Genomic DNA, 55,361 nt, shown 5'->3' on the forward strand with positions numbered 1-55,361 from the left:
AAACAGGTCGCCGCCCTGTGAGACGATCGAAAGCACCAGCGCCACCAGGCTGAGCAATGGCAGATTGCCGACACCGGCAGCGGCGGCGAGGATCAGCCCCGCGACGACGCCGCCAACAGCGCCACCGAGCGCGCCGCTGCGCGTCTTGCCAGGCGAGATCGCCGGCGCCAGCTTCGGGCCTCCAACCGCACGGCCAACGAAATAGGCAAAGATATCGGTGGCCCAGACGACCGCGAACAGGAACAGGATGGCGACCAGGCCTGAACGGTCGCCGTCGCGCAGCAAGGCGAGCGACAAGCCTGAAACCGCGGCATAGGCAAGGCCGCTCGCATCCCATTGTCCGGCCTTGCGAACCGATGCGGCAATCGCCGTTACGGCAACCATGACCACCACAAGCGGCAACAGCCAGGAGGCGGCGAGGCCGCCAATCAAGGCGCCAATGAAGACAACCAGCAGCGCTTCCGGCAGGAAACCCAGACCCGTGGCCCCGGTCGGGCGCGACATGCGGGTCCATTCGTAGAAGATCACCCCGGCCATCGCGGCGCACAGCAAGCGGAACGGCAGACCGCCGAGCCTGGTCAAGCCAAGGGTGATGGTGGCAAGCACGATCGCCGAAATGACGCGCAGCCGGAGATTGCTCATCCCGCGGCCGGTCGCGAAGCGACATCCTGGGGCCCAAGTCCGCCGTAACGGCGTTCGCGGCCGGCAAATTCGCGCAAGGCCTCGGCAAAGTGCTCGCGACTGAAGTCGGGCCAGTAGCAAGGCAGGAAGACGAGCTCGCTATAGGCGGCCTGCCACAGGAGGAAGTTAGACAGCCGGAGCTCGCCGCTGGTGCGGATGACCAGTTCCGGGTCAGGAATGCCATGCGTGTCGAGAGCGCCGGCAAAGCTTTCGGCTGATATCGCCTCGCTGTCGAGTTCGCCACGCGCCACGGCTGATGCAAGCTTGCGCGCCGCGCGCACGATCTCGTCGCGTCCGCCATAGTTGAAGGCGATCACCAGCGTCAGCGATTCATTGCCGGCGGTCAGCGATTCGGCCTCGTCGAGCAGTCCCCTGATGTCGGGCTGCAACCCTGCCCTGTCGCCGATGATTTTGACCCGCACGCCACTCTGGTGCAATTCGGCCAGATCACGGCGGATGAACATTTTCAAGAGACCCATCAGGTCGCTGACCTCGGACTTCGGCCGCGACCAGTTCTCCGACGAGAAAGCGTAGACGGTCAGGTAGGAGATGCCGAGCCCGGGTGCCGCGCGCACCGTCTTGCGCAGCGCCTCGACGCCGGCACGATGGCCAGCGAGACGAGGCATGCCGCGCGCCTTGGCCCAGCGTCCATTTCCGTCCATGATGATCGCGACATGCGCGGGCGTTGCCATGTTCTCGCTTTCGGGTCGGCCTATGGCCAAGACCCTAAACCTGCATAATTTCAGCTTCCTTATCGGAAAGCAGGTGGTCGATGGTGCTGATCGTCTCGTCGGTAAGTTTCTGGACCTGGTCGGAGCGCTTGCGCTGATCGTCCTCGCTGATGTCGCCGTCCTTCTCCGCCTTCTTCAGGAAGTCCATGCCGTCGCGGCGCACATGGCGCGCGGCGACCCGGGCATTCTCGGCGTAGGTGTGAGAAATCTTGACCAGTTCCTTGCGGCGCTGTTCGTTTAGCTCGGGCAGTGGAATCCTGAGGTTGGTGCCGTCGACGATCGGGTTGAAACCCAGATTGGATTCGCGGATCGCGCGGTCGCCCGCGCCGACCATCGACTTGTCCCAGACCGATACCGAGATCATGCGCGGCTCCGGCACCGAGACGTTGGCGACCTGGTTGATCGGCATGGTGGTGCCATAGGCCTGCACCTGGATCGCATCGAGCAGGTTGCTGGAGGCCCGGCCGGTCCGCAGCGAGGCCAGATCATGCTTGAACGCGGCGATCGCCCCATCCATGCGCCGTTTGAGATCGTCGTACTCACCACTCATCTTTATCTCCTCGACCCCGTCTGACGCGGGTTCCCTGCTTCGCGGCCGTGTTCGAATCCGGTTGTCGAAAACCGGCTTCCCCTTTCGGGGCAGGCCCCCGTTCAATCGTCCGCGACGACCGTGCAGCGGCCGCCGCCCCTCAGAATATCGCCGAAACCACCTTTTTCGTGGATCGAATAGACGATTATCGGAATGTTGTTTTCTCGCGCAAGTGCAATCGCTGCCGTATCCATGATGGAAAGGCCGCGTTTTATGACTTCGCCATGGCTGATGCGCTCGAAGCGCGTCGCATTCGGGTCTTTCTTTGGGTCCGCAGAGTAGACGCCATCGACCTGAGTGCCCTTGAACAGCGCGTCGGCGCCGATTTCAGCCGCGCGAAGCGCGGCGGCCGAATCAGTGGTGAAGAACGGATTGCCTGTGCCGCCGGCAAAGATCACCACCTTGCCCTGGTTCATGTAGGCGGTCGCCTGGCGCTGCGAAAAGCTCTCGCAAAGTTCGGGCATGGCGATCGCCGAAAGCACCACGGCGTCGACGCCGATCTTGTTCAACGACGTGCGCAGGGCCAGCGAATTGATCACCGTGGCAAGCATGCCCATGTGGTCGCCGGTGACACGGTCGCCGCCCTTGGAGGCAACGGCCACGCCGCGAAAGATGTTGCCGCCGCCGATGACGACACCGACCTCGATGCCCAGTGCACGCGCCTCGGCGATGTCGCCGGCGATGCGATCGACGACCGAAACGTCGATGCCGAAATGCTGTTCGCCCATCAATGCTTCGCCCGACGCTTTCAGCAAGACACGTCGGTAGAGGGGCTTCACCGTCATCTGGTCCTCGTCATTTGCATGTGATGCGTTCCGGGTGGCAACCCTCGCGCAGGCGCCGCCCCGAAACAATGGCGTTCCGATACACGAAGGGCGCCGCGATGTCAGGCGGCGCCCGACCCGGAATTCGCTTGCCTTTTGTCAACTCACGCCGGCAAACGCGCCTTCCATGAGCAGGTTCGGGAAGTACCCCGCCGGCTTGTCGCCGACCGCCTGACCCCCGGTGAGGCCACCCTGGATTTCCGGACCGAAGAACGAGTACGGGAACGGCGTGACCGGCTGGCTGACCGCGTCGAGCCTTGCCAGGAGTTCCTGGGGAATCTCGAAATCGAGCGCGCCGAGATTATCCTTGAGCTGATCGAGACTCGTCGCCCCGATAATCACCGATGCGACACCGGGCCGTGTCGCCGCCCAGTTCAAGGCGACCTGCGCCATTCCGCGGCCAAGCTCGCCGGCAACAGTCTCCAGTTCGGCAACGATTGCCCAGTTGCGGTCGGTGAATTTCTGGAAACCGGGATTGGTCGAACCGCGCATCGTCTCCAGTCGCCCGCCCGCCTTGCTGATTGCATCTGAACGATATTTGCCGCTCAGCAGGCCGCTGGCCAGCGGGCTCCAGACCATGATGCCGACGCCGTAGCGCGTACCGAACGGCACGAACTCATGCTCGATGTTGCGCTCGGCCAGCGAATATTCGAGCTGCAGCGCCGAAACCGGCTCGTAGCCGCGTTGTTCGGCGACGGACTGCGCACGGCTGGCGTACCAGGCGGGGACGTCGGAGAGCCCGACATGCCGGATCTTTCCGGCGCGCACCAGATCGTCCAGCGTCCGCATCACCTCTTCCGGCGATGTCAGCCTGTCCCACGCATGCAGGATGTAGAGGTCGATGTAATCGGTGCCGAGCCGTTTCAGTGAGCCCTCGACGGCGCGGATGATGTTCTTGCGGCCATTGCCGCCGGCATTCGGATTGCCCTGCTCCAGATTCATGCCGAACTTGGTGCTGATCACGGCCTTGTCGCGCAGGCCGCGTTCGGCAATGAACTCGCCAAGCCAGGTCTCGGAGGTGCCGCCGGTATAGGCGTCGGCCGTGTCGAAGAAATTGCCGCCCGCCTCGACATAGGCATCGACCAGGGCGCGCGCCGTCTCCTTGTCGGCGCCCCAGCCCCACTCGGTGCCGAAGGTCATGGTGCCGAGTGCAAGCCGGGTGACGCGCAGCCCGCTGCTGCCAAGGGTGTAGTAGGACATGGTCATGATATCGTTCCGATCCTGTTCCAATATTCAATGCCGGTCCTGTCCGGGGGTCGTCTTGACCCACGGGTTGCCGCGCTCATGCGTCATGCGGAAGGTGAAGCCGTCCACTCTCCAGTCGGCTCCCGTACGGGTCAGGTGGTGTTCGTAGGTGCCCCAGACTTCCCAGAGCGGGTCGCCATTGCCTTCCATGCGGTTCCAGGCATAGCCGTTGGACAAGACGGTCGCGGCGCCGGCGTCGATGGTGACCTGGTGGTTGGTGCGCAGATGCAGGCTGGTCTTGCTGCCCCTGAGATTCGCGGCCCAGGTTGCGATCAGGTCGTCCGAAGCGATGGTGGCCGGAGGCTGCCCGCTCAAGCTGCTGAAGTCGACGGTGACGCGGTCGGCGAAGTAACCGCGGGCGAGCCGCCAATCCTGGGCGTCGACGGCGCGATCGATGGCATCGGCGATGCGGATGACGGCGCGCTCATCGGCGAGCGTCACTTCGCGGGACGGTTCGGCTCCGCCGGCATCGACTGGCGCCAGCGCCATACCGGCCGCGAGGGTGGCATATCTCAATGCATTCATGTCTCTTCTCCTTTTGCGTCGGCCCGCCGCCGATCTGTTGGCGGCAATGTGGGCCAGCGCGCCGGCATCGATAAGATTGCATTATTCGCATGGACTGTGCGATATCATGCATGAATGGATCGCGATCTACTTGGCCACCTTCCTGTCATCGTCGCCGTGGCGCGGCGCGGCGGCTTTGCGTCCGCGGCGGCAGAGCTTGGCATGAGCCCTTCAGCGGTCAGCCATGCGGTCAGGCTCGTGGAGGAGCGTATCGGCCAGCCGCTATTCGCCCGCACGACGCGCAGCGTGTCGTTGACCGAGGCCGGTCAGGCGCTTGTCGCGACGGCGGAGCCGGCGCTGCAGGACATCGCGGAGCGGATGGAGCGCATTCGCGGCATCAAGGGTCGCCCGGCCGGACTGCTCAGGATCAATGTTTCGCACATAGCCGTCCCGATGGCGGTGACGCCTGTCGTGACGGCCATGGCGGAGCGCTATCCGGATGTGACGGTGGAAATCTTTGCCAACGAAGGGTTGGTCGATATCGTCGGCGAAGGCTTTGACGCCGGCATCAGACTTGGCGAAATGATCGCGCAGGACATGATCGCGATTCGGATGACGCCACCCTTCCAGGTGATCATCGTCGCTTCGCCAGCCTATATCGGCCGGCGTGGCCGTCCGCGCCGCCTGGCCGACCTCGCCGCCCACAATTGCATCGGCTACCGGCTGGTGCGATCCGGCGCGATCTATCGTTGGGATTTGACAGAGGACGGCAAGGACGTGGCCGTGGAAACGCGCGGCACCGCCGTCGTCACCGATTCCCTCGCCGCGATCGACCTGGCGCTGTCGGGGTTGGGACTGGCCTATTTGTTCGAGCCGCTGGTGCGCGCCGACCTTGCCGCCGGCCGGCTCGTCCAGGTGCTGCCGCGGTCGGCAATCGAGGAGCCAGGCCTGTTTCTCTATTTTCCGCGTCGGGCGGCAATGGCGCCGAAGCTGCGCGCCTTTGTCGACGTCGCACAAGAAATCGGCCGGACACCCTCGCGAGCGCCCGGCCGAGTTGCCTGAGCCGAAAAGCCGGTTGGCGGCTTACTTCTTGACCGCGGCCGCGACTTCCGCCGCGAAATCGGTCTCTTCCTTCTCGATGCCCTCGCCCAGCGCAAAGCGCAGGTAAGCCGTGATCTTGGCCGGGGCGCCGATGTCCTTCTCGGCATCCTTCAGCGCCTTCTCGACGGTGATGTCGGGATTGAGCACGAAGGCCTGCTTCAGCAGCACGACCTCCTCGTAGAACTTGCGCAGACGGCCTTCGACCATCTTCTCGATGATCGCTTCCGGCTTGCCGGATTGACGCGCCTGGTCGGAGAAGATCGCCTTCTCGCGTTCGACCGCGGCCGGATCGATCTGCTCCGCGGTCAGCGCCATCGGATTGGTGGCCGCGACATGCATGGCGACCTGACGAGCGAAGGCATTGGCCGCATGCTCATTGCCCGTGGTCTCGATGGCGACCAGAACGCCGAGCTTGCCGAGCCCATCGGCAACCGCGTTGTGGACGTAGGTGGCGACTGCGCCATGCGGAACGGTCAGCTTGGCCGAGCGGCGGAAGCCCATGTTCTCGCCAATGGTGCCGACAGCGTCCTTGATGGTGTCGGCAACCGACTTGTCCGAACCTGGATACTTCGCGGCGGCCACGGCCTCTGTCGTGCCATAGGCCAGAGCAACCTTGGCTACATTGGCGACGATCTCCTGGAACGCGGCATTGCGGGCAACGAAGTCGGTCTCGGAATTGACTTCTACGACGGCCGCTTCGCGAACGCCGGAATCAACGCCGATCAGGCCCTCCGCCGCGGTACGACCGGCCTTCTTGTCGGCCTTGGAAATACCCTTCTTACGCAGCCAGTCGACGGCCTCTTCCATGTTGCCGTTGGTCTCGGTCAACGCCGCCTTGCAATCCATCATGCCCGCGCCGGTCAAGTCGCGGAGTTCTTTGACCTGTGCAGCCGAAATGCTCATTGTCGCCTCTTTGTCTAGAATGCACCGACGCACCATCGGTATTCGATGGTGCGTCTGTTTAGCGTGCCAAAATATGAGAAAGACGAAGGCCGCAACCGGCCTTCGCTTATCAAGCTTGAGGGGCTTCCGACGCCGGAGCCGGGGCCGGATCGAGCGCCGGTTCGATCGGGGCTTCGACCGAAGCACCGATGTCGACGCCGAGCGCGCCCTGCTGACGGGCGATGCCGTCGATCGCAGCCTTGGCGATCAGGTCGCAATAGAGCTGGATAGCGCGGGCCGCGTCGTCATTGCCGGGGATCGGGAAGTCGATCTTGTCCGGATCGCAGTTCGAATCGATGATGGCGACGACCGGGATGCCGAGACGCTTGGCCTCGAGGATGGCGATCGCTTCCTTGTTGGTGTCGATCACGAACATAAGGTCGGGCGTCGAGCCCATGTCCTTGATGCCGCCCAGCGCCTTGTCGAGCTTCTCGCGCTCGCGGTCGAGGTTGAGGCGTTCCTTCTTGGTCAGGCCCTGGGCCTCGCCGGCCAGCATCTCGTCGAGCTTGCGCAGGCGCTGGATCGAATTCGAGATCGTCTTCCAGTTGGTCAGCATGCCGCCGAGCCAACGCGAATTGACATAGTACTGGGCCGAGCGCTGTGCCGCGTCGGCGACGATGTCGGACGCCTGGCGCTTGGTGCCGACGAACAGCACGCGGCCGCCCTTGGCGACAGTGTCGGAAACCTGCTTCAGCGCCTGGTGCAGCAAAGGCACCGTCTGCGAGAGGTCGATGATGTGGATGTTGTTGCGGGCGCCGTAGATGTAAGGCGCCATTTTCGGGTTCCAGCGGTGGGTCTGGTGGCCGAAGTGAATGCCAGCTTCCAAAAGCTGGCGCATGCTGAAATCAGGCAGTGCCATTCAAAGTTCCTTTCCGGTTAGCCTCCACGGACACAGGCATTTTCGGACTTTGTCCTCGAACGCCACCGGAGGTTTCAGCCGGATTTCTCCCGGGCAGACACCAAAGTCCGTGTGTGGAATGAGCGCGCATATAGAGGGGATGCGCGACAAACGCAAGCGCCGCGGGACCTGTGGTGTGGCGTGCGACGATCCGCGCCCCCCTGCCGTCAGCGCTTGACCTTGCCGTTCGGCACCCGCACCCGCCGGAAGACCGCGACGATCTCCTCACGGCTGCATTCGATGGCGCCGAGCCGCACCGCACGGTCGCGCTCGAAGCCGGTTATGTCATAATGCGGCGCCGATGTCTTGGGCGGCCCCTGGTAGGATGAACGCTTGATCGCCAGCTTTGCGGCGAAGCGATGCAGCTCGTCGGTGTCGTCGGCCAAGAGATGGCACCAGCGATGGCCAGCCCAATTCCAGATCGCTGCGTCGACATAGACTGCCATGAAGCTTGCTGTCTGCCTTCCATTCTGCACGACAGTCGGCCAGATGGCCCGTCCGTCCGTCAGTGACGATAGAATGGATTCGGATAGAAAATGAAGCTGCCTTGGGCCTCAACCTCAGCAACGGTGCCGGTGATGGTTTGCTGCATACGACGGTGCAGCTCGGCAACCGCATCGTCGATCGAGCCCGCATACTCATGCAGGCCCAGTGGCTCCGGCACCCGGATGTGGGCGCAACGCGGCCCGGCCGGCTGCGGAATGAACCGGTTGATCGTGTCACGCAGTCCGCCCCGGCAATAGTCGTTGCGGATCCGCTTCAGATGTTCGGCGATCTCCTCCTGGGTGATGCGCGGGTTGGCCGAGGCCCAGGATCCCACGCGTTGCAGCCTCTGAATCGTATCGGCGAGTGCGCGGACATGTTTTTGCCCTTCGGCGTCGCCGGTGTTCTCGCGCTGCCAGCGGCGCGCCCGACGCAGAAGCTCGGCGGTGTCGGTGCTGGCAGTGTCGGCTGAGATGCTCTCGCCGAGTCGGCGGACGAGCTCGGTGACCAACGCTTTCCGGCGCTCGGCATATGTCGCGCCTTCGTCGGATCGCATGCCGCAGGCGGCCTCATCGCGGGTCAGCAGCGTCGAATAGACATGGTGGATGCGCTGCGGCAGTGTGTCAGTCGCCTGGCGTTCTATTTTCAGGCTTTTCTCGACATAGGCGCATTCCTTCGCCAGCGCCGCTTCGACATTCCTGGTGAAGGCAAGCTTCCAGGTGACGGGGGCGATCCAGACCTTGAAATCCGGATCCGTGGCCCGGCCGCGCCGGAGAGCCTCGAGCCCCATCTCGACGGCCCCCGGCAGCAGCGGCGCAACGACGTTGGCGTGCCAGCCGACGCCGCCTTCGGGATGCAGCAGCACGCCATGGCCCTTCAATGCCCAGGCGACGGAGTGTTCCTTGGCTGCCCCGCTGTTGCCCGGAATCTGGGCGATCAGATTGTTGGCCAGCCAGAATTTCTGCATCATTCCGCCGAGACCGTTCACGACGCCGTTCGTCGCCCATGAGGCAGTGAGCGGGCCGACCTGCGACACGATCTCCTTGTCGATCATCCAGTCGGTGAAGAACTCGGGATGATTGGGCGTGATGAAGGTCGCCTTCCCCGCTCCGCAACTGGCTCTCAGCCGCTCGAGGTCGGCGTCCGGCAAGTCGATATGGCGGACATTGGCGACACCGCGCAAACCGGCTAGGCGGTTGAACGGCAAGATATCGCGAAATCCGGGAATGCCGCGCAACATGACGATCCGATTGACGGATGTCATGGCTCTGATCAGTACCGGGTTAGGTCTCGGCGCAACGAAGACATCGATCTTGCTCAAGCTGCTCCCCCATTGCGCCTGGACGCTGGGGACGAGGTTGAGAGACGATTGCGGCACGTTCAAGTCGTTAGCCACGAACACGGCGTGTCGTGGTTAATCGACTGGCCACATGAACCCTATTTGGCCGGGCAGGCTTTCGTCTGGTCGAACAGCGACAGATTGACCAGCTTGCCGGTCATCGAGAAGTCGCCATAGTCCATGGTGAGGTCGCGGGTGATGCCGTTCTCATGCAGTTTGAAGCTGATGCGGTATTCCGGCACCTCTTCGCCTGTCTTGCCGGTGTCGTCGAAATAGGCGATGTCGACCGGCCAGTATTTATCGGTGGCGAGCTTCGCCAGTGCCGGAGCCTCCGGATCGGCCTTGTCGGCATCGGTTTTCTTGCCGACGACAACGGTGGTGGTCATCACCTTGTTGGCATCTTCGGATCCGTCGAACAGATTGGTTTCGTAGAAATTTTCGCCTTTTTCGGCCTTGCCGATCAGTTCGACCAGATGCTGGGTCGGGAATTGGGTGCTCGCCAGTTCGACGCTGTTCTTTTCCGGCTTGTCGATATCGACCTTCAGGCCCTTGGTCTCTTTCGTGGCGATGCCCTTGACCTCCTTGTCGAGGTTCTGGTCGACGAAGGACTTCGTCACGAACGAGAATGTCTTGCCTTCGGCATCCTCGAAAGTGGTCGTCTGCTGGTCGGTCAGCCTGGTGTTGTCGGCGGTCACGATCTGGGTAACGAAGCGGAATTTCACCGTATAACCTTCACAGGCAGAGCCGATGAACTCATAGACCATGCGGCCGGATATGCCTGTGATGCCGGACTGATCGGAAGCCTTTTTCAAGGTGAGGTCATAGACGGCGCGGTGGGCTTGCAGCGCCGGCGCGGCCAAGGCTGGGCCGATCGAGAAGACTCCCGACAGCAGAACGGCATGGAATGCAAGGCGCGCTGCGCGCATGAGGTACTCCGATCATCGCGGCTGATGGCAAGCCGCAGGGAAAGATGGTCCAGCTTAAAAAAAGTCATGGCGGAAGCGAGGCAAAAATAGCAATTTCGGCCCGGCCGGCGCGGCGTCACCAAGCAATAGGGAAATACCATGAGTGAAACAATCGAAAAGCGGCTAAGCGATCTGGGCGTGACGCTTCCTGTCGCCGCCGCGCCCGCCGCCAACTACGTGCCCTATTGCAGGACCAGCAATTTGCTGTTCACCGCCGGGCAATTGCCGCTCAAGGACGGCAAGCTCCAGGCGAGCGGGCTGCTTGGCCGAGACGTCGACACGGCAGGCGGCAAGGACGCGGCAAAGTACTGCGCGATCAACATCCTGGCGCAGGCCAAGGCAGCGCTCGGCGACCTCGAGAAGATCCGCCGGCTGGTGAAGATCACCGTTTTTGTTGCCTCGACGCCTGAGTTTGTCGAGCAGCATCTGGTTGCCAACGGCGCCTCCGATTTCCTGGTCGCGGCCCTGGGCGAGCGCGGCAAGCATGCACGCTCCGCCGTTGGCACAGCCTGCCTGCCGCTTAATGCCGCAGTGGAAATCGAAGCCATCTTCGAAGTCGAATGAGCCAGAGGACAGATATGACCGACCTATCCTGGCTGACCGCCCGGCCCGTCGCCCATCGCGGCTTTCACGACATGAACAAGACGCGCTGGGAAAATACACTTTCCGCCTTCGCGGCGGCGGCCGAGCGCGGCTATGCCATCGAATGCGACGTGCACCTGTCGTCGGACCGCGTTCCCATCATCATCCATGATGGCGATCTCAAGCGCCTGACCGGCCAGGACGGCTTCGTCTGGCAGCGCACCGCGGCGGAACTGGCGGCGCTCAAGATCGGTGGCACGACGGATCATGTGCCGACGCTGCAGGAAGCGCTCGACCTGATCGATGGCCGCGTGCCGCTGGTCGTCGAACTGAAGGGCGTGCCAGGCTATGACGAAGGCTTGGTGGCAAGCGTCGGCAAGATGCTCAAGCGGTACAAGGGCAAAGCCGCGATCATGTCGTTCGACCACTGGCTGATCCGCGATTTCCCGAAGGACGCGCCGGGTATCCCAGGGGGACTCACCGCCTATGGCAACGACGTCAAGTTGATCGAAGCGCATTTCGCCATGCTTGCGCATGAGATCGTCTTCACCTCCTATGCCGCCGGCGACCTGCCGAACCGGTTCGTCAGCTTTGTGCGTGAAAAGCTGAAAATGCCTGTCATCACCTGGACCGTGCATGACCAGCCGGCTGTCGACCTGACCTTCAGATACGCCGACCAGATGACATTCGAAGGTTTCGAACCCGATCTGGTCAAAGTCGCCTGAGTGCCTGAAACGTGACTTGTACCGAGCCGGACGGAGTTTAAATAAGCCTCATGGATCAAGGCGACGAGGGCTATGGCCAAACAGCAAACGCGGACTATTCGATCCGCGTCGCCGCAGGCATCGGCGCTTTCACCTGCGATGAATGGAACAGCCTCGGCGGGACCATGCGCGGCGACGCAGAAAACGGCTACAACCCACTCGTTTCATTTGCTTTCCTGAGCGCGCTTGAAGAGTCCGGCTGCGCCGTGCGGCGCACCGGCTGGCAGGGCCACCATCTCAGGCTGGAGGATGGGCAAGGCAGATTGCTCGGCGCGGTTCCCTGCTATCTCAAGTCGCACAGCCAGGGCGAATATGTGTTCGATCATGGCTGGTCGGATGCCTTCGAGCGGGCCGGCGGCCGCTACTATCCCAAACTGCAAAGTGCCGTGCCGTTCACGCCGGTCACCGGTCCTCGCCTGCTGGTCACCAGGGGCGAGGACATCGGCACCGTGAAGGCCGGGCTGGCGGCGGGCCTGAAAGTGGTGACGCAGAAACTCGGTGTCTCTTCCGCGCATGTCACCTTCGCGCAAGAGAGCGACGTGGAGGTGCTGGAAGCGGCGGGTTTCCTGCACCGCACCGACCAGCAATTCCATTTCTTCAACGAAGGCTTTTCAACCTATGACGACTTCCTCGCCACCCTTGCCTCGCGCAAGCGAAAGGCTATGAAGAAGGAACGGCGCGAGGCGCTTGCCGATGACATTTCGATCGACCGGCTGACCGGCAGGGATATCACCGAAAAGGCCTGGGACGATTTTTATGCCTTCTACATGGACACCGGCAGTCGCAAATGGGGCCGGCCCTATCTCAATCGCCGGTTCTTTTCGCTGATCGGCGAGCGCATGGCCGACGACATCCTGCTGGTGATGGCCAAACGCAACGGGCGCTACATTGCCGGCGCCATCAATTTCATCGGCTCCGACGCCCTCTATGGCCGCAACTGGGGCTGTATCGAGGACCATCCCTTCCTGCATTTCGAGGTCTGCTACCATCAGGCGATCGACTTCGCCATCGAGCGCAAGCTGAAAGTGGTCGAGGCAGGCGCGCAAGGCGAGCATAAGCTGGCGCGCGGCTACCGGCCGGTGACCATGCATTCCGCGCACTACATCGCCCATCCCGGCCTGCGAAACGCCGTTGCCGACTATCTCAAGCGCGAACGCCATGAGGTGGAGCGGATGAGCGAATACCTGGAAGAACACACCCCGTTCCGCAAGGATCTGGAGGAGTAGCGACCGCCTGCCCTGAGGGGCAGGTTCGACGATCGTCTTGCCGACTTTCGACCGCTTCGCTACACGAAAGTCACAATCCGGAGCATTCGCCATGGCTGAAACCGCCTATGACACCGACAACATCTTCGCGAAGATCCTGCGCGGCGAAATTCCCTCGCACCGCGTCTACGAGGACGATGCGTTCATAGCCTTCATGGATGTGATGCCACAGGGGCCGGGCCATACGCTCGTGGTGCCGAGGGCGCCGTCGCGCAACTTGCTCGACGCCGATCCGTCAATTTTCGGCCCGCTTTTCGCGGTCGTTCAGAAAATTGCGCTGGCGGTGAAAAAGGCCTTCGGCGCCGACGGCGTCACCGTCATGCAGTTCAATGAGCCGGCCTCGGGGCAGACCGTCTATCATCTCCATGTGCATGTCATCCCGCGCTTCGACGGCATCCCGCTGAAGCCACACACGGGCGGGATGGAGAAGCCGGAGGTGTTGGTCGAAAACGCCGGAAAGATACGGGCGGCGCTGCAAAGCTGACGCCGCAATCACCGACAAACTGGAAACAGTTTTAGTCGGCCGAGGGCTGAGCCAGTTGCTCGATCGCACTCGGCCGAGCGATGCCTTGCTTCAGCCGCCGGCGGATCGCATCCGCGCATTGCACAGGGCCCAGAAGCGAGGTGTCGACGTCCAGATCGTACATGCCTGGCCGGTGCACCTCTTCCTGCCACAGGCGCACGGGCAATGGCACGGGATCGTCAGGCAAGCCGGTCATGTATCCCTTGTCCGCCGCGCTGGCCCGGCGTGGCCTGCTCGTAAACGTCGACGCCGAGATTGATCCAGACGCCGTCGAAGGTTTCCTGAATAGCCCTGGCCACGCTTGATTTTCCCGATCGCGGCGCACCGTTCAGGATGAAGATCCGCCCGGCCATGCGTCCTCCCGCTCCAATGAAAAAAGCCCCGTTTCCGGGGCTTTTTCGACTTTCATCAAGGTCAGTTCTTTCTGGGCAGTTGCGGCACGAGGCTGCGCTTGCCGCCGTCCTTGCCCTTGGCTTCGGGCTTCTGCGCCACCAGCTTCTTGGCCGCGGGCTTTTTCGCCACGGCCTTTCTTGGCTTTGGCGCTTCTTCCGGCTCTTCCTTCTTCGGCTTCACCGGCGCCTCATCGGCGAGTGATTCGAGTTTCAGGCCGGTTTCGCCGGTTTCCTTCTTCTCGACGGTGACGCGCACCGTGCCGCCCTTCTTGAGCTTGCCGAACAGCACCTCGTCGGCCAGCGGCTTCTTGATGTGCTCCTGGATCACCCGGCCGAGCGGCCGCGCTCCCATGCGCTCGTCATAGCCCTTGTCGGCGAGCCAGGCGATCGCATCCGGCGACAGGTCGAAGGTGACGCCACGCTCGGAAAGCTGGGCCTCGAGCTGCATGACGAACTTCTGCACCACCTGATGGATAACCGGCACCGGCAGCGAGCCGAACGGGATGATCGCATCGAGACGATTGCGGAACTCCGGCGTGAACAGCCGGTTGATCGCCTCGACATCGTCGCCCTCGCGCTTGGTCGAGCCGAAGCCGATCGCCGCGCGCTGCGCATCCGACGCACCCGCATTGGTGGTCATGATCAGGATCACATTGCGGAAGTCGATCTGCTTGCCGTTGTGGTCCGTCAGCTTGCCGTGGTCCATCACCTGCAACAGGATGTTGAACAGGTCCGGATGCGCCTTCTCGACTTCGTCCAGCAACAGCACGCAGTGCGGATGCTGGTCGACGCCGTCGGTCAACAGACCGCCTTGGTCGAAGCCGACATAGCCGGGAGGCGCGCCGATCAGCCGCGATACAGTGTGGCGTTCCATGTATTCCGACATGTCGAAGCGGATCAGCTCGACGCCGAGCGATGCGGCCAACTGCTTGGCCACTTCAGTCTTGCCGACGCCGGTCGGACCGGAGAACAGGTAGGAGCCGATCGGCTTTTCCGGTTCGCGCAGGCCGGCGCGCGCCAGCTTGATGGCCGAGGTCAGCGCGGTGATCGCGGTGTCCTGACCATAGACGACACGCTTCAGCTCGATATCGAGGCCCTGCAGCACCTTCTCGTCATCGGCCGAAACCGTCTTCGGCGGAATGCGGGCCATGGTGGCGATAGTGGCTTCGATCTCCTTGATACCGATGGTCTTCTTGCGCTTGGCTTCCGGCACCAGCATTTGCGAGGCGCCGGTCTCGTCGATCACGTCGATCGCCTTGTCCGGCAGCTTGCGGTCGTTGATGTAGCGCGCCGACAGCTCCACCGAAGCCTTGATCGCCTCGTTGGTGAACCTCACCTTGTGGAACTCCTCATAATAGGGCTTGAGACCCTTCATGATCTCGATGGCGTCCTCGATGGTAGGCTCGTTGACGTCGATCTTCTGGAAGCGCCGCACCAGAGCGCGGTCCTTCTCGAAGAACTGGCGGAATTCCTTGTAGGTGGTCGAGCCGATGCAGCGGATCGCGCCCGACGACAAGGCCGGCTTCAACAGGTTGGATGCGTCCATGGCGCCGCCTGATGTGGCCCCTGCCCCGATCACCGTGTGGATCTCGTCGATGAACAGCACGGCACCTGGATAGTCCTCGAGTTCCTTGACGACCTGCTTCAGCCGTTCCTCGAAATCGCCGCGATAGCGCGTGCCGGCGAGCAGCGTGCCCATGTCGAGCGCGAAGATGGTGGCATTGTGCAGCACTTCGGGAACGTCGCCCTCGACGATGCGCTTGGCCAGGCCTTCGGCGATCGCCGTCTTGCCGACGCCGGGATCACCGACATAGAGCGGGTTGTTCTTGGAGCGGCGGCACAGCACCTGGATCGTGCGGTTGATCTCGGACTCGCGGCCGATCAGCGGGTCGATCTTGCCGGCCTTGGCCTTGTTGTTGAGGTTGACGCAATAAGCGGTCAGCGCGTCCTGCTGCTGCTTCTTCTTGCCGCCTTCCTCCTGCGGTTCGGCGCCGTTCTGGCCGCCCTGCTCGTCATCGGCGCCGCGCGGCGAGCGCGTCTCCGACGCGCCCGGACGCTTGGCAATGCCGTGCGAGATGTAGTTGACCGCGTCGTAGCGGGTCATCTGCTGTTCCTGCAGGAAATAGGCGGCATGGCTCTCGCGCTCGGCGAAGATGGCGACGAGCACGTTGGCGCCCGACACTTCCTCGCGGCCCGACGACTGCACATGGATCACGGCGCGCTGGATGACGCGCTGGAAGCCGGCAGTCGGCTTGGAGTCTTCGTCGTAGCCGGTGACGAGGTTGTCGAGTTCGGTGTCGATATAGGTGAGAACCGTGTGCTTCAGTTCATCGAGATCGACATTGCAGGCGCGCATGACGGCGGCCGCCTCGGTGTCGTCAATGAGCGCGAGCAGCAAATGTTCAAGGGTTGCGTATTCATGGTGCCGCTCATTGGCGAGCGTCAGCGCCTGGTGAAGCGCCTTTTCCAGGCCTTGGGAGAAAGCCGGCATGTTACCTCACTTCTTCTCCATCACGCATTGCAGCGGATGCTGATTCTGTCGGGCGAAATCCATGACCTGGGACACTTTGGTCTCGGCCACCTCGAATGTATAGACCCCGCACTCGCCCACTCCATGATTGTGAACATGAAGCATGATGCGTGTGGCGGCTTCGCGGTCCTTCTGGAAAAAACGCTCCAGCACGTGAACCACGAACTCCATGGGCGTGTAGTCGTCGTTGAGGATGAGGACCCGGTAGAGGCTGGGCTTCTTGGTTTTGGTTTTGGTGCGCGTGATGACGGCCGTCCCGCGGCCGGCCTCATTGCCGTCGCCGCCGCCGTTTTGCATCCGCACCACGCGTCTCGTGGCAGTCAAACCGATCGTCACGTATTCCTGCCTCTTTCGAATCCCCATGCGAGTTCGACATGTAGGTGTTCGATGGACGATTTTAAGCCCTTCTGTTTAGCTGACAATATGGCTAGGTGACCAAACTTGGACGATTTTCGCAATCGTGAAGGGGCGAGAGGCCCTCGATCGGGCATTGACATGAAAAAACCCGGCCGCATTTCCGCGGCCGGGCTTTGTCCCTGTCCCCAAAGGGCAGGATCTCCATGTTGTCAGTCGAAATTACTTCGCCTTGGCAACGATCGATTCGAACGGCTTGTAGGCTTCCTTGGCGAGCTCGGCATAGAGATCGCCAATCTTGGTGGCCTCGGCGACGAACGCCTCGTAGGACTGCTTGGCGTAATCCGACTGGATCTCGATCGCCTTTTCCAGCGACTTGGCCGACAACAGCTTCTCCACGGTGGCGCTGCCGGACTCAAAACTCTTCTTGGTGTATTCGCCAGCTTCGGTGGCGATCGCCTGGGCGCCTTTGGAGAGCGACGCGAAGCTCTTCAAGCCGGTGTCGGCAAACTCTTTGCCGTATTTGCTGAAGTCCTCATAGGTCTGGGTCATTTCACGATTCCCTTGACGGTTGAGGCGTCCTTCTTTGGGGCGCCCTTGTGCAATGCACCTTAATATATTGTGCGCCGCACAAAAGTCAATATTTCACCGGCGTGCGGGGCCGCCTGCACCGCCAATGGCTAAAAATCGAATAAAGAGAGCTTCAAGTCCAAAGAAAATGGTGAACGCGGCGGTTACCATAAACGGATTGGTAACGCTGCCCCGGTAGCTTGGCCGGAAGCGAGGCAGGACCCTTTGCCGCCTCCAGCGCAACGAAGAAATCCAAGGGAAGTACCAGTGCGTAAGGCGTTGTTGGGCATCGTTTCCAAATCCACCTCCCCTCTCAAAACGATCATGATCATCGCCATGGCGATGGCGTTCGTTTGCGGCGACGTTGCCTCGTCGCTGGCGGCGAGGTCGGCGGCCATCGTCATCGACGCCAAGACCGGCAAGGTGCTGTATTCGGCGGACGCCGACGGCAGGCGCTATCCGGCATCGCTGACCAAGATGATGACGCTCTATCTGACCTTCGAAGCGCTGGCGAAAGGCAAGATCAGCAGGAATTCGCAGGTTGTGTTCTCGGCCAACGCCGCGGCCGAGCCGCCGACGAAGCTCGGCGTCAAGGCAGGCGGATCGGTTACGGTCGAAACCGCGATCCTGTCGATGGTCACCAAATCGGCAAACGACTCCGCAACCGCGCTCGGCGAAATGCTCGGCGGCAACGAAGCCACCTTCGCCCGCATGATGACCGCCAAGGCGCGTGCGCTGGGCATGAACGGCACCGTGTTTCGCAACGCCAACGGCCTGCCCAATCCCGGCCAGTTCACCACCGCACGCGACATGGCGACGCTCGGCATCGCGCTGAGGGAGCATTTCCCGCAGTATTACGGCTATTTCTCGCAGCGTTCCTTTCTCTACGGGCGCCAGCGCATCAACGGCCACAACCGTCTGCTCGGACGCATCAAGGGCGTCGACGGCATCAAGACGGGCTACACCCGCGCCTCCGGCTTCAACCTCGTCTCGTCGGTTTCCGACGGCAATCGCCGCATTGTCGGCGTGGTCATGGGCGGCACCTCCGGCGGCAGCCGCGACAACCAGATGGCCACCTTGATCAACACCTATTTGCCGAGGGCATCGACCCGCGGCGGCGGCGATCTGGTCGCCAAGGCCGGCGGTAACGACCCGATCACCGCGCTTGCCAAGGTGCTCCTGCCCAAGCACGACGCGCCGACGCCGGACGACAAGCCGATGGTGGCGCAGGACGATGCCACCGTCGCCGAGGACGCTACGGTCGCGGAAGACGACACCGCGCAGGCCGAAGAGGCAGCCCCGGTCATCAAGGCCAGGAAGGTCAAGACCGTCATCGTATCGGCCCCTCGGATTGCCACGGCCCAGGTCGTCGCTGCCTATGCCGAGCCGACTGCCGAGCCGACACCGGCGGCGGTTGTCGACCCGGTCAACACGGCGTCGGTACCGTCGGGTTGGGCCATTCAGGTCGCCTCTTCGCCAAAGCAGTCCGAAGCCCAGGCCTTCCTCGACAAGGCAACCAAGCAGGCGCCCAAGGCGCTGGCCGACGCATCCGGCTTCACAGTCGCCTTCGACAAGGACGGCGTCACCTACTACCGCGCCCGCTTCGGTGGCTTTGGTTCGAAGACCGCCGCCTGGAAGGCCTGTACCGCTTTGAAGAAGAAGAACATCGAGTGCTACGCCGTCCAGCAGTAGGACGGCGTGGAAGTCATCTCCCGGAAAAATTCTGCGTCGAAGGAGACTAGTTGTGATTGGAGAGCAAGACGTCCTTGGCTTCATTAATCCGCGCCGCCAGGAAAGACGTGCCGCCGATATCGGGGTGCAGGCGCTGCATCAGGCGGCGGTGCGCCTTGCGGACATCCGCCGCGGCGGCCCCCGCTTCAAGACCAAGGACCTTGTAGGCCTCCTCCTTAGTCATGGCGCCCGAACCTGGCGCAACACCCAACCCTTCGCCACCGTTCGCCTCAGTGTTTTTGCGCCAGACGGGAAATCTGCCGTCAAGATACGTCTCTAGCAACTGCCGGCTCTCCGGATCACCGGAGAGTTCCCGGTAGAGATGCTGCAACTCTCCCAGCCCCATCGCACCCAGCATCTTGCCTTCGTGGCGGCCAGCCAGCACCAGCCCTTCGAGGCCGCCGGTAGCGTGATCGAGCTCCATTTCCAATGCCGCGGTACGCACTGTCGAACGCTTGCCCTGCACCGGTCTGGCCGTCTGGTGTTTCATTCGCACCGAACCATACCAGGCAATTGCCGCGGCCAGTATGATGCCGGCGATGCCTTCGCGCCCGACCACAAGCAAGGCGACGCCGACCAGCGCCAAGAGAACCGGCCCGAGCGTGCGCATTCCACTTGCCAGTTTTCCCGGATCGGCGCGCAGAAAGATGGTCACCGCGCCGAGAAGCACCAGAAGCAATGCAACGAATAAGATAACCGCGCCCATCAGTTCCCGCCGCCCCGCAGATGCTCGATCATCAGCCGGTCTTCCGGCCTGCCTCTGGCCTCGAGCGCCTTCAGCCCGCCGGTTGCAAACACCGCAACCGCCGAAAGCAGTCCTGCCAAGGTCGCGGCAGCCCGGCGATCAAATCGGAACCAAGCCCCTTTGGACAACCGCGCGATTTCCTTAAACGCTTTTTCTGCGCCGGAATCATGACCTTCCTGGAAAACGAAGACAGGAACGCCATGCAGGCCGAGGCTGCCGGCCTTTTCGGCCAGATCGTCGATGTTTTCTTCCATGGCATCGCCGATATAGACCAGCGCATTGACCTTGACCGTAGCCGTCTGTTTCAGAGCATGCGCCAGCACCTTGCCGATCTGGGTGTGGCCGCTGCGGCATCGGATTCGCGTCATCAGTTGCTTCAAGGCATTGGTATCGGTCACGAAAGCGGACGAACGGCACTCGCCCAGGCCGCGAAAATAGACCAGTTGGACACTGAGGCTTCCGGCCTTGCCGACGGCATCGAACATCTGGCCCTGCAGCTCACAAGCCAGATCCCAGGTCGGCTGGCGGCTCATCGTCGCGTCGAGCGAAAGGATCAGCCTGCCCGAACCCGTCGCCGACGCAGCCAGCGTCCTTGCCTGGCGAAGAAAGGCTTCGATCTCGCCGGCATTGGATTGAGGTTTGACCGGCGCAGGATTGGGCCTTGCGGGCACGGGCTGCTTCTTGTCGTTCATGAAAACAAGATGTGGCGTTGTTCCACCGCTTGCAAGCCCTGCCCAAGGCAACATCGAGGGCCAGAGGCTTGGATTCTCAGGGATCAGAGCAGACCGAGATCGGCAAGCTCGCGCCTGAGTTTCGGCGGCATCTCGATCAGCCCGGCCTTGCCCTTGCCGAGATCGAGCGGCGCGTCCGCCGGCTTCAGATAGCGCCAGCCCTGAAAGGCCCGACGCGGCTGCCAGTCGGTTCGAACAACCTCGGGGTCGAGAATCAGGTGGCAACGGCCGATGCCCTCACCGTCCGTGAACGGCCGGATCTCGGTAATCAGCTGGCGGCACTGCACATTGCCCTTGATCACCCAGTAGAGCGAACCGCCATCGGTGATTTCGGCACCGCGCGTCGGCACCATGCGGGTGGTGTGATAGTGCTCGACCGGCTCACCGGCGCGCCGCCGCTCGTCGAGACGGAAGGCGATCCACTCTTCAAGGTCCTCGACGCTGTCGCAGCCGACACACAGTTTTATGAGATTGAGAGCCATCCCTTAAGGTTTAGTCCGCCGCTCGGACGCGTCAACGGCTTGACCGACTTCTCCACAGTACCAATCCGCAAAATGACGCGCAGAGGCCGTTTCGAAATTCGCTCTGGCGAGTCATATTGTGGTGGTTTCGAGAACGGGAGCGCAGCGGACATTCGGGTCCATGAGCACCGGAAGCGCAGAAAACGCCGCCAGATGGCCGCCGGAGTGGGTTTCCAAACGGGCTCTCAGCACTCCACGACATTGACGGCGAGCCCGCCAAGACTGGTTTCCTTGTACTTTTCATTCATGTCGAGACCGGTCTGGCGCATGGTCTCGATCGCCGCATCGAGCGGCACGAAATGGATGCCATCGCCCTTGATGGCCAGCGACGCGGCCGTCACCGCCTTGACGGCGCCCAGCGCGTTGCGCTCGATGCACGGCACTTGCACCAGCCCGCCGACCGGATCGCAGGTCATGCCGAGATGGTGTTCGAGCGCGATCTCGGCGGCGTTTTCGACCTGCTCGGGCGTGCCGCCCATGACGGCGCACAGGCCGGCCGCCGCCATCGCCGACGCTGACCCGACCTCGCCCTGGCAGCCGACTTCGGCGCCCGAGATCGAGGCGTTTGTCTTGATGATGCCGCCAACCGCGGCGGCCGTCAGAAGAAAGTCGCGGATGCTCGGCTGGTCGGCCTCGGGATGGAAATGCAGCCAGTAGCGCAGCACCGCCGGCAGCGTGCCCGCCGCGCCATTGGTCGGCGCGGTGACGACCCGGCCGCCGGCGGCATTTTCTTCGTTGACCGCCATGGCGTAGATCGACAGCCAGTCATTGGCGAGTAGCGGATTGGGCTTGTTCTGCTGCCACTGTTCCTGCAGCTTGTCATGCAGCATGCGGGCGCGGCGGCGCACCTTCAGCCCGCCCGGCATGATGCCGTCCTGCGACAGGCCACGGTCGATGCAGCCCTTCATGGCGCTCCAGATGCCGTCGAGGCCGGCGTCGAGCTCCTCGCGCGACATCTGCGTCTCCTCGTTGACGCGCTTCATGTCGGCGATGGAAAGACCGCTTTTGCCGGCCATGGCCAGCATCTCGACCGCGTTCTTAAAGGGATAAGGCACTTCCTTGCCTTCTGTCGTCACCGAGCCCTTGACCTTCATCCGCTGCAGTTCTTCTTCCGAAACCACGAAGCCGCCGCCGATCGAATAGTAGATGCGCTTGAGCAACAGGCGGCCGCCGGCGTCATAAGCGTAAAACGCCATGCCGTTGGCGTGGCCGGTGAGCGGAGTTTTGCGGTCAAGCACCAGATCGGTTGCCGGATCGAAGCGATAGGTGGGATGACCGGGCGGCGAAATGCGCTTTTCGGCGGTGATGCGGCTGGCAATGGCATCGGCCTGGTCGGGATCGACCGTCTGTGGCGTCAGACCGGCAAGGCCGAGCAGGACGGCGCGATCCGAGCCATGGCCAATGCCGGTATAGGCGAGTGACCCGTGCAGGCTGGCACCAAGCCGATCAACCTTTACACCCGCCGGGCGCGGCCAGTCATTTCCCGCAACCTCGTCGAGAAACCGCGCAGCCGCGGTCATCGGGCCCATCGTGTGCGAACTCGAGGGTCCTATGCCGATCTTGAACAGGTCGAAAACCGAAAGGAACACGCGGTGCTGTCTCCTGGAGTCAGGTCGAGGACTACATATAGGAATTCCCAAGGATGTTTCCGCTCTTTTGGAGATCGCGGCGCTGCACCCGCCGACCTTGTTTGCTCCGGCAGCGACATTGGCGCCGATGGATCATCGAAGCGATTGCGCCGAATGTGATAGATTCACGAGATGGGCGATTCCCTCGATCTTTCGACGGCCGATCTCGCGGCGCTGGCTTTTTTCCTGATCGCGTGGCTGCTGCACACGCTCGCCTCCGACGGCAAGCTGGTCAGCCGTATATCGCTGACCACGGCGATGAATGCGCAGCGGCAAACCTGGATGCGGACCATGGCCGAGCGCGAGATCCGCATCGTCGACACCGCCATCATGAGCGGGTTGCAGCAAGGCACCGCCTTCTTTGCCTCCAGTTCACTGATCGCGATCGGCGGCTGCTTTGCCTTGCTCGGCGCGTCGGACCGGGTTCTTGAAGTGCTCAGTGACCTGCCCCTGGGCGGCGCCCCGTCGCGTGCGGCCTTCCAGATAAAGGTCTTCGGACTGGTGCTGATCCTGGCGTTTTCGTTCTTCAAATTCGGCTGGGCCTATCGGCTGTTCAACTATTGCACGATCCTGATCGGCGCCGTGCCGATCCCGCATGGCGAGGCCTCACGCAATCCGGTCACCGAAACGGCGGTGTGGCGTGCGGCGCAGATGAACATGCTCGCCGGAAAGCACTTCAACTCCGGCCTGCGCGGCGTGTTCTTCTCGATCGGCTATCTCGGCTGGTTCGTGGACCCCATGGTGTTCGTGCTGTCGACGCTGTTGCTGCTGGCCGTGCTGGTGCGGCGCCAGTTCTTCTCGGCGGCCAGGCAAGCGGTGATCGGTCAGCCGCCAGGAAAAGGCTGATCGATCCGGCCTGACAGCCAGTAGGCGATCAACCCGATCCATTCGCGGATGGCCGTCGTGGTGGCCTGCAGCGAATCGGCTGGATTGTCGCGGAACAGGCCGATGCCTTCCCGCCCAGAGGTGCGATAGTCGACCGGCCAGGGAACGGTCGCAAAGCCGGCCTTGTCGAACAGTGCCTTGGCCCGTGGCATATGGAAGGCAGAGGTCACCAGCAGCCAGGTCTCGCCGGCCTTCGGCGTCACCAATTCCTTGCTGAAGACGGCATTCTCATACGTGTTGCGGGATTTGTTCTCCAGGATCAGGCGATCGGCTGTCACACCAAGCGCGGTGAGCAGACGAGGCGCCGTGGCGGCGTCGCCCTCGCCGTCGAGAAACAGCTCGCCGGTGCCGCCGGAGACGATCACCTTGGCGGTGGGAAAGCGCCGGGCCAGAATTGCGGTCTCGACCATCCGATCGCCGCTGCTGTTCAGCTCATAGCCGCCGCGCACCAGGTTGATGGCGCCCTCGAAGCCACCGCCGAGCACGACGATGCCGTCGACCTTTTCCGGCAGCGGCGGACGCGCGAAGCGCTCTTCCAGCGGCTTGAGCATCATGGCGCCAAGCGACGTCCAGGCTGACAGCGCAAGGATCAGAAATGCCAGCACGCTGCCGGTGACCGCCAGCCGCCGGCGGCCGATCATCGCCGCGAACAGTCCCGCCAGTAGCAGGAAGATCGCCAGATTGAGCGGCTGGATGAAGAACCAGAAGATCTTGGAGAGGTAGAAGAACATCGCTCACCCCATTACAGCGCCGCGCGTGCTTGGACGCGCAAAGGACGCTGTAACATTTTGATTTTGCGCATGATCCTTTCCGAAAATCGATGGCGATTTTGGGGTCATGCGCTAGACGAGCGGCATCCTTACCACCACTTTTCCGGCTGAAATGTGCCGGCCGCCTGTTCGATGACGGCAGCGGTCTGGAACAGGGTTTCCTCGTCGAACGGCCGGCCGATGAGCTGCAGCCCGAGCGGCAGGCCCTTGGCGTCGAGGCCGGCGGGCACGGCGATGCCCGGCAGGCCAGCCATGTTCACCGTGACGGTGAAGATGTCGTTCAAATACATCTTGACCGGATCGGCGGCCATGTCCTCGTCGGCGATGCCGAAGGCGGCGGACGGCGTTGCCGGGGTCAGGATGACATCGACGCCGGCGGCGAAAACAGTCTCGAAGTCGCGCTTGATCAGATTGCGCACCTTCTGCGCCTGCAGGTAGTAGGCGTCGTAATAGCCGGCCGACAGCACATATGTGCCGATCATGATGCGGCGTTTGACCTCGCGGCCGAAACCGGCGGCGCGGGTCTTCTCGTACATGTCGACGATATCCTTGCCCGGCACGCGCAACCCGTAGCGGACGCCGTCATAACGCGCGAGGTTGGACGAAGCCTCGGCTGGCGCCACGATATAATAGGCCGGCAGCGCGTATTTGGTGTGCGGCAGGGAAATGTCGACGATCTCGGCGCCGGCATCCCTGAGCCAGGCAATGCCTTTCTGCCACAGCGCCTCGATCTCTTCGGGCATGCCATCGACGCGGTATTCCCTGGGAATGCCGACCTTCATGCCCTTGATCGGCTTGCCGATCACCGCCTCATAATCCGGCACGGGCCGATCGACCGACGTCGTGTCCTTCGGATCGACGGACGCCATCGACTTCAACAGGATCGCGGCATCGCGCACGTCACGGGCGATCGGCCCGGCCTGGTCGAGCGACGAGGCGAAGGCGACGATGCCCCAGCGCGAGCAGCGGCCATAGGTCGGCTTGATGCCAACGGTGCCGGTGAAGGCGGCCGGCTGGCGGATCGAGCCGCCAGTATCCGTCGCCGTGGCACCGGCACACAGGAAGGCCGAGACCGCGGTCGCCGAACCGCCGGAAGAACCGCCCGGCACCAGCTGCGCATTGTCCAGACTGCGCGCGGTCCTGGTGCCGCCGGCCGAAACGAAGCCGCCGTCACCCTGATGCGTCGTCGGCATCACCACAGTGTCGACACGCGAGCGCCGCCATGGGTTGATGACCGGCCCGTAATAAGACGTCTCGTTGGACGAGCCCATGGCGAACTCGTCCATGTTGAGCTTGCCGAGCATCACCGCCCCGTCGGCCCACAGATTGGCGGTGACGGTCGATTCGTAGCGCGGCTTGAAGCCGTCGAGCACATGGCTGCAGGCCTGGGTATGGACGCCTTCGGTCCCAAACAGGTCCTTGATGCCGAGTGGGATGCCTTCCAGCGCACCGCCCTCGCCCTTGACCAGCCTTGCGTCGGAGGCCTTGGCCATGTCGCGCGCCTTGTCGCCGGTCACCGCGACATAAGCATTGAGCGCCGGATTGGCGCGATCTATGGCCGACAGATAGGCCTCGGTGATCTCGGTTGCGGTGATCTCCTTGCCGCGCAGCTTGGCGCGGGCCTGCGAAATCGTCAGCTGGGTCAGGTCGCTCATCAAAGGCTCTTTTCGTAAAACACCGACCACTCGGAATCGGGATAATCCAGCACCGGGCCGCAGCGCGAAAACCCGGCACGTTCGTAGACAGTCCAAGCGGCGGGATGGCGATCACCCGTCTCCAGCACCAGGCGCTTCAGCCCCTCGTTACGCGCCAGCGCTTCGACCCGCGCGACGATGCTGGCGCCGATCTTGCGGCCGCGATGCGAAGGCCGCGTGTACATACGCTTGACCTCGCCGATGGCGCTGTCATGGCGCTTCAACGCACCGCAGCCAACAGCGCGACCATCCTCGCGGGCGATGAAAACGGTCGTATCCTCACCGGCCATCTGCTCGACCGTCAAATGGTAGCAGTGCTCCGGCGGCGTCAATTCGAGCAAGGCTTCGTTGAGTTCCTCGACCAGGCCGCGCACGTCGTCCTGCAGCGGCGTCTCGATGGCGATCTCGATTGCCATCGGCCCGTTACTCCATGACCTTCGGAACGAGGAAGAAATTCTCGTCGGTCGCCGGCGCGTTGGCGACGATATCGGTCGCCTTGCCGCCGTCGGTGACGACATCCTGGCGCTTCTTCATTTCCATCGGCGTCACCGAGGTCATCGGCTCGACGCCGGAAACATCGACCTCGTTCAGCTGCTCGACGAAGCCCAATATGGCGTTCAGCTCGCCAGTCATGCGTTCGGCATCTTCTTCACTCACCGCGATGCGGGCAAGATGCGCGACGCGCTTCACTGTTTGCAGATCAACGGACATGTTTTTGCCTCGGGGAAAACCAGTTCGGGCTATAGCGGCGGCGCGCGCGGTGCGCAACATGCATCGTGCGGCAGACCGGACCGTGGTGGCGGCCCGGCTCTCGGCCATCGGTCCAAGGGCAAGGTGCTGTCTACGGCAGGGCAACGCCCTCGCACAGATAGTAGCTGCCGCTGTTGCCGCTTGCCTCGCTTTCGTTATCGGTGGGCCGAACCGACACGAGATCGACCTGCTTCGGGTTCATTTGCGTCACCGAGAGGACATCGGGAAAGACATAGCCCGGTTCCTGGCAGATGGCCGTCACCGCCCAACTTGGCGAAGCCGCCGCCTTGCTGATCTGCAGAAACTCGCAATTGTATTCGACGCCTTGCAGGCCGCGCGCCGAAAGCACGATGTTGCCGGCGTCGATAAGCGTTTGCAGCGTGTCCTTCTTGGCCTGTTTGCAAAGCTCCTCGGACTGAAGATAGACGCCCTCGATGAAATCATCCGCGGCGAGCGCGGGCGACGCAGCGACAAACATGGACACGCAAAGAGATCGCCCCAACATCGTGGATTTATTCCGCTTTAGCTGTTTCTAGATCGTAATCGTCTCACCGATTTTCGGCAATGCCACCTTTACACTGGACCCTTCCAGGCCGGCCTCGAACTTGTCGGGCGTCGGATCGATCATCGGAAACGTGCCGAAGTGACAGGGAATCACGGTCTCGAACTTGAAGAAACGTCGGCAAGCAAGTGCCGCCACCGCACCGCCCATGGTGAAACGGTCGCCGATCGGCACGATGCCGATCTTGGGTTCATGCAACTCGTTGATCAGCGCCATATCGGAAAAGATGTCGGTGTCGCCCATGTGGTAGAGCGTTTTGTCTTCCGGGAAGTGCAGGACGAGACCACCGGGATTGCCGAGATAGACATTCTTGCCACCCTCTTCGCCAAACGAGGAGGAATGCAGCGCCTGGACGAACGTGGTGGTGAAGCTGCCGCAATCGACGGTGCCGCCGATGTTGCCGGGATTGATCTTCTTGTCGCTGACGCCTTTGCCGACCAGATACATGCAGATCTCGAAATTCGCGACCAGTTGGGCGCCGCTTTTGCCAAGCACTTCCAGCGCGCCGCTGATGTGGTCGCTGTGTCCATGCGTCAGCAGCACATGCGTGATGCCCTCGGCCGGTCCTTCCCAGCCGCCCGTCCAGGACGGATTGCCGATCAGGTAGGGATCGATGAGTATCTTGGCGTCAGCCGTATCAATGCGAAAGGCCGAGTGGCCATACCAGGTCAGTTTCATGAATGCATTCCTCGATTTTTGGCTTGCCAGAGGATAGAACGCCGATAGACCGGAGATCAAAGGGTTACTGTGCCCGTTGTGCGTTTGAGAGAACACAACGCGGTGAAAGACGAAGGACGGCCGGTGGGCATTATCACGATCGAGGAATTGCCGGCGCGGCTAACCGGAGGCAAGACGCTGGCCGGGCTTGACCTCGGCGACAAGACGATCGGCGTCGCGGTCTCGGACCAGAGGTTTTCCTTCGCCCATCCGCGCCCGGTCATCATGCGAAAGAAATTCTCGCTCGATGCGGCGGTGCTGCTCGCCTTGCTGCAAAAGGAGAATGCCGGCGCGGTGGTGATTGGGCTGCCGATCAACATGGACGGTTCGGAAGGGCCGCGCGCGCAGAAATCGCGCGCCTTCGTCCGCAACATGGCGCAGATGAGCGACCTGCCCTTCGTGTTCTGGGACGAAAGGCTATCGACGGTAGCGGCCGAAAGGACGCTGATCGAGATGGACTTCTCGCGCCGCAAACGCGCCGGCAAGATCGATTCGGCGGCAGCCGCGTTTATTCTGCAGGGAGTTTTGGACCGGCTTCAGTCGCTCCACGCATCCGGTCGAACGGACCCGGACCCGCCCAGCGCTGTTTGACCCAACTGGCGATTTCGCGGCGGCGGCGGAATGCCCAAAGCGCCATCAGCAGCAACCCGTCGAAGACGCACGTCTTCGCCACCATACCGGGGATGATCGCCGGGTCGGTGCCGAGCATCTGGCCATAGAACTGAAAGAAGAAGTCGTGCATCTGTCGGCTGAGCATCGTGTAGCCGAAATTGATGTCATTGGCCGACAGATAGAACCAGCCCCAGAATATCGCCATGGGGGCCGCCCAGAATGCGAAGATGTAACGCATCAGCGCTCTCCCTCGAGATTAGAGCCTGTTCGGCCCGATATGAGCGAAAGCAGCGAATTGTGGGCCGCGGCCTTTGCCATGCCGTGCGCGACGGCGCGGATCTCGCCCTCGCCCGAAGCTGCCGCAACCACGGAGCGCCGCTCGGCAAGCATGGCGACATAGGACGCCAGAAGTGCTGCCAACTGCACGGCGACAGCCATGAACATCCCGTTGATGCCTTGCGCGGCGCCACCGATGACGATCAGAGACAACACGCCGGATGCGCAGATGAAGGCGATACGGGCAACGCTGTCGACGCCCTGGCTGGTCGCGTCGTTGATCAGGGCTTCGACAAAGGCCCAGAAAAACAGCACGGAGACGACAAGCAATGCTGTCGCGAGCGGCGCCACGACGACGAATTTGTCGAGCTCGATGAAGCGGCTGTCCTCGATTGTAGCTCCCAACACGCCGAGAGCCGTCGCCACACCACGGCTTCCGTCGATGCAGATGAGCGCGAGCAGGGCGAAAACGATCGCCCAGTGCAAGGCCAGAAAAGATGTCAGTACGTGTCGCATCGCCGTTCCCGCTTCGCAAAGCAAGAGGCGGCCAATTTGAACCATTCCCTGCTTTCGCCGGGACAGTGGGCCTTGCCGCTCGCCATCGCAACGGAAACCATTTGTTAAGGTTAACGGCGATTAGCCATACACATGGGGATGCTCGCCGACGCATCAATCGCCGGTTTTTGCGATGCTCGCGGCTCAATTCACCGGCGGATAGAGCGTGTCGATGATCATGCGCGCATCGTGGCGCGCATCGAGCATGCCATAGGTGTTGCGCCATTGGCCGGCCAAACGCGTCTCCACGAAAGCATCTGCGATCCGCCCTGCCCCCAGCCGGCGCAACTCAGCCGCTGCCGCCGAAAGCGCCAGTTGTTCGGTGAGCAGACGGGCCGAGCCCTCATCGGTTGACGCGACCTGCATCGCCGCCTTCAGCACGCCGATCGTGCCGCGTCCCCCAGCGCCGAGATCGCGGTCGATGCCGGCCAACACATCCTCGAACAGGCCAGGCGCGCGGCCAAGCACGCGCAGCACGTCGAGCGCCATGACATTGCCCGAGCCTTCCCAGATCGCGTTGACTGGGGCTTCGCGATAGTAGCGGGCGAGCGGCGCCTCCTCGACATAGCCATTGCCGCCGAGACATTCGATCGCTTCGTAAAGCAGCGGTGGCGCGATCTTGCAGACCCAGTATTTGACGACCGGCGTCATGGCGCGGGCGAACGCCGCCTCGCCGCGATCGCTCGCCGCCTCGTCGAAGGACCGCGCCAGCCGGAACGACAGCGCGGTGGCTGCCGCCACATCGAGCGCCATGTCCGCAAGCACGCGCTGCATGAGCGGCTGCTCGATCAAGGTCGAGCCGAACACCTGGCGGTGACGGGCGTGATGAACGGCCTCGGCCAGACCCGCGCGCATGATCGCCGACGATGCGATGGCACAATCGAGCCGGGTCAGGGTGACCATGTCCATGATCGTCTTCACGCCGGCACCCGGTTCGCCGACCATCTCGCCGATGGCGTTGACGAATTCCACTTCGGAAGACGCGTTGGAGCGGTTGCCGAGCTTGTCCTTCAGCCGCTGAAAACGGAAGCCGTTGCCCGACCCGTCGCCGAGAACGCGCGGCACCAGAAAGCACGACAATCCCTCCGGCGCCTGCGCCAGCACCAAGAACGCGTCAGACATCGGCGCCGACATGAACCATTTGTGCCCGGTCAGGCGATAAAACCCGCTGCCGGCGCGCTCGGCCCTCGTCACATTGGCGCGCACATCGGTGCCGCCCTGTTTCTCGGTCATGCCCATGCCGAGCGTCAGCCCGGTCTTCTCGACCGGCGGCCTTTGGCTGTGGTCGTATTTGCGCGTCGTCACGCGCGGCGCCCATTCGCGAAACAGTTTTGGGCTGGCCATCAAGGCCGCCAGCGAAGCGTTGGTCATCGTGATAGGGCAGAGATGCCCGGTCTCGAGCTCCGCCGTCAGGTAAAACCGGGCGGCGCGGACCTGATGTCGGCGGCCGATCTCGGCGTCGCCGTTTTCCCAGACCGAGGAATGCAGCCCGTTGGCCACTGAGCGGCGCATCAAGGCGTGATAGGCGGGATGGAACTCGACCACATCGATGCGCCGCCCCTGGCGATCATGCGTCCTGAGCTTCGGCGTCTCGACATTGGCGAGCCGCGCCAGTTCCTGCGCCTCTTGCGTCAGCACGAAACGGCCGAGCCCGTCGAGATCCTTGCGCACCGGATCGGAAAAACGCTCCGCGAGCTGGATCAGCAACGGATCGCCCCGCCAGGCGTTGCCGCCCGTCAGCGGCGGCGGCTGGTTCGTCACGTCGTCGGTCACGCCCAATCCTTCTATCGGCAGAAAGGCCCTTGTCGTCAGAAAGCCACGAATCCGAGGCCGTCGGCTAGGTATAGCCAAGCGTTGCCGCCCGCGCGATGAAAATACCGGGGAGAACGGCTCCAATCCAAAGCTGGCGCTTGCAGCCGCAAAATCTCCACCCTATAGCAGCGCCTTGAGATGACCGACGCTTCGTCCCTGCCACTCTACCCTCACCGCCATCTTTTGGGCATCCGCGATCTTTCCCCCGCCGACATCGAGCTATTGCTCGACCGGGCGGACCGCGCGGTCGCGATCTCGCGGCAGTCCGAGAAGAAAACCTCGACGCTGCGCGGCCGCACACAGATCAACCTGTTCTATGAGGCGTCGACACGTACGCAGTCGTCGTTCGAGTTGGCTGGAAAGCGGCTCGGCGCCGATGTCATGAACATGTCGGTGGCGAGTTCCTCGGTGAAGAAGGGCGAAACGCTCATCGACACCGCGATGACGCTGAACGCCATGCGGCCCGACATCCTGATCATCCGCCACCAGTCGGCCGGCGCCGCCGCCCTTCTGGCGCAGAAGGTCGGCTGCTCCGTCGTCAATGCCGGCGACGGCGCCCATGAACACCCGACACAGGCGCTGCTCGACGCTCTGACCATCCGCCGCGCCAAGGGCCCGCTGTCGAAGCTGATCGTGGCGATCTGCGGCGATATCCTGCACTCGCGCGTGGCGCGCTCGAACATCATGCTGCTCAATGCGCTCGGCGCCCAGGTGCGCGTCGTCGCACCGTCGACGCTGCTGCCCGCCGGCATCGAGAAGATGGGCGTCATCGTCACCCGCTCGATGGCCGAGGGCCTCAAGGGCGCCGACGTGGTGATGATGCTGCGCCTGCAGCGCGAGCGCATGGAAGGCGCCTTCGTGCCTTCGGTGCGCGAATACTTCCGCTATTTCGGCCTCGATGCGGAGAAACTGAAGGCCGCCAAGGACGACGCGCTGGTGATGCATCCCGGGCCGATGAACCGCGGCGTCGAGATCGCCTCGGAAATCGCCGACGGTCCGCAGAGCGTCATTCAGGAACAGGTCGAGATGGGCGTTGCTTTGCGTATGGCCGTGATGGAAGCCCTGCTCGACCCCCGTCGCGATCAAGAGGGCCGCAATCAAGAGGGTCGCAATCAAGAGGGCCGCGGCGCATGATCACAACGGTCTTCGAGCGCGCCCGCATCGTCGACCCGTCGCGCGGTCTCGACGATGTCGGCACCGTCATCGTCGAGGGCCGCAAGATTGTTGCCGCCGGCAAGGCGGTGCTTAACCAGGGAGCGCCCGAGGGCGCTATCGTCATCGACTGCGCCGGCAAGGCGATCATTCCGGGCCTGATCGACGGCCGCGTCTTCATCGGCGAACCGGGCGGCGAGCATCGCGAAACCATTGCGTCGGCAAGTGTCGCGGCGGCAGCCGGCGGCGTCACCTCGATCGTCATGATGCCCGATACCGATCCGGTGATCGACAATGTGGCGCTGGTCGAGTTCGTGCTGCGCACCGCCAAGGACACGGCAAGCGTCAACGTCTTTCCGGCGGCGGCAATCACCAAGGGCCTCGACGGGCGCGAAATGACGGAATTCGGCCTGCTGCGCGAAGCCGGCGCCGTCGCCTTCACCGATGGCCGTCACACCATATCGAGCGCGCTGGTGATGCGCCGTGCGCTGACCTATGCACGCGACTTCGGCGCCACCATCGTGCATGAAACCCAGGACGCCGACCTCGGTTCGTCCGGCGTGATGAACGAAGGCCTCTACGCAAGCTGGCTCGGCCTGTCCGGCATTCCGCGCGAAGCCGAATCCATCCCGCTGGAGCGCGACCTTGCGCTGGCGCGGTTGACACGCGGTTCGTACCACGCGGCAAAGATCTCGACGGCGATGGCGGCAAACGCCGTGACGCGTGCGAAAGCCGACGGTGCGGCCGTGACGTCAGGCATCGCGATCCACAATCTGTCGCTGAATGAAAACGATGTCGGCGAATACCGCACCTTCTTTCGCCTCACACCGCCTTTGCGCGCCGAGGAAGACCGGCTGGCGGTGATCGAGGCGCTCAGGGACGGCACGATCGACATCATCGTCTCCTCGCACGACCCGCAGGACGTCGACACCAAGCGCTTGCCTTTCGCCGATGCGGCGGCCGGCGCCATCGGGTTGGAGACGCTTCTCGGTGCGTCATTGCGGCTCTACCACAATGGCGACGTGCCGTTGCTCCGGCTGATCGAAACCTTGTCCACCGCTCCGGCGAGATTGTTCGGACTGCCCGGCGGCACGCTGAAACCGGGCGCAGTCGCCGATCTTGCGCTTGTCGATCTCGACGAACCCTGGATCGTCAGCGAGAGCGGCATTCGTTCGCGCTCGAAGAACACCTGTTTCGAAGGCGCGCGCATGCAAGGCAGGGTCTTGCAAACGGTGGTGGCGGGCCGCACAGTGTTCTCGTTCTGAGCTGGCCACCGCGCACCGCGCCTGATCCAGACAAACTGGAGGAAATGCGGGGGAAACAATGACTTACAGCCTGATCTTGGCGTTGGTTTTCGGCTATCTGCTTGGTTCGATTCCTTTCGGACTGCTGCTTACCCGCGCGGCCGGCCTCGGCGATGTGCGCAAGATCGGCTCGGGCAACATCGGCGCCACCAATGTTCTGCGCACCGGCAACAAGGGCCTTGCCGCCGCAACGCTGCTGCTCGATGCGCTGAAGGGCACGGCCGCCGTGCTGATATCGGGCCATTTTTCGCCTGAACTGGCGATCTGGGCAGGCCTTGGCGCCTTTCTCGGCCATCTCTTCCCGGTATGGCTGGGCTTCAAGGGCGGCAAGGGCGTCGCCACCTATCTCGGCGTGCTGATCGGCCTTGCCTGGCAGGCGGCGCTGATCTTCGCCGTCGTCTGGCTGATGATGGCATTCCTGTTCCGTTATTCCTCGCTGGCGGCGTTGACGGCGGCGGTCATCGTGCCGATCGCCCTCTATCTCCTGAGCACCCCGCCGATTGCCGGGCTGTTCGTTGTGATGAGCATCATCGTTTTCATCAAGCACCGCGAAAACATTTCACGCCTGCTTGCCGGCACCGAGGGCAAGATCGGAGCCAAGGAGTGAGCGATCGCGCCACCGCGGTGAGCGAGCCGGCTGCCGGGCCGCGCCTCAGCGACCGGCAGCGGCTGAGCTGGCTGCGGCTGATCCGCACCCAGAATGTAGGCCCCGCCTCTTTTCGCGACCTGATCAACCGCTTCGGTTCGGCCGAAGTGGCGCTCGAAATACTGCCGGAGCTGATGATTTCAGGCGGCGCCCGCCGGATCGCCCGCATCCCTACCATTGCCGAAGCCGAGGCCGAATTGGAAACGGCCAGAAAGGCTGGCGCGCGCTTTGTCGGCATCGGTGAAACAGACTATCCGCCGCTTTTGCGCAACATGGATCATCCGCCGCCGCTGTTGGCGGTCAAGGGGAATGCCGCCGTGTTCCGGCTGCCGGGGGTTGCCATCGTGGGCGCCCGCAACGCATCGCTGGCCGGCATCAAGATGGCACGCATGCTGGCGGCGGAACTCGGCCGCGACGGTTACGCAATCGTCTCCGGCCTGGCGCGTGGCATCGACACGGCGGCGCATCAGGGCAGTCTGGCGACCGGCACGATCGGCGTGCTAGCCGGAGGCCTCGACCTGCCCTACCCGCCCGAAAATGCCGGCCTGTGCGACGAGATTATCGAGCGCGGCGCCGTCATATCGGAAATGCCGTTCGGCTGGCAGCCGCGCGCCCAGGATTTCCCGCGCCGCAACCGCCTTGTCGCGGGCGCGGCCCTTGGACTGGTGGTTGTCGAGGCGGCGCAACGTTCGGGATCATTGATCAGCGCCAGGCTCGCCGGCGAAATGGGCCGGCTGGTTTTCGCCGTACCCGGCTCCCCGCTCGATCCACGTGCCGCCGGCACCAATGGCCTGCTCAAGGATGGCGCCACGCTGGTCAGCGAGGCATCGGACATTTCCAGGGCGATCGCCCCGCTGACCGGCATGCGGGCGCCCGATGTGCCGCCGTTCGAAGAGCCGCCCGACTTCTCGGTCACACCGCCGCCCGGCGAAAGCGACCGCGCCCGCGTCATCGAGGCGCTCGGCCCGACGCCCGTGCCGATCGACGAGATCATCCGCCACACCGGCCTGCACCCGGCCCAGGTGTTCATGGTGCTGCTGGAGCTCGACCTCGCCGGCCGGCTCGAACGCCACGCCGGCGGACATGTCTCGCTGGTGTTCGGGGATTCTTCAGCCTGACCTGAGAACACCTGATCTGAGACATATGAACTGAGAATGGGTGACGTCTTGCTCCGGAGCGACGCTGTTCGCATTCTGGAAGCGACGGATGTCGATGTCGCGGAAAGAGAACTCGCTGTGTTCTGCGATAGATTTTAAAAAATGCATCACCACGATTTACAGCTGACATGTTAGTGAGATATCACTGCCGGCGAACTTCCTTTCGGAGACTTCCCGGTGACCTCACGCTTTGGCCTTTCAGCCGCTCTCGCCACGCCGTTTGATGCCTCCGGGCAGATCGCCATCGCGCCGATGATCGCCCAGGCCAGGCGTTGCCTGGCCGAGGGCTGCGGCAGCGTTACGCTTTTCGGCACCACCGGCGAAGGCGCATCGGTGGGCGCCTCGGAGCGGCGGTCGGTGACTGAAGCCATGCTGGCTGCCGGGATCCTGCCGCATCAGCTTGTTGCAGGCGTGCTGGTCGATGCGGCCGAAGACGCCGCCGAACAGGCACTGCATGCCTTGCAGCATGGCGCCCGCAACATTCTCCTTGCGCCGCCGAGCTATTTCAAGAATGTCGGCGAGGATGGTCTTTTCGGCTGGTTTTCCACTGTTTTTACCGCGCTCGGTCCCCTCGCCCGTGACGTGCTTGTCTACAACATCCCGTCGGTCACGATGGTGCAGCTCTCGCTTGGCCTGATCGGCCGCTTGCGCACCGCTTTTCCGGATGTCGTTGCCGGGGTCAAGGATTCCGGTGGGGACTGGAGCTACAGCGAGGCCCTGCTCGGCGCCCATGGCGATCTGGTGATACTGATCGGCGACGAGCGGCATTTGGCGCGAGCGGTGCGAATTGGTGCTCAAGGCGCGATCTCCGGCATGGCCAATTTCGTCACCGGCGAAATCCGCGCCATGGCCGAGGACGGGCGCGATGATACCCGCGTAGAACGTTTTGTGCTCGAATTGCTCAAATATCCGGTCACACCGGCGGTGAAGGTCATGGTGGCGCGCAAGACGGGCGACGACCGCTGGCTGGCGGTCCGCCCACCGCTGGAGCCGATCGCTTCGCAGGGGCGCCAACAGCTTGCCGCCGCCTATGACAGTCTGTTTGCCAGGGAATCAGCCTGACCGGCAAAGGAAACGCGCTGAAATGGAAGACGGCAGCGAACCGACCACGCTTAGGGAAAAAGCCTATGCCAGCTTCACGCGGCATTTGCTGGCCCGCGATCTGCTGCCGGGTCAGTTCGTGTCGCAGCGCGAACTGGTTGCCTTCACCGGCCTGCCACTCGGCGCCATTCGCGAAATCGTGCCGCGTCTCGAGGCCGAAGGGCTTTTGATGACGATCCCGCAGCGCGGCATGCAGATCGCCCATATCGACATCAGCCTGATCCGCGAGGCTTTTCAGTTCCGTCTGTTCATGGAACGCGAAGCGGTGGCGCTGTTCACCGCCAGCGCTCCCGATGAGGAACTTGCCCGCCTGCGGCGCGAACACGAGGAGATGCTGGCGCAAGCCCTGTCGCAGGCGCCGACGCCGGAAATGGAAGCCAAGGCCCAAAGCATCGACTGGGCGATGCATGACACCTTCATCGATGCGCTGGGCAACGAGATCATCGCCAAGGCCTACCTGGTCAATTCGGTGAAGATCCGGCTGATCCATCAGGAGCGCTTTCGCATCGACGGGCGCGTCGTGCCGGTCATGCGCGAGCACCTCGCGGTCATCGAAGCCCTGGAGAGCCGCGATCCGCAGAAGGCGGTCGAGGCGATCAGCCTGCACATCGACAAGGCGCGCCGGCTGGCGCTGCAAATCTGAGGAAGCATGAGCCGCGCCGCGGTCGCGGCGCAATCCACAACGACAGCAACCGGGAGGAAGAAATGTCGTCCAATCTGTTCAACCCAACCAGGAGGCAACTCCTTCAAGGAACCGCGGCACTTGCCGCCGCCGGCATTGCTGGCGTCCGCCCGGGCTTTGCCGCCGGCGTCGACTGGAAGCGCTTTGCCGGCACGACGCTCGACGTCAATCTGGTCAAAAGCCCGCGCAGCGACACCCTCATAAAATATCTCGCCGAGTTCGAGGAATTGACCGGCATCAAGGTCAATGCCGAGGCGACGCCCGAGCAGCAGCAGCGCCAGAAGACGGTGATCGAGCTGAGCTCCGGCAAACCGAGCTTCGACGTCGTGCATCTGAGCTACCATGTGCAGAAGCGGCAGTTCGAAAAGGGCGGCTGGCTGGCCGACATATCAGGCTATCTCACCGACTCCGCCCTGACCGACCCCGGCCTGGTCGAAAGCGATTTCGCCGATGCCGGCATGCTGTTCGCCAAGGACAGCCAGGGCGTGCTGCGCTCGCTGCCTTTCTCGGTCGACTACTGGATCGTCTACTGGAACAAGGAGCTGTTCGAGGCCAAGGGCCTCAAATATCCTGAAACCTTCGAGCAACTGGTGGCCGCAGCCGAGGCGCTGACCGACCCGTCGACCAACACCTATGGTTTCGTCGCCCGCGGCATCAAGAACGCCAACACGCCGGTGTGGACGTCACTGATGCTCGGCTACGACATGACGCCACTCGATGGTCAGGGGAAGCTGCGCACGACGTCGCCCGAGGCGATCGAGGCCGCCGGCCTCTACCAGAGGCTGATGACCAAGTCGGCGCCTCCAGGCGTCACCGGCTTCAACTGGGCCGAAGCGCAGTCCGCCTTCCTGCAAGGCAAGATCGGCATGTGGTTCGACGGTGTGGGCTTTGCCCCGCCAATGGAAAATCCGGAAAAATCGCGGGTGGTCGGCAAGGTCGGCTATGGCGTCATGCCCAAAGGCCCCAAGGCGCACGCCTCGGGCACCTTCGGCGACGGCATCGGCGTGACGGCCGCCAGCGAGAAGAAGGAGGCCGCCTATCTGTTCTGCCAGTGGGCAGTGTCGCCGGTCATGGGCGCGCGCCTGCTGCAGGCAGGCGCCGGCGTCCCGTTCCGCAAATCGGTGCTTGAAGATCCGAAAGTGCGCGAAGGCGTCACCATGCCGGCGAGCTGGCTCGACGCGGTGGTCGGCTCCGGCAATGTCAGCCGCCTATCGCTGCCGGTCATCATCCCGGTCACCGAGTTCCGCGACATCTATGGCGTGGCGCTGACCAATTTGATCGCCGGCGCCGATCCGGCGGAGGAGCTGAAGAAGGCCACCGAACAATTCCAGCCGGTCCTCGACAGGAGCGAGCAAGGCTGATGTCCGCCACCACCCCAGAACGCACCGGGGTGACGACGCAAGCCATCGAAGGGAGCCAGACGATCCGGCTGGCTCCCAACTACTGGCCTTTCGTCGTCCCGGCGCTCGTCGTCGTCGGCGCAGTGATCGTCTTTCCCTGGGCTTTCACGCTGTGGATGAGCGTCAACCGCTGGACGCTCGGCCAGTCGCGAAGCTTTGCCGGGATGGAAAATTATCTACGGCTGGCGATCGACCAACGGTTCTGGGAATCGCTGCTCCATACCTTGAGCTATACCTTCCTTTCGGTTGCCGCGCCGATGTTGCTCGGCACCATCGCCGCCTTGATCTTCGACGCCAGGTTTCCGCTGCGCGGCCTGTTGCGCGGCGTCTTCGTGATGCCGATGATGGCAACGCCCGTCGCCGTGGCGCTGGTCTGGACGATGATGTTTCATCCCCAGCTCGGCGTCCTCAACTACCTTCTGTCGCTGGTCGGCATCCCGGCGCAGGAATGGATCTTCAACGCCAACGCGGTCATCCCGTCGCTGGTCGCGGTCGAGACCTGGCAGTGGACGCCGCTGGTGATGCTGATCGTGCTGGGCGGCCTGGCATCCGTGCCGCGCGAGCCGTTCGAGAGCGCCGAAATCGATGGCGCCAATGCCTGGCAGCAGTTCCGCTACCTCACTCTGCCGATGATCGCGCCGTTCCTGATGATCGCGGTGATCATCCGCACCATCGATGCGCTGAAGAGTTTCGACATCATCTACGCCATGACCCAGGGTGGACCGGGCACGGCTTCGGAGACCATCAACATCTATCTCTACAACACCGCCTTCTCCTATTACGACATCGGCTATGGCTCGGCCATGGCCGTGGTCTTCTTCATCGTCATCGTCGCCCTGTCCTTCATCCTCTTGATGTTGCGCCAGCGCTCCCAGTGGATCGGCGTGGAGGGCAAATAGATGAGTTCACGGCTGCTCAACCAGATCGGGCTGTTTTTCGCGGCCCTGGTCTTCGTCTCGCCGGCGATCCTGTTCTTCCTCTGGATGATCTCGCTGTCGCTGAAATTCGAGATCGACAACGGCGCCTACCCGCCGATCCTGATCCCCGAACATCTCGCCTGGTCGAACTATGCAAAAGTGTTCGAGGAGAACAACTTCCTGCTTTATCTCTGGAATTCCGTTCTGGTGACCGGCACGGCGACGCTGCTGGCGCTGCTGATCGGCGTGCCGGCCGGATATGGCATCGCACGGCTCAAGGCCGAGCGATCGGCGGTCGTCATCATGATCGCCCGCATGACGCCGGGGCTCTCCTATCTCATCCCGCTGTTTCTGTTGTTCCAATGGGTCGGCATTCTCGGCACGCTATGGCCGCAGATCATCATCCATCTGGTGGTGACCGTGCCGATCGTGGTCTGGGTGATGATCGGCTATTTCGAGACCACGCCGATGGAACTGGAGGAAGCGGCCAACATCGACGGCGCCAGCTCCTGGCAGGTGTTCCGGCTGGTCGCTTTGCCCATCGCCAGGCCGGGCATCGTGGTTGCCTTCATCCTGTCCGTCATCTTCTCATGGAACAATTTCGTCTTCGGCGTGGTGCTCGCCAGCCGCGAAACGCGCACGCTGCCGGTCGCCGTCTACAACATGCTTTCCTACGAGCAGGTGAGTTGGGGTCCGCTCGCCGCCGCCGCGCTGGTGGTGACGTTGCCGGTGCTGGTTCTGACCATGTTCGCACAAAGGCAGATCGTCGCGGGACTGACCGCCGGCGCCGTCAAGGGCGGCTGAACGCCGCCCGACATCAAACTTTTTTCGAGGAAACCCAATGGCTTCGGTAACAATCAACAACGTCCAGAAAGCTTTCGGAACGGCCAAGATCATTCACGATGTCAGCGTCGATATCGCCGATGGCGAATTCGTCATCCTGGTCGGCCCGTCGGGCTGCGGGAAGTCGACGCTGCTGCGCATGATTGCCGGACTTGAAACGATCTCGGGCGGCAGGATCGCCATTGGCGATCGCACCGTCAACAATCTGCGGGCGCGGGACAGGAACATCGCCATGGTGTTCCAGAACTACGCGCTCTATCCGCATATGACGGTTGCCGACAATATGGGCTTTGCCCTGAAGATCAAGAAAGCCGATCCGGCCGACACCGCCAGCCGCGTCGGCAGGGCCGCCAGCATTCTTGGCCTGGACAAGCTGCTCGACCGCTACCCGCGTCAGCTTTCCGGCGGCCAGCGCCAACGCGTAGCCATGGGCCGCGCGATCGTGCGCGACCCGCAAGTCTTCCTGTTCGACGAGCCGCTGTCCAATCTCGACGCCAAATTGCGCGTCCAGATGCGCGGCGAGATCAAGGCACTGCACCAGCGGCTGGGAACCACCACGATCTATGTCACGCACGACCAGATCGAGGCCATGACCATGGCCGACAAGATCGTCGTGCTGCACGATGGCCTCGTCGAGCAGATAGGCGCGCCGCTCGATCTCTATGACCGTCCGGCCAATCTCTTCGTTGCCGGCTTCATCGGCTCGCCCGCCATGAACTTCATTGCCGGCCGTATCGAGGAAGGCGTTTTCCGCGGCACCGGCGGGCTGACCCTGCCGCTGCCTGAAGAAATCAACCTGGCAAAAATTCCCGAGGGTGAACTCATCTACGGCATCCGTCCCGAACATATCCGAGCAACGACTTCCCAGGGTATTGCCGGCACCATCGTGCTCCTGGAAGCTACGGGTTCGGAAATCTTCGCACGGGTCGACTGCGCCGGCGAAGAAATCTCCTGCCTTTTCCGGGAACGGCTTGCGCTGACGCAGGGCGATCAGATGCGGATCGAAGTCGACCGCGCCTGTGCTCATCTGTTCGACGCCAAGACCGGTCGGCGGCTGTAGCGCCAAGGGTCTGATATCCCGACGCAAAGGTCTCAAGCGTCGGGTTAGCTCTTGCCAGTCGCGTCGCTTGGCAGCAATCTCGGCTCAAAGAGCCGCTCGTCGGGTGGTGGATGCCGGTGCGACAGGATTTTGCCATGACCCGCGATCAGATGCTCGCCCACCTCCGCGCCGCCGGTGAAGTCGCGCGCGAGGCGGCGGCGCATGGGCACCATCCCTTCGGCGCCGTCCTGGTCGGGCCGGACGATCGCATCCTCATGCGCCAGGGAAATCTCGACACGGTGCGTCACGCCGAGACCGAGCTCGCCCGGCGCGCCGCGGCGGCCTACGAGCCGGAGTTCCTATGGCAATGCACGCTGGTCTCGACCTTTGAGCCGTGCGCGATGTGCGCTGGCACGATGTATTGGGCGAATATCGGGCGGCTGGTCTACGGGTGCGATGAGACCAAGATCCTTGCGCTGACCGGGGATCACCCTGAGAACCCGACGATGAGCCTCTCCTCGCGCACCGTGTTCGGCTCCGGCCAGAAAAAGATCGAGGTCTTTGGCCCCTTCCCCGAAATCGAGGATGAGTTGCACGAGCCGCATCGCGATTTCTGGAAGCGCTGACGCTTCGTGCCAGTCGGCAACCCCGGTCCATGGCAACAGCCGTCGGCTCGATCGGAGCCGTAATGCTGCTACCGTGCGCTTGGGAAAGATCTCCCCGCTGGCTATGGTGGATTTCCTTGAGTTTGGTGAGCGCGATGGGATTCGAACCCATGACCTACTGATTAAAAGTCAGTTGCTCTACCGGCTGAGCTACGCGCTCCCGCGGGCTCAAAAGCCGCCCTCGAAATTGCGCGGAACATAGGGAGAGTGCTTCGACCGGTCAACCGGAAAAAGAGGGTTCGTAAACATGGTGGCTTCGCCCCATCGCGGCACTTGCTCGCCACGTCGACGGTGAGAGAGAAGCCAAGGAACTCAGCCATTTTTTGCCCGCCGCGGCATTCAGTCCGGGGAACAATTGCATATGCCACTCGTTTTCTCAGCACAGGGACGTCCGCTAAACCCTTGAGGAGAAGAGCAATGAACAGAATCACAGCGGGTATGCTGGCAGCCACGCTCTCGGCCACATTCGTTGCGGCGGAGACGGTGCCCGTTAACGCCCAACCGAACTATGCGCCGCAATCCCAGGTCGCGGTGCCGGATGTGCAGACAGTCCAGTACCAGGAGTGGCGCAAGAACCGCTACAATCGCAGTTTTTCGCGTGACCGCAATTTTTCCCGCGATCGCGGCGCGTATTGGAACGGCCATCGCGGCTATCGCGAATATCGCCCCGGCTACCGCCGTCACGGCGATTATTGGTTCCCGCTGGCTGCCTTCGCCACCGGAGCCCTGATCACCGGCGCGATCATCAACAATGAGAACAATCGTGTCTATGAAGGCAACGCGCATGTGCAGTGGTGCTACGACCACTATCGCAGCTACCGCGCTTCGGACAACACGTTCCAGCCGAATTACGGCCCCCGCAAGGAGTGCCGCTCGCCTTACTGATCCAAAGTGTGAGTGCTGAGTAAAAAGCCCGCGCCGGAAACAGCGCGGGCTTTCTATCGAGATACCTAAGCGGGAAAGCCGTTGTCAGATCGCCCAGTTGATGCTCTTAAAAATCAAATATAGCGCTCCACCCTCACCACGCGGTGAACGGTAGGCCCCAAGAGCATCGCAAATCCGAGCCATCGTTCCAGTCAATTCCCAGCCCAGCGCTTCCAGGTTATTGTCGGCGTCGGTCACGTAGGCCTGCGTCAACTCATCTATGCTGTTCTTCTCGCCGAAGGAGCGAACCAGCTTCGCGTCGCTGAGAAGCTCGCCGGGCAAATTCGAATTTGCCCACGCCCACAGCCAGTTGCTGGCCTTGGCGCTCGTAGAGCCCGCAATTTGGATCTCGGTGACGATCTTGACGCCTCCTTCATCCGAGAACAGGAGCTTTCCGGCCGTAAGGTCATAATCATAGCGCGACCAGTTGCCGAGGTGGAAATCTTTGTTCAAGCGTGCATTCTTGACCGTCAGCTGTTCGATAGCCTCATCGCGCCACGCAGGATACCAGTCTGGCTTCATCCCCTCGCCCCATCACTCACCACCTCATGGCTGTTTATTGCACGCTCAGCGTTCTGCGAACAGCATCGCGCCAGCCAGCGAGCTTCGCGGCGCGAATGGCGGCATCCATGTCGGGCTGGAATCTTCGTTCGAGTGCCCAGCTTTTCGCGAACTTCTTGGCATCCGGCCACACACCTGCCTTCGAGCCGGCCAGCCACGCGGCACCCAACGCCGTCGTCTCCAGAATGGTCGGGCGGTCGACCGGTGCATCGAGGATGTCGGCGAGGCGCTGCATGGTCCAGTCGGACGCCACCATGCCGCCGTCGACCCGAAGCACGGTCTTGGCCGAAGCGCCCTTCCAGTCCTTGCGCATGGCGTCGAGCAGGTCGCGCGTCTGGTAGGCCACGGCTTCCAGCGCGGCGCGAGCGAACTCCGCCGGACCGGAATTGCGCGTCAGGCCGAAGATGGCGCCGCGTGCCTCGGCGTCCCAGTGCGGTGCGCCCAGTCCGACGAAGGCGGGCACCAGATAGACGTTTTGCGTCGCATCAGCCTCGGCCGCCAATTTGCCGCTCTGCTCGGCCTTGCCGATCACCTTGATGCCATCGCGCAGCCACTGCACGGCAGCACCGGCAATGAAGATCGAGCCTTCCAGCGCATAGGTCGTCGTTCCGTTCAGCCGGTAGGCAATGGTGGTCAAAAGCCGGTTCTTCGAGCGCACCAGGTCACTGCCGGTGTTGAGCAGCGCAAAACAGCCGGTGCCATAGGTGGACTTCATCATGCCTGGCTCGAAACAGGCCTGGCCGATTGTCGCGGCATGCTGGTCGCCGGCCACGCCGAGGATTTTTATCTCGGCGCCGAAGAGATTTTTCTCCGTGATTCCATAATCATCGGCGCAGTCCTTTACCTCGGGAAGCATTTTTGCCGGGATGTTGAGAATGGCCAGCAGTTCCTCGTCCCAGGCATTCTCCGCGATGTTATAGACCAGCGTGCGCGAGGCGTTGGTGGCGTCGGTGGCATGAACCTTGCCCCCGGTCAGCCGCCAGATCAAAAAGCTGTCGATGGTGCCGGCCAGCAATTCGCCTTTCTCTGCGCGCTTTCTCGCGCCCTTCACCTTGTCGAGCATCCAGGCGATCTTGGTGCCGGAAAAATAGGGATCGAGCAGCAGGCCGGTCTTGCGGGTGAATTTCTTCTCCAGTCCCTGCTTCTTGAGTTTCTGGCACAGCGGCGCGGTGCGCCGGTCCTGCCAGACGATGGCATTGTGGATCGGCTTGCCGGTCGTTCTATCCCAGATGACGACGGTCTCGCGCTGGTTGGTGATGCCGATTGCTGCCACTTCGGAAGCATTTCGGCCGGCCTTCTTCAGTGCCGTCTTCACTGTAGACACGACACTCGCCCAGATATCCTCGGGATCGTGCTCGACCCAGCCGGAGGCCGGATAATGCTGGGTGAATTCCTTCTGCCCGCTGCCCGCGACCTTCATCTTGTCGTCGAACAGGATCGCCCTGGTCGATGTCGTCCCCTGGTCGATTGCCAGCACAAAACCGCTCATTCCAGCGCCCTCCGCCTCGATGCAAAGAGGGGAGACGGCAACGAGCCGCCTCCCCCAATTTCACGGACGCGCGAACGCCCGCATAGACAATGCTACTTCTGCCAGCTCTTCACCAGTTCGTCGTAGTTGATGGTGATCGGCTTTTCTTTCTCGTTCTCGATCTTCAGCTGAGGAGCGAGATTGCCCTTCTTGACCGCGTCGGCGTTCCAATAGGCGAGGTCATGCTCTTCGGCCATCTTCGGGCCGATATCGCCCTGGACGCCCGACTTCTCGATACGGCTCATCACCTTTTCCTGCTCGCCGCAGAGCGAGTCCATCGCTTCCTGCGCCGTCTTGGCGCCCGACGATGCATCGCCGATCGCCTGCCACCAGAGCTGTGCCAGCTTCGGATAATCAGGCACGTTGGTGCCGGTCGGCGACCACTGGACGCGCGCCGGCGAACGGTAGAACTCAATCAGACCGCCGAGCTTGGGCGCACGTTCGGTAAAGCTCTTGTCGTGGATCGTGCTCTCGCGGATGAAGGTCAAGCCGACATGGCTCTTCTTCACGTCGACGGTCTTCGAGGTGACGAACTGCGCGTAAAGCCAGGCGGCCTTGGCGCGGTCGGTTGGGGTCGACTTCATCAGCGTCCAGGAACCCACGTCCTGATAGCCGAGCTTCATACCGTCCTTCCAGTAGACGCCGTGCGGCGACGGTGCCATGCGCCACTTCGGCGTGCCATCGTCGTTCAGCACTGCCTTTGCGCCGGCATCGACCATCGAGGCGGTGAAGGCAGTGTACCAGAAGATCTGCTGCGCGACCGCGCCCTGAGCCGGCACCGGGCCGGATTCGGAGAAGGTCATGCCTTGTGCTTCGGCTGGAGCATAAGCCTTCAGCCAGTCGAGATACTTCTGGATCGAATAGACGGCGGCCGGGCCATTGGTGTCGCCGCCGCGCGCCGTGCAGGAGCCGACCGGTCGCGAGTTCTCGTCGACCTTGATGCCCCACTCGTCGACTGGCAAGCCGTTCGGCAAACCCTTGTCGCCATTGCCGGCCATGGACAGCCAGGCGTCGGTGAACCGCCAGCCGAGCGACGGATCCTTCTTGCCGTAGTCCATGTGGCCATAGACCTTCTTGCCGTCGATCTCACGGCCGGTGAAGAACTCGGCGATATCCTCATAGGCCGACCAGTTGACCGGAACGCCGAGGTCGTAGCCGTACTTGGCCTTGAAATCGGCCTTATTCTTCTCGTCGTTGAACCAGTCGTAACGGAACCAGTAGAGGTTGGCGAACTGCTGGTCGGGCAACTGGTAGAGCTTCTTGTCGGGCGCCGTCGTGAACGAGGTGCCGATGAAGTCCTTCAGGTCGAGGTTCGGATTGGTGACATCCTTGCCGTCGCCCGCCATCCAGTCGGTCAGGTTGCGCACCTGCTGGTAACGCCAGTGGGTGCCGATCAGGTCGGAATCGTTGACCCAGCCGTCATAAAGGTTCTGGCCGGTCTGCATCTGGGTCTGGATCTTCTCGACGACGTCGCCTTCCTGGATGACGTCATGCGTGATCTTGATGCCGGTGATGGCGGTAAAGGCCGGCGCCAGCACCTGCGATTCATACTGGTGCGTGGCGATCGTTTCCGAAACGACCTTGATGTCCATGCCGGCGAAAGGCTTCGCGGCATCGATGAACCATTGCATTTCGGCTTCCTGGCCGGCGCGGTCGAGCGTCGAAAGCGGTCCGATTTCCTTGTCCAGGAATGCCTTTGCCTCGTCCATTCCGGCATAGGCGTTGCCAACCCCGAGCAATAGGACAAGCGCAGTCGTTGATGTTAAAAATTGCCGTCGCATTAGTTTCCTCCACTGTTTTAAGGTTTCAAGCGCGATCTGGAGCGGCCGCCGGCACGCGGTCGCTCCAACAGTTTCCCCCTCTATACGTAGCGGAACACGCCAACGGCGTAGACCACGGAGAGAGCGAGAGCCCACCACAGGTTGGATCCAACAAAACCCAACCAAGCGAGATGGATAAAGGCGCTGCCGAGCAGCGACAGGAAGAGACGGTCGCCACGCGTCGTCTCGAAGCGAAGGACGCCGACGCGCGGATTGCCGCCCGGCGAGGCATATTCCCACGCCGCCATGCCGCACAGCAGCAAAAGAATGGTTCCGAAGAAGGCCGCCGTCGGCCAGGTCCATGCCATCCAGGTGAGGTCGAAATTCATGATCAAATCCTCCCCGGGGCGAAGCTCTTGGCGATGGTGTTGCGCGCGAACTCTTGCGTTCGTTTCATCAAACCCTCCCCAGGGCGAAGCCCTTGGCGATGTAGTTGCGCACAAACCAGATGACCAGCGCTCCGGGGATCAGCGTCAGCACACCAGCGGCGGCGAGCAAGCCCCAGTCCATGCCGGCGGCCGAAACCGTACGGGTCATGGTGGCGGCAATCGGCTTGGCGTCGGTTGTGGTCAGCGTGCGGGCGATCAGCAGTTCCACCCATGAGAACATGAAGCAGAAGAAGCAGGCGACGCCGATGCCGCTCGCGATCAGCGGCATGAAGATCCTGACGAAGAAGCGCGGGAACGAATAGCCGTCAATATAGGCGGTCTCGTCGATTTCCTTCGGCACGCCTGACATGAAGCCTTCGAGGATCCACACCGCCAATGGCACGTTGAACAGGCAATGGGCCAGCGCGACGGCGATGTGGGTGTCGATCAGGCCGAAGGCCGAGTAGAGTTGGAAGAACGGCAGCGCAAACACCGCCGGCGGCGCCATGCGATTGGTCAGCAGCCAGAAAAACAGGTGCTTGTCACCGAGGAAGCGGTAGCGCGAGAACGCATAGGCCGCAGGCAGCGCCGCGGCCACCGAGATCACCATGTTCATCACCACATAGGTGATCGAGTTGACGTAGCCCGAGTACCAGGATGCATCGGTGAAGATGGTGACGTAATTGGCGATCGTCGGTGCATGCGGATAGAGCGTCAGTGAGGAGACGATCTCGGCATTGGTCTTGAAGCTCATATTGATGAGCCAGTAGATCGGCAGCAAAAGCACGATGATGTAGACCGTCGGCACGATCCACCACCAGCGCGATTCCTCGCCGCGGCGGCGCATCAGCCGCGCGATCTGGTCCTGCGACATCGCACTGGCGAGCCCTTCCGAAGCCGTCGTTTCGCTCACTCTGTCCTGCCTCGTCGTTCTTTCGTTGGCGCCGCTCATCTCAGCGCTCCGCGTCGTAGTTGGTCATCACGGTGTAAAACACCCATGACAGCAGAAGGACGATGAGGAAGTAGACCAGCGACATGGCCGCGGCCGGCCCGAGGTCGAACTGGCCGAGCGCCGTCTTGACGAGGTCGATCGACAGGAACGTCGTCGAGTTGCCGGGACCGCCGCCCGTCACCACGAATGGTTCGGTGTAGATCATGAAGCTGTCCATGAAGCGCAGCAGCACGGCGATCAGCAGCACCCGGTTCATCTTCGGCAGCTGGATGTAGCGGAACACCGCCCAGCGCGAGGCACCGTCGATCTTGGCCGCCTGATAGAAGGCATCCGGAATGGAGACCAGGCCGGCATAGCAGAGCAGCACGACGAGGCTGGTCCAATGCCAAACATCCATGATGATGACGGTGACCCAGGCGTCGAACGAATCCTGTACGTAGTTGTAGTCGATGCCGAGCGCATTGACGTAATAGCCGAGCAGGCCGATGTCGTTGCGCCCGAAAACCTGCCAGATGGTGCCGACGACGTTCCACGGGATCAACAGCGGCAGTGCCATCAGCACCAGGCAGACCGGTACGCCCCAGCCCTTCTTGGGCATGTTGAGGGCTATGAAGATGCCGAGCGGCACTTCGATGGCGAGGATGATAAAGGAGAAGATCAGGTTGCGGACCATCGCCTCCCAGAAGCGGCTGGAAGAGAGCAGCTCCTCGAACCACTCGGTGCCGGCCCAGAAGAAGACGTTGTTGCCGAAAGTGTCCTGCACCGAATAGTTGACGACCGTCATCAGCGGGATGACCGCCGAGAACGCCACCAGCACCAGCACCGGCAGCACCAGGAACCAGGCTTTGTTGTTCCAGGTCTTTTCCATCTATGCCCCCATCTCGACGCGCGCCATCTCAACCAGCCAGGAATCGGCATAGATGTTGATGCCGGCCGGGTCGAACCGCACTTTTGGTTCAGCGGGGACGGTTTCGTCCTCGCCAATCACGGCAGCGATCTCGCGGCCTTCAAGCTTCGCGCGCACCACCTTGTGGCGGCCGAGATCCTCGATCTTGCTGACTTGTACGGCCATGCCGTCGCGGCCGAGCCGGACATATTCGGGACGTATGCCAAGCTCTATGGCGCCACTGGCTGCCTTGGGTGCGCCCGGCAGTTCGATCCGCTGCGCCCCAAGCTTCGCCGTCTTGCCGTCGATCGCCACCGGCATGACGTTCATGCCGGGCGAGCCGATGAAATAACCGACAAACGTATGGCGCGGTCGTTCGAATAGTTCCGCCGGCGTGCCGATCTGCACGATGCCGCCATCGTACATTACCACGACCTGGTCGGCGAAGGTCAGCGCCTCGGTCTGGTCGTGCGTGACGTAGACCATGGTGTAGCCAAAGCGGCGGTGCAGCTGCTTCAATTGCGAGCGCAGCAGCCACTTCATGTGCGGATCGATGACGGTCAGCGGCTCGTCGAACAGGATGGCGTTGACATCCGAGCGCACCAGCCCGCGGCCGAGCGAGATCTTCTGCTTCTGGTCGGCCGTCAGGCCCCTCGCCTTCTTCTTCGCCCAGGACGCAAGATCGATCATCTCCAGCGTCTCGCGCACCTTGCGGTCGACATCGGCTTCCGGCACGCCGCGGTTGCGGAGCGGGAAGGCCAGATTGTCGTAGACGGTCATCGTGTCGTAGATGACCGGGAACTGGAACACCTGCGCGATGTTGCGCTCTTGCGTCGACAAATTGGTCACGTCCTTGCCGTCGAACAGCAACCGGCCATGCGAGGGATGAAGCAGGCCCGAAATGATGTTGAGCAGCGAGGTTTTGCCGCAGCCCGAGGGCCCGAGCAGCGCATAGGCGCCACCATCCTCGAAGATGTGATGCACTTCCTTGAGTGCAAAATCGGCATCCGTCCGCGGGTTCGGCAGGTAGGAGTGGCGGATGTGATTGACGTCGATGCGCGCCATATCGCTCTCCTATGCCGCCAGCTTCGGTGCGCTTACGGCGCGGCCTTGCCCGTCGAAAACCATGATGTGACGCGGGTCGATGAACACGTCGATCGCGGCGTCAGTCTCGAAATCGAGGATACCGTGGGTCAGCATGACCCAGCGCGCGTCGGCGAAGTCGAGATGGATGAAGCTCTCCGACCCGGTGATCTCGGTGATGGTGACCTTCGCCCGCACCGGCACGGCCAACGCATTGGGCCGCTCGAGCGAAAGATGGTGCGGCTGGAAGCCAACCGTATAGTTCGCATCGGCAATGCCGACGAGTTCGGCAGGCACCGGCAGCTTGACGCCGCCTTCGAGCAAAAAGTCCGGACCCTTCTTGGCCAGCACGATGGTGTTGAGCGGCGGGTCGGCGAAAGTCCTGGCCGTCACCAGATCGACCGGCTTGCGGAAAACGTCGATTGTCGGGCCGAACTGGGTGATGCGTCCTTCGGAAAGTGTCGCCGTGTTGCCGCCGAGCAGCAGCGCTTCGTGCGGCTCGGTCGTGGCATAGACGAAGATGGTGCCGGTGGCGGCGAATATCCTAGGCAATTCGGCGCGCAGTTCCTCGCGCAATTTGTAGTCGAGGTTGGCGAGCGGCTCGTCGAGCAGCACCAGGCTGGCGTTCTTGACGATGGCGCGCGCCAGTGCGGTGCGCTGCTGCTGCCCGCCGGACAGGCTGAGCGGCGTGCGGTCGAGGTAAGGTGTCAGCTTGAGAAGCGCGGCGGCGTTGCGCACTTCCTTGTCGATCTTCGCCTGATCGGTGCCGGCCACCCTGAGCGGCGAGGCGATGTTCTCGTAGACGGTCATCGCCGGATAGTTGATGAACTGCTGGTAGACCATGGCGATCTTGCGCTTCTGCACCGGCACGCCGGTGACATTCTGGCCGTCGAACCAGATCGAACCGGAGGTCGGCACATCGAGGCCGGCCATCAGCCGCATCAGGCTGGTCTTGCCGGAGAGCGTGGGTCCAAGCAGGACGTTGAGCGAGCCATGCTTGAGCGTCAGCGACACGTCGCGGATATGCTCGGCCGCACCAACCGTCTTGGTGACGTTTCTCAGTTCCAGCATGACGCCTCCTCCCAGGCCTTCCGCATCAGCTCAAAACCCTCTTCATTCGGCGGCCGCGACATGTCGCCGGCTTATGCCGTGCATGAATTCATCGAGCGCCGCCACCTGTTCGCGGCTGAGATGCAGACCGCGCTTGGTCCGCCGCCACAATACATCTTCGGCGGTGACAGCCCATTCGTTTTGAACGAGATAGCGCACCTCGGCCTCAAAAAGATCGGCGCCGAAGTTGCGGCCCAGATCAGCATTCGATTTGGCCAGCCCCAGCAGCATCCTTGCGCGGGTGCCGTAGAGCCTTGTCAGCCGGCGAGCCAGGCGCGCGTCAAGAAACGGATAGGCGGTTTTTAGTTTCGCCACTTCGGCATCGAAACCGGTGGCCGGGAAATCGCCGCCCGGCAGCGGCGCGTTTGCCGTCCATGGCTTGCCGCGCTTGCCGAGAAAACCCTCGATCTTTTCCAGCATCGATTCCGACAGCCGGCGATAGGTGGTGATCTTGCCGCCGAAAGCATTGACGATCGGGGCAGCGCCCTCGCCGCCATCGGCCTTGAGCACATAGTCGCGCGTCGCTTCCTGCGCCTTGGAGGCACCGTCATCGTAGAGCGGGCGGACGGCCGAATAGGTCCAGACGATGTCCGAGCGCTTGACTGGTTGCGCGAAATATTCGCTTGCCGCGGCGCAGAGGTAGTCGATCTCGGCGTCGCTGATCTTCACGTCAAGCGGATCACCGGGGTAATCCTGGTCCGTGGTGCCGATCAGGGTGAACTCTTCCTCGTAGGGAATGGCGAAGATGATGCGGCCATCCCGGTTCTGGAAGAAATAGGCACGCGGATCGTCGAACTTCTTGGCAATGACGATGTGGCTGCCCTGCACGAGGCGGACATTGTGCACATCGTTGAGGCCGACGACGCCGGAAAGCACATGATCGACCCAGGGTCCGGCGGCATTGACCAGCAGTCGCGCCTTGATCTCTTCGGTCTTGCCGGTCTGCAGGTCCTCGATCCGGATCGTCCACAACCCGTTTTCGCGTCGCGCGCCGATCACTTTCGTTCGGGTGCGGACCGTCGCGCCGCGATCGGCGGCATCACGCGCGTTCAGCGCCACCAGCCGCGCATCGTTGACCCAGCCGTCCGAATATTCGAAAGCCTTCTTGAACAATGGTTTCAAGGGTTTGCCGGCCGGATCCCTAGCCATGTCCAGCGTCCTGGTCGCCGGCAGCAATTTGCGCCCGCCAATATGGTCGTAGAGAAAGAGACCGAGCCTGATCAGCCAGGCCGGGCGCAGGCCCTTGGCATAGGGCAGCACGAAGCGCATCGGCCAGATGATATGCGGCGCGTTCTTCCACAGAACCTCGCGTTCCATCAGCGCCTCGCGCACCAGGCGGAATTCGTAGAATTCGAGGTAGCGCAGGCCGCCATGGATCAATTTGGTCGAGCCCGAGGAGGTTCCGCTGGCGAGGTCGTTCATCTCGGCGAGGAAGACGGAAAAGCCACGCCCGACAGCATCGCGGGCAATGCCGCAGCCATTGATGCCGCCGCCTATGACGAAAATGTCATGGATCGGAGATGCTTCCACAAATTCCTCCAGCGATTTCGCATTGCACCATTTTTGGCCTTTACGAAACCGTGTCGGAATTATTTCGAAATCATAACGAATGTCAAACGAAATATCACGAGCGTGTGGTGCCAAGCTGAAACCGCCTAGGAGAGCGACGTCTCGATCAGTTGAACCTCGGCCTCCTGGCAGATTTTGCGCACCGACGGGATGTCGCAACGGTCGGTGATGAAGGTATTGACCTGCGACAGGTGGCCGATGCGCACCGGTGCGGTTCGCTCGAATTTGGTCTGATCGGAAACCAGGATGACATGCCTTGCATTGGCGATGATCGCCTGCGCCACTTTGACCTCGCGGAAATCGAAGTCGAGCAAGGCGCCGTCATGGTCGATCGCCGAGGCGCCGATCACCGCATAGTCGACCTTGAATTGCCTGATGAAGTCGACCGCCGCTTCACCGACGACGCCGCCATCGGAGCCGCGCACAACGCCACCCGCAATCACAACCTCGATCGACGGATATATCCGCATCCTATTGGCAACATTGATGTTATTGGTGATGACCATGAGGCCGCTGTGATCGAGCAGCGCCTTGCTGACCGACTCTGTCGTGGTGCCGATGTTGATGAACAGCGAAGCATTGTCGGGGATCAGCCTAGCGGCCGCCCGGCCGATCGCTTCCTTCTCGTCGGCGGCGATCTTGCGCCTGGCCTCGTACTCCATGTTCTCGATGCCGGACGGGAACAAAGCGCCGCCATGGATGCGCGAAAGCAGCCTCTGGTCGCACAGGTCGTTGAGATCCTTGCGTATGGTCTGCGGCGTCACGTTGAAATGTGTGGCCAGATCCTCGACCAGCACCCGACCATGATCCTTGGCCATCTGGATGATTTCGGCATGGCGTGGCGACAGATACATAGGCAACCTCCCGTTTTCGTTTTTCTTGTCTATAGTCGAAAACGAAACCAATGAAAAGGCATAAGCCGGCTAACGAAATGTATATGACTGCGAAGGCAAACGCCAACGCAATCCCGACTGGACCTGATCAGGCCACACCGCGCGCTATTTCCATGATGACGGTGAAAGCCATATCGATATCGGCGGCGGTCGCTTCGAACTGGCCGACCTGGAAACGGATTGCGACCTGCCCATCGACCCTCGTCTGCGTCAGGTAGATGCGGCCATCATCGTTGATCGCATTGACCAGCCGCAGATTGTGCTCGTCCGCCTCCGCATCGGTTATTGCCTTGTGCCGGAACGAGAACAGGGACAGCATCGGTTCGCTGACGATCTCGAAATCCGGCTCCCTTGCCAGCCGCGCGGCAAGCCTTTCGCTCCAGGCGACATGATTACGGATCATCGTGCGCAGGTTTTCCAGCCCATGCGCGCGCAGCAGGAACCACAATTTCAGCGCGCGAAAGCGCCGGCCGAGCGGCACCGACCATTCGGAATAGTTGATGATGCCGTCATGACCGTGCGTCTTCAGGAATTCAGGCTTGATCGCCAGGGTGCGAACAAGATCCTCCGGCCGGCGGATGAACTGCATCGAGCAGTCGAACTGCGCGCCCAGCCATTTGTGCGGGTTGAAGACGATCGAATCGGCACCTTCAACGCCAGCCCAGAAATGCCGATACTCCGGACAGATCATCGCCGATCCGGCCCAGGCGGCGTCGACGTGAAGATAGAGGCCATGCCGCCGCGCCACCTCGGCGACCACCGCAATGTCGTCGGTGCCGCCGGTGCTGGTGCCGCCGACGCAAGCGATGATGCCGGCCGGCAGCATGCCGGCTTCCCGGTCGGCGACGATTGCCGCCTCGAGCGCTGCCGTGTCCATGGCGCGAAAACGGCCGCCGACAGGAATGCGCACGAGATTGTCCTCGCCGATGCCGGAAATCCAGATCGCCCGATCGATGGAGGTGTGCACCTGGTCGGAGGAATAGATGCGCAGCCGCGCCTGCCCTGCCAGGCCTTGTTTGTTGCCTTGCCAGTCCAGCGCTCGTTCGCGCATGGTCAGCACCGCGGCCAGTGTCGCCGACGAGGCTGAATCCTGGATCACCCCGGCGAACCCTTCGGGCAGACCGAGCGCCTGGCGCATCCAATCGACGGTACGCGTTTCGAGCTCGGTCGCCGCCGGCGACGTCTGCCAAAGCATGCATTGCGCGGCCATCGCCGAAACCAGATATTCCGCCACCACCGAGACCGGCGCCGCATTGGCCGGGAAATAGGCGAAGAAGCGTGGATGCTGCCAATGCGTCATCCCCGGCAAAATCTTCTCTTCGAAGTCGGCGAAGATTTGGTCCATCGGTTCGGCGTCTTCGGGTGGTGACGCCCCTATGCTTCTAAAGATGTCGCCGGGCTCGACCAGTGGCCGCACTGGCTGCTCGCGCAGCGTGCTGCGGTAGTCGGCGCCCCAGTCGGCGGCGCGCCGCGACCATTGCCGGAACTCA

Annotated in this window: 58 protein-coding genes, 1 tRNA gene and 1 pseudogene (2 of these 60 only partly in view); 20 read left to right on the forward strand and 40 right to left on the reverse strand. The window is 62.5% G+C overall.

The window, feature by feature from the left end; translation table 11 throughout:
- From NKH03_RS15265 to NKH03_RS15290, 6 genes are all read right to left on the reverse strand, one after another.
- Positions 1-642, reverse strand: the 5' portion of a protein-coding gene (locus NKH03_RS15265) for a phosphatidate cytidylyltransferase (protein ID WP_352969016.1). The gene continues 174 nt to the left of window position 1, outside the view; only the first 642 of its 816 coding nucleotides appear in the window; it begins with the start codon at positions 640-642; its stop codon lies off the left edge, out of view.
- Positions 639-1,397 (reverse strand): isoprenyl transferase, encoded by a 759-nt coding sequence (locus NKH03_RS15270; protein ID WP_352882352.1) that lies wholly within the window; start codon positions 1,395-1,397, stop codon positions 639-641. Before NKH03_RS15270 ends, NKH03_RS15265 begins: the two co-directional genes overlap by 4 nt.
- 10 nt (positions 1,398-1,407) lie before the next feature.
- Positions 1,408-1,962 carry a ribosome recycling factor gene (gene frr, locus NKH03_RS15275; protein WP_352969018.1) on the reverse strand — a complete coding sequence of 185 codons (555 nt, stop codon included), beginning with the start codon at positions 1,960-1,962 and terminating at the stop codon, positions 1,408-1,410.
- A 101-nt stretch (positions 1,963-2,063) separates the two neighbouring features.
- Positions 2,064-2,786 (reverse strand): UMP kinase, encoded by a 723-nt coding sequence (pyrH, locus tag NKH03_RS15280; RefSeq protein ID WP_091574801.1) that lies wholly within the window; start codon positions 2,784-2,786, stop codon positions 2,064-2,066.
- A 138-nt stretch (positions 2,787-2,924) separates the two neighbouring features.
- Positions 2,925-4,031, reverse strand: coding sequence for an aldo/keto reductase (locus tag NKH03_RS15285; RefSeq protein ID WP_352969020.1), 1,107 nt, complete (start codon positions 4,029-4,031; stop codon positions 2,925-2,927).
- A gap of 27 nt (positions 4,032-4,058) precedes the next feature.
- Complete coding sequence (locus NKH03_RS15290; RefSeq protein WP_352969021.1) at positions 4,059-4,595, reverse strand: nuclear transport factor 2 family protein; 537 nt, start codon at positions 4,593-4,595, stop codon at positions 4,059-4,061.
- Between the two features lie 114 nt (positions 4,596-4,709).
- Between NKH03_RS15290 and NKH03_RS15295 the strand changes: the two genes are divergently transcribed.
- Entirely contained in the window at positions 4,710-5,636 is a 927-nt protein-coding gene (locus tag NKH03_RS15295) for a LysR family transcriptional regulator (RefSeq protein ID WP_352969023.1), read from the forward strand.
- Positions 5,637-5,657: 21 nt separating this feature from the next.
- On the opposite strand, the gene tsf is transcribed toward NKH03_RS15295, so the two are convergent.
- The 5 genes from tsf to NKH03_RS15320 form a co-directional block, all read right to left on the reverse strand.
- On the reverse strand, positions 5,658-6,578 hold the full coding sequence (gene tsf, locus NKH03_RS15300; RefSeq protein ID WP_109669054.1) for a translation elongation factor Ts: 921 nt from the start codon (positions 6,576-6,578) through the stop codon (positions 5,658-5,660).
- Positions 6,579-6,687: 109 nt separating this feature from the next.
- Positions 6,688-7,476, reverse strand: a complete 789-nt coding sequence (gene rpsB, locus NKH03_RS15305; protein ID WP_352871130.1) for a 30S ribosomal protein S2 — start codon at positions 7,474-7,476, stop codon at positions 6,688-6,690.
- 206 nt (positions 7,477-7,682) lie between these two features.
- Positions 7,683-7,961 (reverse strand): DUF4031 domain-containing protein, encoded by a 279-nt coding sequence (locus NKH03_RS15310; protein WP_352660348.1) that lies wholly within the window; start codon positions 7,959-7,961, stop codon positions 7,683-7,685.
- A gap of 59 nt (positions 7,962-8,020) precedes the next feature.
- Positions 8,021-9,319 (reverse strand): lysophospholipid acyltransferase family protein, encoded by a 1,299-nt coding sequence (locus tag NKH03_RS15315; RefSeq protein ID WP_352969024.1) that lies wholly within the window; start codon positions 9,317-9,319, stop codon positions 8,021-8,023.
- Positions 9,320-9,435: 116 nt separating this feature from the next.
- Entirely contained in the window at positions 9,436-10,263 is an 828-nt protein-coding gene (locus NKH03_RS15320; RefSeq protein ID WP_352871125.1) for a cell envelope integrity EipB family protein, read from the reverse strand.
- Between the two features lie 138 nt (positions 10,264-10,401).
- Here NKH03_RS15320 and NKH03_RS15325 point away from each other — a divergent pair, with 138 nt between their 5' ends.
- The 4 genes from NKH03_RS15325 to NKH03_RS15340 all read left to right on the forward strand — a co-directional run bounded on the left by NKH03_RS15325 (position 10,402) and on the right by NKH03_RS15340 (position 13,397).
- On the forward strand, positions 10,402-10,866 hold the full coding sequence (locus NKH03_RS15325) for a RidA family protein (protein ID WP_352871123.1): 465 nt from the start codon (positions 10,402-10,404) through the stop codon (positions 10,864-10,866).
- Positions 10,867-10,880: 14 nt separating this feature from the next.
- Positions 10,881-11,609 (forward strand): glycerophosphodiester phosphodiesterase, encoded by a 729-nt coding sequence (locus NKH03_RS15330; protein WP_352871121.1) that lies wholly within the window; start codon positions 10,881-10,883, stop codon positions 11,607-11,609.
- Between the two features lie 50 nt (positions 11,610-11,659).
- Positions 11,660-12,874 carry a GNAT family N-acetyltransferase gene (locus NKH03_RS15335; RefSeq protein WP_352871119.1) on the forward strand — a complete coding sequence of 405 codons (1,215 nt, stop codon included), beginning with the start codon at positions 11,660-11,662 and terminating at the stop codon, positions 12,872-12,874.
- Positions 12,875-12,965: 91 nt separating this feature from the next.
- Entirely contained in the window at positions 12,966-13,397 is a 432-nt protein-coding gene (locus tag NKH03_RS15340) for an HIT family protein (RefSeq protein WP_352969026.1), read from the forward strand.
- Positions 13,398-13,428: 31 nt separating this feature from the next.
- Here NKH03_RS15340 and NKH03_RS15345 read toward each other — a convergent pair.
- From NKH03_RS15345 to NKH03_RS15360, 4 genes and pseudogenes are all read right to left on the reverse strand, one after another.
- Positions 13,429-13,789: pseudogene (locus NKH03_RS15345) on the reverse strand (phosphotransferase-like protein).
- A 61-nt stretch (positions 13,790-13,850) separates the two neighbouring features.
- Positions 13,851-16,319 (reverse strand): ATP-dependent Clp protease ATP-binding subunit ClpA, encoded by a 2,469-nt coding sequence (gene clpA / locus NKH03_RS15350; RefSeq protein WP_352871115.1) that lies wholly within the window; start codon positions 16,317-16,319, stop codon positions 13,851-13,853.
- Positions 16,320-16,325: 6 nt separating this feature from the next.
- Complete coding sequence (gene clpS / locus NKH03_RS15355) at positions 16,326-16,655, reverse strand: ATP-dependent Clp protease adapter ClpS (RefSeq protein WP_010909565.1); 330 nt, start codon at positions 16,653-16,655, stop codon at positions 16,326-16,328.
- Between the two features lie 279 nt (positions 16,656-16,934).
- On the reverse strand, positions 16,935-17,264 hold the full coding sequence (locus tag NKH03_RS15360; RefSeq protein ID WP_352871113.1) for a phasin family protein: 330 nt from the start codon (positions 17,262-17,264) through the stop codon (positions 16,935-16,937).
- A gap of 285 nt (positions 17,265-17,549) precedes the next feature.
- On the opposite strand from NKH03_RS15360, the gene NKH03_RS15365 reads away from it, so the two are divergent.
- The gene (locus tag NKH03_RS15365; RefSeq protein ID WP_352969027.1) at positions 17,550-18,974 is read left to right on the forward strand and encodes an SPOR domain-containing protein; all 1,425 of its coding nucleotides are present in this window, start codon (positions 17,550-17,552) and stop codon (positions 18,972-18,974) included.
- A 46-nt stretch (positions 18,975-19,020) separates the two neighbouring features.
- On the opposite strand, the gene NKH03_RS15370 is transcribed toward NKH03_RS15365, so the two are convergent.
- The 4 genes from NKH03_RS15370 to NKH03_RS15385 form a co-directional block, all read right to left on the reverse strand.
- Positions 19,021-19,719 (reverse strand): DnaJ domain-containing protein, encoded by a 699-nt coding sequence (locus tag NKH03_RS15370; protein ID WP_352871834.1) that lies wholly within the window; start codon positions 19,717-19,719, stop codon positions 19,021-19,023.
- The gene (locus tag NKH03_RS15375) at positions 19,719-20,450 is read right to left on the reverse strand and encodes a vWA domain-containing protein (protein ID WP_352969028.1); all 732 of its coding nucleotides are present in this window, start codon (positions 20,448-20,450) and stop codon (positions 19,719-19,721) included. The genes NKH03_RS15370 and NKH03_RS15375 overlap by 1 nt, the downstream gene beginning before the upstream one ends.
- 83 nt (positions 20,451-20,533) lie before the next feature.
- A complete protein-coding gene (locus NKH03_RS15380) occupies positions 20,534-20,971 on the reverse strand; it encodes a DUF1489 family protein (RefSeq protein WP_352969029.1) in 438 nt (145 codons plus the stop codon).
- Positions 20,972-21,195: 224 nt separating this feature from the next.
- Positions 21,196-22,599 carry an L-serine ammonia-lyase gene (locus tag NKH03_RS15385; protein WP_352969030.1) on the reverse strand — a complete coding sequence of 468 codons (1,404 nt, stop codon included), beginning with the start codon at positions 22,597-22,599 and terminating at the stop codon, positions 21,196-21,198.
- Between the two features lie 171 nt (positions 22,600-22,770).
- Here NKH03_RS15385 and NKH03_RS15390 point away from each other — a divergent pair, with 171 nt between their 5' ends.
- Positions 22,771-23,484, forward strand: coding sequence for a DUF599 domain-containing protein (locus NKH03_RS15390; protein ID WP_352871826.1), 714 nt, complete (start codon positions 22,771-22,773; stop codon positions 23,482-23,484).
- Here NKH03_RS15390 and NKH03_RS15395 read toward each other — a convergent pair.
- From NKH03_RS15395 to NKH03_RS15420, 6 genes are all read right to left on the reverse strand, one after another.
- Positions 23,463-24,254: a YdcF family protein gene (locus NKH03_RS15395; RefSeq protein WP_352969031.1), complete on the reverse strand. Its 792-nt coding sequence runs from the start codon at positions 24,252-24,254 to the stop codon at positions 23,463-23,465. The genes NKH03_RS15390 and NKH03_RS15395 overlap by 22 nt on opposite strands.
- A 128-nt stretch (positions 24,255-24,382) precedes the next feature.
- On the reverse strand, positions 24,383-25,948 hold the full coding sequence (locus NKH03_RS15400; RefSeq protein ID WP_352969033.1) for an amidase: 1,566 nt from the start codon (positions 25,946-25,948) through the stop codon (positions 24,383-24,385).
- Positions 25,948-26,403, reverse strand: a complete 456-nt coding sequence (locus NKH03_RS15405) for a GNAT family N-acetyltransferase (protein WP_352877663.1) — start codon at positions 26,401-26,403, stop codon at positions 25,948-25,950. The genes NKH03_RS15400 and NKH03_RS15405 overlap by 1 nt, the downstream gene beginning before the upstream one ends.
- Before the next feature lie 7 nt (positions 26,404-26,410).
- The gene (gene gatC / locus NKH03_RS15410; protein ID WP_352877665.1) at positions 26,411-26,698 is read right to left on the reverse strand and encodes an Asp-tRNA(Asn)/Glu-tRNA(Gln) amidotransferase subunit GatC; all 288 of its coding nucleotides are present in this window, start codon (positions 26,696-26,698) and stop codon (positions 26,411-26,413) included.
- 130 nt (positions 26,699-26,828) lie between these two features.
- Positions 26,829-27,215 carry a hypothetical protein gene (locus tag NKH03_RS15415; protein ID WP_352877838.1) on the reverse strand — a complete coding sequence of 129 codons (387 nt, stop codon included), beginning with the start codon at positions 27,213-27,215 and terminating at the stop codon, positions 26,829-26,831.
- Between the two features lie 54 nt (positions 27,216-27,269).
- On the reverse strand, positions 27,270-27,977 hold the full coding sequence (locus NKH03_RS15420; RefSeq protein WP_352969035.1) for a metal-dependent hydrolase: 708 nt from the start codon (positions 27,975-27,977) through the stop codon (positions 27,270-27,272).
- Between the two features lie 123 nt (positions 27,978-28,100).
- On the opposite strand from NKH03_RS15420, the gene ruvX reads away from it, so the two are divergent.
- Positions 28,101-28,607 (forward strand): Holliday junction resolvase RuvX, encoded by a 507-nt coding sequence (gene ruvX / locus NKH03_RS15425; protein ID WP_352969036.1) that lies wholly within the window; start codon positions 28,101-28,103, stop codon positions 28,605-28,607.
- Here ruvX and NKH03_RS15430 read toward each other — a convergent pair.
- The 3 genes from NKH03_RS15430 to NKH03_RS15440 all read right to left on the reverse strand — a co-directional run bounded on the left by NKH03_RS15430 (position 28,525) and on the right by NKH03_RS15440 (position 31,232).
- Entirely contained in the window at positions 28,525-28,866 is a 342-nt protein-coding gene (locus NKH03_RS15430) for a DUF6105 family protein (RefSeq protein ID WP_352969037.1), read from the reverse strand. The two genes, ruvX and NKH03_RS15430, sit on opposite strands and share 83 nt — an antisense overlap.
- Positions 28,866-29,420, reverse strand: coding sequence for a hypothetical protein (locus NKH03_RS15435; RefSeq protein WP_352969038.1), 555 nt, complete (start codon positions 29,418-29,420; stop codon positions 28,866-28,868). The genes NKH03_RS15430 and NKH03_RS15435 overlap by 1 nt, the downstream gene beginning before the upstream one ends.
- A gap of 183 nt (positions 29,421-29,603) precedes the next feature.
- A complete protein-coding gene (locus NKH03_RS15440) occupies positions 29,604-31,232 on the reverse strand; it encodes a DNA alkylation response protein (protein ID WP_352969039.1) in 1,629 nt (542 codons plus the stop codon).
- Positions 31,233-31,409: 177 nt separating this feature from the next.
- Here NKH03_RS15440 and NKH03_RS15445 point away from each other — a divergent pair, with 177 nt between their 5' ends.
- The 11 genes from NKH03_RS15445 to NKH03_RS15495 all read left to right on the forward strand — a co-directional run bounded on the left by NKH03_RS15445 (position 31,410) and on the right by NKH03_RS15495 (position 42,138).
- Positions 31,410-32,405, forward strand: a complete 996-nt coding sequence (locus tag NKH03_RS15445; protein WP_352969040.1) for an aspartate carbamoyltransferase catalytic subunit — start codon at positions 31,410-31,412, stop codon at positions 32,403-32,405.
- Positions 32,402-33,688, forward strand: a complete 1,287-nt coding sequence (locus tag NKH03_RS15450) for a dihydroorotase (protein ID WP_352969041.1) — start codon at positions 32,402-32,404, stop codon at positions 33,686-33,688. Before NKH03_RS15445 ends, NKH03_RS15450 begins: the two co-directional genes overlap by 4 nt.
- A 58-nt stretch (positions 33,689-33,746) precedes the next feature.
- A complete protein-coding gene (plsY, locus tag NKH03_RS15455) occupies positions 33,747-34,334 on the forward strand; it encodes a glycerol-3-phosphate 1-O-acyltransferase PlsY (protein WP_352969042.1) in 588 nt (195 codons plus the stop codon).
- Between the two features lie 17 nt (positions 34,335-34,351).
- Positions 34,352-35,491 (forward strand): DNA-processing protein DprA, encoded by a 1,140-nt coding sequence (gene dprA / locus NKH03_RS15460; protein WP_352969082.1) that lies wholly within the window; start codon positions 34,352-34,354, stop codon positions 35,489-35,491.
- A gap of 216 nt (positions 35,492-35,707) precedes the next feature.
- Positions 35,708-36,592, forward strand: a complete 885-nt coding sequence (locus NKH03_RS15465; protein ID WP_352969043.1) for a dihydrodipicolinate synthase family protein — start codon at positions 35,708-35,710, stop codon at positions 36,590-36,592.
- Between the two features lie 22 nt (positions 36,593-36,614).
- The gene (locus NKH03_RS15470; protein WP_352969044.1) at positions 36,615-37,274 is read left to right on the forward strand and encodes a GntR family transcriptional regulator; all 660 of its coding nucleotides are present in this window, start codon (positions 36,615-36,617) and stop codon (positions 37,272-37,274) included.
- A gap of 62 nt (positions 37,275-37,336) precedes the next feature.
- A complete protein-coding gene (locus NKH03_RS15475; RefSeq protein WP_352969045.1) occupies positions 37,337-38,674 on the forward strand; it encodes an ABC transporter substrate-binding protein in 1,338 nt (445 codons plus the stop codon).
- Complete coding sequence (locus NKH03_RS15480; RefSeq protein ID WP_352969046.1) at positions 38,674-39,612, forward strand: carbohydrate ABC transporter permease; 939 nt, start codon at positions 38,674-38,676, stop codon at positions 39,610-39,612. The genes NKH03_RS15475 and NKH03_RS15480 overlap by 1 nt, the downstream gene beginning before the upstream one ends.
- Entirely contained in the window at positions 39,613-40,434 is an 822-nt protein-coding gene (locus NKH03_RS15485) for a carbohydrate ABC transporter permease (RefSeq protein ID WP_352871789.1), read from the forward strand. It begins immediately after the preceding gene.
- A gap of 37 nt (positions 40,435-40,471) precedes the next feature.
- Positions 40,472-41,533, forward strand: coding sequence for an ABC transporter ATP-binding protein (locus NKH03_RS15490; protein WP_352969047.1), 1,062 nt, complete (start codon positions 40,472-40,474; stop codon positions 41,531-41,533).
- 134 nt (positions 41,534-41,667) lie between these two features.
- Positions 41,668-42,138 (forward strand): nucleoside deaminase, encoded by a 471-nt coding sequence (locus NKH03_RS15495; RefSeq protein WP_352969048.1) that lies wholly within the window; start codon positions 41,668-41,670, stop codon positions 42,136-42,138.
- A 123-nt stretch (positions 42,139-42,261) separates the two neighbouring features.
- On the opposite strand, the gene NKH03_RS15500 is transcribed toward NKH03_RS15495, so the two are convergent.
- Positions 42,262-42,337, reverse strand: a tRNA-Lys gene (locus tag NKH03_RS15500).
- Between the two features lie 257 nt (positions 42,338-42,594).
- On the opposite strand from NKH03_RS15500, the gene NKH03_RS15505 reads away from it, so the two are divergent.
- On the forward strand, positions 42,595-43,062 hold the full coding sequence (locus NKH03_RS15505) for a BA14K family protein (protein ID WP_352969049.1): 468 nt from the start codon (positions 42,595-42,597) through the stop codon (positions 43,060-43,062).
- 84 nt (positions 43,063-43,146) lie between these two features.
- Here NKH03_RS15505 and NKH03_RS15510 read toward each other — a convergent pair whose 3' ends face one another.
- The 11 genes from NKH03_RS15510 to NKH03_RS15560 all read right to left on the reverse strand — a co-directional run.
- Entirely contained in the window at positions 43,147-43,623 is a 477-nt protein-coding gene (locus NKH03_RS15510; protein WP_352969051.1) for a DUF6882 domain-containing protein, read from the reverse strand.
- Between the two features lie 34 nt (positions 43,624-43,657).
- Positions 43,658-45,151, reverse strand: coding sequence for a glycerol kinase GlpK (gene glpK / locus NKH03_RS15515; protein ID WP_352969052.1), 1,494 nt, complete (start codon positions 45,149-45,151; stop codon positions 43,658-43,660).
- A 92-nt stretch (positions 45,152-45,243) separates the two neighbouring features.
- Positions 45,244-46,971, reverse strand: a complete 1,728-nt coding sequence (locus NKH03_RS15520) for an ABC transporter substrate-binding protein (protein WP_352627831.1) — start codon at positions 46,969-46,971, stop codon at positions 45,244-45,246.
- Between the two features lie 80 nt (positions 46,972-47,051).
- On the reverse strand, positions 47,052-47,339 hold the full coding sequence (locus NKH03_RS15525) for a DUF2160 domain-containing protein (protein WP_352871777.1): 288 nt from the start codon (positions 47,337-47,339) through the stop codon (positions 47,052-47,054).
- A 67-nt stretch (positions 47,340-47,406) separates the two neighbouring features.
- Positions 47,407-48,330 carry a carbohydrate ABC transporter permease gene (locus NKH03_RS15530; RefSeq protein ID WP_352871775.1) on the reverse strand — a complete coding sequence of 308 codons (924 nt, stop codon included), beginning with the start codon at positions 48,328-48,330 and terminating at the stop codon, positions 47,407-47,409.
- A 1-nt stretch (position 48,331) separates the two neighbouring features.
- Positions 48,332-49,198 (reverse strand): carbohydrate ABC transporter permease, encoded by an 867-nt coding sequence (locus tag NKH03_RS15535; RefSeq protein WP_023759298.1) that lies wholly within the window; start codon positions 49,196-49,198, stop codon positions 48,332-48,334.
- Positions 49,199-50,281, reverse strand: coding sequence for an ABC transporter ATP-binding protein (locus NKH03_RS15540; protein ID WP_352969054.1), 1,083 nt, complete (start codon positions 50,279-50,281; stop codon positions 49,199-49,201).
- Positions 50,282-50,290: 9 nt separating this feature from the next.
- Positions 50,291-51,370 (reverse strand): ABC transporter ATP-binding protein, encoded by a 1,080-nt coding sequence (locus NKH03_RS15545; RefSeq protein ID WP_352969056.1) that lies wholly within the window; start codon positions 51,368-51,370, stop codon positions 50,291-50,293.
- Positions 51,371-51,412: 42 nt separating this feature from the next.
- On the reverse strand, positions 51,413-52,939 hold the full coding sequence (gene glpD, locus NKH03_RS15550; protein ID WP_352969058.1) for a glycerol-3-phosphate dehydrogenase: 1,527 nt from the start codon (positions 52,937-52,939) through the stop codon (positions 51,413-51,415).
- Positions 52,940-53,064: 125 nt separating this feature from the next.
- On the reverse strand, positions 53,065-53,832 hold the full coding sequence (locus tag NKH03_RS15555) for a DeoR/GlpR family DNA-binding transcription regulator (RefSeq protein ID WP_352871767.1): 768 nt from the start codon (positions 53,830-53,832) through the stop codon (positions 53,065-53,067).
- Between the two features lie 127 nt (positions 53,833-53,959).
- A protein-coding gene (locus NKH03_RS15560) for a pyridoxal phosphate-dependent decarboxylase family protein (protein WP_352969060.1) crosses the window boundary here: on the reverse strand, positions 53,960-55,361 show its 3' portion. The gene runs 11 nt beyond the window's last position; 1,402 of the gene's 1,413 nt are visible here — the last part of the coding sequence; the start codon falls outside the window, past its right edge; the stop codon is at positions 53,960-53,962.

This window comes from Mesorhizobium sp. M1406, assembly GCF_040317555.1.
Lineage (GTDB): Bacteria > Pseudomonadota > Alphaproteobacteria > Rhizobiales > Rhizobiaceae > Mesorhizobium.

What these genes read in the sequence shown, in the direction of transcription:
- NKH03_RS15470 (WP_352969044.1), top strand. Translation starts at nt 36,615, where the DNA reads ATGGAAGACGGCAGCGAACCGACCACGCTTAGGGAAAAAGCCTATGCC.
- glpK (WP_352969052.1), bottom strand. Translation starts at nt 45,151, where the DNA reads ATGAGCGGTTTTGTGCTGGCAATCGACCAGGGGACGACATCGACCAGG.
- NKH03_RS15430 (WP_352969037.1), bottom strand. Translation starts at nt 28,866, where the DNA reads ATGCGTTACATCTTCGCATTCTGGGCGGCCCCCATGGCGATATTCTGG.
- NKH03_RS15480 (WP_352969046.1), top strand. Translation starts at nt 38,674, where the DNA reads ATGTCCGCCACCACCCCAGAACGCACCGGGGTGACGACGCAAGCCATC.
- NKH03_RS15335 (WP_352871119.1), top strand. Translation starts at nt 11,660, where the DNA reads ATGGATCAAGGCGACGAGGGCTATGGCCAAACAGCAAACGCGGACTAT.
- gatC (WP_352877665.1), bottom strand. Translation starts at nt 26,698, where the DNA reads ATGTCCGTTGATCTGCAAACAGTGAAGCGCGTCGCGCATCTTGCCCGC.
- NKH03_RS15340 (WP_352969026.1), top strand. Translation starts at nt 12,966, where the DNA reads ATGGCTGAAACCGCCTATGACACCGACAACATCTTCGCGAAGATCCTG.
- NKH03_RS15555 (WP_352871767.1), bottom strand. Translation starts at nt 53,832, where the DNA reads ATGTATCTGTCGCCACGCCATGCCGAAATCATCCAGATGGCCAAGGAT.
- NKH03_RS15325 (WP_352871123.1), top strand. Translation starts at nt 10,402, where the DNA reads ATGAGTGAAACAATCGAAAAGCGGCTAAGCGATCTGGGCGTGACGCTT.
- NKH03_RS15290 (WP_352969021.1), bottom strand. Translation starts at nt 4,595, where the DNA reads ATGAATGCATTGAGATATGCCACCCTCGCGGCCGGTATGGCGCTGGCG.
- NKH03_RS15295 (WP_352969023.1), top strand. Translation starts at nt 4,710, where the DNA reads ATGGATCGCGATCTACTTGGCCACCTTCCTGTCATCGTCGCCGTGGCG.
- NKH03_RS15450 (WP_352969041.1), top strand. Translation starts at nt 32,402, where the DNA reads ATGATCACAACGGTCTTCGAGCGCGCCCGCATCGTCGACCCGTCGCGC.
- NKH03_RS15390 (WP_352871826.1), top strand. Translation starts at nt 22,771, where the DNA reads ATGGGCGATTCCCTCGATCTTTCGACGGCCGATCTCGCGGCGCTGGCT.
- NKH03_RS15400 (WP_352969033.1), bottom strand. Translation starts at nt 25,948, where the DNA reads ATGAGCGACCTGACCCAGCTGACGATTTCGCAGGCCCGCGCCAAGCTG.
- NKH03_RS15535 (WP_023759298.1), bottom strand. Translation starts at nt 49,198, where the DNA reads ATGGAAAAGACCTGGAACAACAAAGCCTGGTTCCTGGTGCTGCCGGTG.
- rpsB (WP_352871130.1), bottom strand. Translation starts at nt 7,476, where the DNA reads ATGGCACTGCCTGATTTCAGCATGCGCCAGCTTTTGGAAGCTGGCATT.
- NKH03_RS15485 (WP_352871789.1), top strand. Translation starts at nt 39,613, where the DNA reads ATGAGTTCACGGCTGCTCAACCAGATCGGGCTGTTTTTCGCGGCCCTG.
- NKH03_RS15490 (WP_352969047.1), top strand. Translation starts at nt 40,472, where the DNA reads ATGGCTTCGGTAACAATCAACAACGTCCAGAAAGCTTTCGGAACGGCC.
- NKH03_RS15415 (WP_352877838.1), bottom strand. Translation starts at nt 27,215, where the DNA reads ATGTTTGTCGCTGCGTCGCCCGCGCTCGCCGCGGATGATTTCATCGAG.
- pyrH (WP_091574801.1), bottom strand. Translation starts at nt 2,786, where the DNA reads ATGACGGTGAAGCCCCTCTACCGACGTGTCTTGCTGAAAGCGTCGGGC.
- NKH03_RS15420 (WP_352969035.1), bottom strand. Translation starts at nt 27,977, where the DNA reads ATGAAACTGACCTGGTATGGCCACTCGGCCTTTCGCATTGATACGGCT.
- NKH03_RS15545 (WP_352969056.1), bottom strand. Translation starts at nt 51,370, where the DNA reads ATGCTGGAACTGAGAAACGTCACCAAGACGGTTGGTGCGGCCGAGCAT.
- NKH03_RS15380 (WP_352969029.1), bottom strand. Translation starts at nt 20,971, where the DNA reads ATGGCTCTCAATCTCATAAAACTGTGTGTCGGCTGCGACAGCGTCGAG.
- NKH03_RS15530 (WP_352871775.1), bottom strand. Translation starts at nt 48,330, where the DNA reads ATGAGCGGCGCCAACGAAAGAACGACGAGGCAGGACAGAGTGAGCGAA.
- clpA (WP_352871115.1), bottom strand. Translation starts at nt 16,319, where the DNA reads ATGCCGGCTTTCTCCCAAGGCCTGGAAAAGGCGCTTCACCAGGCGCTG.
- frr (WP_352969018.1), bottom strand. Translation starts at nt 1,962, where the DNA reads ATGAGTGGTGAGTACGACGATCTCAAACGGCGCATGGATGGGGCGATC.
- NKH03_RS15330 (WP_352871121.1), top strand. Translation starts at nt 10,881, where the DNA reads ATGACCGACCTATCCTGGCTGACCGCCCGGCCCGTCGCCCATCGCGGC.
- NKH03_RS15505 (WP_352969049.1), top strand. Translation starts at nt 42,595, where the DNA reads ATGAACAGAATCACAGCGGGTATGCTGGCAGCCACGCTCTCGGCCACA.
- NKH03_RS15435 (WP_352969038.1), bottom strand. Translation starts at nt 29,420, where the DNA reads ATGCGACACGTACTGACATCTTTTCTGGCCTTGCACTGGGCGATCGTT.
- NKH03_RS15405 (WP_352877663.1), bottom strand. Translation starts at nt 26,403, where the DNA reads ATGGCAATCGAGATCGCCATCGAGACGCCGCTGCAGGACGACGTGCGC.
- NKH03_RS15320 (WP_352871125.1), bottom strand. Translation starts at nt 10,263, where the DNA reads ATGCGCGCAGCGCGCCTTGCATTCCATGCCGTTCTGCTGTCGGGAGTC.
- NKH03_RS15360 (WP_352871113.1), bottom strand. Translation starts at nt 17,264, where the DNA reads ATGACCCAGACCTATGAGGACTTCAGCAAATACGGCAAAGAGTTTGCC.
- NKH03_RS15375 (WP_352969028.1), bottom strand. Translation starts at nt 20,450, where the DNA reads ATGAACGACAAGAAGCAGCCCGTGCCCGCAAGGCCCAATCCTGCGCCG.
- NKH03_RS15520 (WP_352627831.1), bottom strand. Translation starts at nt 46,971, where the DNA reads ATGCGACGGCAATTTTTAACATCAACGACTGCGCTTGTCCTATTGCTC.
- NKH03_RS15540 (WP_352969054.1), bottom strand. Translation starts at nt 50,281, where the DNA reads ATGGCGCGCATCGACGTCAATCACATCCGCCACTCCTACCTGCCGAAC.
- NKH03_RS15445 (WP_352969040.1), top strand. Translation starts at nt 31,410, where the DNA reads ATGACCGACGCTTCGTCCCTGCCACTCTACCCTCACCGCCATCTTTTG.
- NKH03_RS15285 (WP_352969020.1), bottom strand. Translation starts at nt 4,031, where the DNA reads ATGACCATGTCCTACTACACCCTTGGCAGCAGCGGGCTGCGCGTCACC.
- plsY (WP_352969042.1), top strand. Translation starts at nt 33,747, where the DNA reads ATGACTTACAGCCTGATCTTGGCGTTGGTTTTCGGCTATCTGCTTGGT.
- NKH03_RS15510 (WP_352969051.1), bottom strand. Translation starts at nt 43,623, where the DNA reads ATGAAGCCAGACTGGTATCCTGCGTGGCGCGATGAGGCTATCGAACAG.
- NKH03_RS15525 (WP_352871777.1), bottom strand. Translation starts at nt 47,339, where the DNA reads ATGAATTTCGACCTCACCTGGATGGCATGGACCTGGCCGACGGCGGCC.
- tsf (WP_109669054.1), bottom strand. Translation starts at nt 6,578, where the DNA reads ATGAGCATTTCGGCTGCACAGGTCAAAGAACTCCGCGACTTGACCGGC.
- NKH03_RS15370 (WP_352871834.1), bottom strand. Translation starts at nt 19,719, where the DNA reads ATGGGCGCGGTTATCTTATTCGTTGCATTGCTTCTGGTGCTTCTCGGC.
- NKH03_RS15310 (WP_352660348.1), bottom strand. Translation starts at nt 7,961, where the DNA reads ATGGCAGTCTATGTCGACGCAGCGATCTGGAATTGGGCTGGCCATCGC.
- NKH03_RS15475 (WP_352969045.1), top strand. Translation starts at nt 37,337, where the DNA reads ATGTCGTCCAATCTGTTCAACCCAACCAGGAGGCAACTCCTTCAAGGA.
- NKH03_RS15495 (WP_352969048.1), top strand. Translation starts at nt 41,668, where the DNA reads ATGACCCGCGATCAGATGCTCGCCCACCTCCGCGCCGCCGGTGAAGTC.
- clpS (WP_010909565.1), bottom strand. Translation starts at nt 16,655, where the DNA reads ATGCAAAACGGCGGCGGCGACGGCAATGAGGCCGGCCGCGGGACGGCC.
- NKH03_RS15395 (WP_352969031.1), bottom strand. Translation starts at nt 24,254, where the DNA reads ATGTTCTTCTACCTCTCCAAGATCTTCTGGTTCTTCATCCAGCCGCTC.